Annotated in this window: 55 protein-coding genes and 1 other RNA gene (2 of these 56 cut by a window edge); 28 read left to right on the forward strand and 28 right to left on the reverse strand. The window is 67.2% G+C overall.

The features are described 5' to 3' along the window. Positions 1-41 carry the start of a heavy-metal-associated domain-containing protein gene (locus AC07M9_RS09225; protein ID WP_494883176.1) on the reverse strand. It extends 1,246 nt beyond the left edge of the window, so only the first 41 of its 1,287 coding nucleotides appear in the window; it begins with the start codon at positions 39-41; the stop codon falls past the left edge of the window. 70 nt (positions 42-111) lie between these two features. On the opposite strand from AC07M9_RS09225, the gene purM reads away from it, so the two are divergent. Beyond that, a complete protein-coding gene (gene purM, locus AC07M9_RS09230; RefSeq protein ID WP_494883178.1) occupies positions 112-1,215 on the forward strand; it encodes a phosphoribosylformylglycinamidine cyclo-ligase in 1,104 nt (367 codons plus the stop codon). Continuing rightward, positions 1,208-2,170, forward strand: a complete 963-nt coding sequence (purN, locus tag AC07M9_RS09235) for a phosphoribosylglycinamide formyltransferase (RefSeq protein ID WP_494883179.1) — start codon at positions 1,208-1,210, stop codon at positions 2,168-2,170. The genes purM and purN overlap by 8 nt, the downstream gene beginning before the upstream one ends. 3 nt (positions 2,171-2,173) lie before the next feature. On the opposite strand, the gene AC07M9_RS09240 is transcribed toward purN, so the two are convergent. The 4 genes from AC07M9_RS09240 to AC07M9_RS09255 all read right to left on the reverse strand — a co-directional run bounded on the left by AC07M9_RS09240 (position 2,174) and on the right by AC07M9_RS09255 (position 5,307). Further along, entirely contained in the window at positions 2,174-2,419 is a 246-nt protein-coding gene (locus AC07M9_RS09240; RefSeq protein ID WP_494883180.1) for a hypothetical protein, read from the reverse strand. A 366-nt stretch (positions 2,420-2,785) separates the two neighbouring features. Further along, positions 2,786-3,208, reverse strand: a complete 423-nt coding sequence (gene ndk, locus AC07M9_RS09245; RefSeq protein ID WP_494883182.1) for a nucleoside-diphosphate kinase — start codon at positions 3,206-3,208, stop codon at positions 2,786-2,788. 180 nt (positions 3,209-3,388) lie between these two features. Next, complete coding sequence (locus AC07M9_RS09250) at positions 3,389-3,826, reverse strand: DNA polymerase III subunit chi (RefSeq protein ID WP_494883184.1); 438 nt, start codon at positions 3,824-3,826, stop codon at positions 3,389-3,391. 17 nt (positions 3,827-3,843) lie between these two features. Next, positions 3,844-5,307, reverse strand: coding sequence for a leucyl aminopeptidase (locus tag AC07M9_RS09255; protein ID WP_494883186.1), 1,464 nt, complete (start codon positions 5,305-5,307; stop codon positions 3,844-3,846). A 140-nt stretch (positions 5,308-5,447) separates the two neighbouring features. Here AC07M9_RS09255 and AC07M9_RS09260 point away from each other — a divergent pair, with 140 nt between their 5' ends. The 4 genes from AC07M9_RS09260 to rsmA all read left to right on the forward strand — a co-directional run bounded on the left by AC07M9_RS09260 (position 5,448) and on the right by rsmA (position 11,208). After that, on the forward strand, positions 5,448-7,778 hold the full coding sequence (locus tag AC07M9_RS09260) for an LPS-assembly protein LptD (protein WP_494883188.1): 2,331 nt from the start codon (positions 5,448-5,450) through the stop codon (positions 7,776-7,778). Between the two features lie 221 nt (positions 7,779-7,999). Further along, positions 8,000-9,358, forward strand: coding sequence for a peptidylprolyl isomerase (locus AC07M9_RS09265; protein WP_494883190.1), 1,359 nt, complete (start codon positions 8,000-8,002; stop codon positions 9,356-9,358). A gap of 21 nt (positions 9,359-9,379) precedes the next feature. Further along, entirely contained in the window at positions 9,380-10,381 is a 1,002-nt protein-coding gene (pdxA, locus tag AC07M9_RS09270) for a 4-hydroxythreonine-4-phosphate dehydrogenase PdxA (RefSeq protein ID WP_494883192.1), read from the forward strand. After that, positions 10,378-11,208, forward strand: a complete 831-nt coding sequence (rsmA, locus tag AC07M9_RS09275) for a 16S rRNA (adenine(1518)-N(6)/adenine(1519)-N(6))-dimethyltransferase RsmA (protein WP_494883194.1) — start codon at positions 10,378-10,380, stop codon at positions 11,206-11,208. The genes pdxA and rsmA overlap by 4 nt, the downstream gene beginning before the upstream one ends. 55 nt (positions 11,209-11,263) lie before the next feature. Here the strand turns inward: rsmA and AC07M9_RS09280 are convergent, their stop codons facing one another. Then, positions 11,264-11,614 carry a PilZ domain-containing protein gene (locus AC07M9_RS09280; protein ID WP_494883196.1) on the reverse strand — a complete coding sequence of 117 codons (351 nt, stop codon included), beginning with the start codon at positions 11,612-11,614 and terminating at the stop codon, positions 11,264-11,266. Positions 11,615-11,747: 133 nt separating this feature from the next. Beyond that, positions 11,748-13,856, reverse strand: coding sequence for a malate synthase G (locus AC07M9_RS09285; RefSeq protein ID WP_494883198.1), 2,109 nt, complete (start codon positions 13,854-13,856; stop codon positions 11,748-11,750). Between the two features lie 307 nt (positions 13,857-14,163). On the opposite strand from AC07M9_RS09285, the gene AC07M9_RS09290 reads away from it, so the two are divergent. Beyond that, positions 14,164-14,433 carry a hypothetical protein gene (locus AC07M9_RS09290; protein WP_494883200.1) on the forward strand — a complete coding sequence of 90 codons (270 nt, stop codon included), beginning with the start codon at positions 14,164-14,166 and terminating at the stop codon, positions 14,431-14,433. 89 nt (positions 14,434-14,522) lie between these two features. Next, positions 14,523-14,837, forward strand: a complete 315-nt coding sequence (locus tag AC07M9_RS09295) for a hypothetical protein (RefSeq protein WP_494883201.1) — start codon at positions 14,523-14,525, stop codon at positions 14,835-14,837. Between the two features lie 105 nt (positions 14,838-14,942). Here the strand turns inward: AC07M9_RS09295 and ssrA are convergent. Continuing rightward, positions 14,943-15,306: a transfer-messenger RNA gene (gene ssrA, locus AC07M9_RS09300) on the reverse strand. Between the two features lie 50 nt (positions 15,307-15,356). Next, on the reverse strand, positions 15,357-15,830 hold the full coding sequence (mscL, locus tag AC07M9_RS09305) for a large conductance mechanosensitive channel protein MscL (RefSeq protein WP_494883202.1): 474 nt from the start codon (positions 15,828-15,830) through the stop codon (positions 15,357-15,359). Between the two features lie 198 nt (positions 15,831-16,028). Between mscL and AC07M9_RS09310 the strand changes: the two genes are divergently transcribed. Genes AC07M9_RS09310 through AC07M9_RS09330 form a run of 5 tightly spaced genes read left to right on the forward strand, consistent with a single transcriptional unit; the run spans position 16,029 to position 18,924 of the window. Then, positions 16,029-16,634: a LemA family protein gene (locus AC07M9_RS09310; protein WP_494883203.1), complete on the forward strand. Its 606-nt coding sequence runs from the start codon at positions 16,029-16,031 to the stop codon at positions 16,632-16,634. A 4-nt stretch (positions 16,635-16,638) separates the two neighbouring features. Next, positions 16,639-17,469: a TPM domain-containing protein gene (locus AC07M9_RS09315; RefSeq protein WP_494883204.1), complete on the forward strand. Its 831-nt coding sequence runs from the start codon at positions 16,639-16,641 to the stop codon at positions 17,467-17,469. 3 nt (positions 17,470-17,472) lie between these two features. Further along, complete coding sequence (locus AC07M9_RS09320; protein ID WP_494883205.1) at positions 17,473-18,156, forward strand: TPM domain-containing protein; 684 nt, start codon at positions 17,473-17,475, stop codon at positions 18,154-18,156. Then, positions 18,153-18,710: an NUDIX hydrolase gene (locus tag AC07M9_RS09325; RefSeq protein ID WP_494883206.1), complete on the forward strand. Its 558-nt coding sequence runs from the start codon at positions 18,153-18,155 to the stop codon at positions 18,708-18,710. The genes AC07M9_RS09320 and AC07M9_RS09325 overlap by 4 nt, the downstream gene beginning before the upstream one ends. A 1-nt stretch (position 18,711) precedes the next feature. Then, positions 18,712-18,924: a hypothetical protein gene (locus tag AC07M9_RS09330; RefSeq protein WP_494883207.1), complete on the forward strand. Its 213-nt coding sequence runs from the start codon at positions 18,712-18,714 to the stop codon at positions 18,922-18,924. 173 nt (positions 18,925-19,097) lie between these two features. On the opposite strand, the gene mmsB is transcribed toward AC07M9_RS09330, so the two are convergent. The 6 genes from mmsB to AC07M9_RS09360 all read right to left on the reverse strand — a co-directional run bounded on the left by mmsB (position 19,098) and on the right by AC07M9_RS09360 (position 25,120). Next, positions 19,098-19,967: a 3-hydroxyisobutyrate dehydrogenase gene (gene mmsB, locus AC07M9_RS09335; protein ID WP_494883209.1), complete on the reverse strand. Its 870-nt coding sequence runs from the start codon at positions 19,965-19,967 to the stop codon at positions 19,098-19,100. 139 nt (positions 19,968-20,106) lie between these two features. Then, the gene (locus AC07M9_RS09340; protein WP_494883211.1) at positions 20,107-20,892 is read right to left on the reverse strand and encodes an enoyl-CoA hydratase-related protein; all 786 of its coding nucleotides are present in this window, start codon (positions 20,890-20,892) and stop codon (positions 20,107-20,109) included. Continuing rightward, positions 20,889-21,932, reverse strand: coding sequence for an enoyl-CoA hydratase/isomerase family protein (locus AC07M9_RS09345; protein WP_494883213.1), 1,044 nt, complete (start codon positions 21,930-21,932; stop codon positions 20,889-20,891). Before AC07M9_RS09345 ends, AC07M9_RS09340 begins: the two co-directional genes overlap by 4 nt. Positions 21,933-21,951: 19 nt before the next feature. Beyond that, complete coding sequence (locus AC07M9_RS09350; RefSeq protein ID WP_494883214.1) at positions 21,952-23,094, reverse strand: acyl-CoA dehydrogenase family protein; 1,143 nt, start codon at positions 23,092-23,094, stop codon at positions 21,952-21,954. A 34-nt stretch (positions 23,095-23,128) separates the two neighbouring features. Then, on the reverse strand, positions 23,129-23,620 hold the full coding sequence (locus AC07M9_RS09355; RefSeq protein ID WP_494883216.1) for a hypothetical protein: 492 nt from the start codon (positions 23,618-23,620) through the stop codon (positions 23,129-23,131). Positions 23,621-23,695: 75 nt separating this feature from the next. After that, on the reverse strand, positions 23,696-25,120 hold the full coding sequence (locus tag AC07M9_RS09360) for an aldehyde dehydrogenase family protein (RefSeq protein ID WP_494883218.1): 1,425 nt from the start codon (positions 25,118-25,120) through the stop codon (positions 23,696-23,698). A 393-nt stretch (positions 25,121-25,513) separates the two neighbouring features. Here AC07M9_RS09360 and AC07M9_RS09365 point away from each other — a divergent pair, with 393 nt between their 5' ends. From AC07M9_RS09365 to AC07M9_RS09375, 3 genes are all read left to right on the forward strand, one after another. Then, a complete protein-coding gene (locus AC07M9_RS09365; RefSeq protein ID WP_494883220.1) occupies positions 25,514-26,005 on the forward strand; it encodes a flavin reductase family protein in 492 nt (163 codons plus the stop codon). An 84-nt stretch (positions 26,006-26,089) separates the two neighbouring features. Next, complete coding sequence (locus AC07M9_RS09370) at positions 26,090-26,842, forward strand: SDR family NAD(P)-dependent oxidoreductase (protein WP_494883222.1); 753 nt, start codon at positions 26,090-26,092, stop codon at positions 26,840-26,842. Between the two features lie 65 nt (positions 26,843-26,907). Continuing rightward, complete coding sequence (locus AC07M9_RS09375; protein WP_494883224.1) at positions 26,908-27,702, forward strand: alpha/beta fold hydrolase; 795 nt, start codon at positions 26,908-26,910, stop codon at positions 27,700-27,702. On the opposite strand, the gene AC07M9_RS09380 is transcribed toward AC07M9_RS09375, so the two are convergent. From AC07M9_RS09380 to AC07M9_RS09395, 4 genes are all read right to left on the reverse strand, one after another. Next, the gene (locus AC07M9_RS09380) at positions 27,692-30,043 is read right to left on the reverse strand and encodes a TonB-dependent receptor (RefSeq protein ID WP_494883226.1); all 2,352 of its coding nucleotides are present in this window, start codon (positions 30,041-30,043) and stop codon (positions 27,692-27,694) included. The genes AC07M9_RS09375 and AC07M9_RS09380 overlap by 11 nt on opposite strands. A gap of 49 nt (positions 30,044-30,092) precedes the next feature. Then, positions 30,093-30,950, reverse strand: a complete 858-nt coding sequence (locus tag AC07M9_RS09385) for an SDR family NAD(P)-dependent oxidoreductase (RefSeq protein ID WP_494883228.1) — start codon at positions 30,948-30,950, stop codon at positions 30,093-30,095. Between the two features lie 134 nt (positions 30,951-31,084). After that, on the reverse strand, positions 31,085-32,410 hold the full coding sequence (locus AC07M9_RS09390) for a cytochrome P450 (protein ID WP_494883230.1): 1,326 nt from the start codon (positions 32,408-32,410) through the stop codon (positions 31,085-31,087). Positions 32,411-32,566: 156 nt separating this feature from the next. Next, on the reverse strand, positions 32,567-32,902 hold the full coding sequence (locus AC07M9_RS09395; RefSeq protein ID WP_494883232.1) for a 2Fe-2S iron-sulfur cluster-binding protein: 336 nt from the start codon (positions 32,900-32,902) through the stop codon (positions 32,567-32,569). 261 nt (positions 32,903-33,163) lie between these two features. On the opposite strand from AC07M9_RS09395, the gene AC07M9_RS09400 reads away from it, so the two are divergent. From AC07M9_RS09400 to AC07M9_RS09435, 8 genes are all read left to right on the forward strand, one after another. After that, positions 33,164-34,450 (forward strand): metal-dependent hydrolase family protein, encoded by a 1,287-nt coding sequence (locus tag AC07M9_RS09400; RefSeq protein ID WP_494883234.1) that lies wholly within the window; start codon positions 33,164-33,166, stop codon positions 34,448-34,450. Positions 34,451-34,474: 24 nt separating this feature from the next. Next, complete coding sequence (locus AC07M9_RS09405; protein ID WP_494883235.1) at positions 34,475-35,905, forward strand: aromatic ring-hydroxylating oxygenase subunit alpha; 1,431 nt, start codon at positions 34,475-34,477, stop codon at positions 35,903-35,905. A 137-nt stretch (positions 35,906-36,042) separates the two neighbouring features. Continuing rightward, on the forward strand, positions 36,043-36,798 hold the full coding sequence (locus AC07M9_RS09410) for an SDR family NAD(P)-dependent oxidoreductase (protein ID WP_494883236.1): 756 nt from the start codon (positions 36,043-36,045) through the stop codon (positions 36,796-36,798). Beyond that, positions 36,795-37,955 carry a CaiB/BaiF CoA transferase family protein gene (locus AC07M9_RS09415; protein WP_494883237.1) on the forward strand — a complete coding sequence of 387 codons (1,161 nt, stop codon included), beginning with the start codon at positions 36,795-36,797 and terminating at the stop codon, positions 37,953-37,955. Before AC07M9_RS09410 ends, AC07M9_RS09415 begins: the two co-directional genes overlap by 4 nt. Further along, positions 37,948-39,150, forward strand: a complete 1,203-nt coding sequence (locus tag AC07M9_RS09420) for a CaiB/BaiF CoA transferase family protein (protein WP_494883238.1) — start codon at positions 37,948-37,950, stop codon at positions 39,148-39,150. Before AC07M9_RS09415 ends, AC07M9_RS09420 begins: the two co-directional genes overlap by 8 nt. Positions 39,151-39,335: 185 nt before the next feature. Next, the gene (locus tag AC07M9_RS09425; RefSeq protein WP_494883240.1) at positions 39,336-40,256 is read left to right on the forward strand and encodes a TIGR03619 family F420-dependent LLM class oxidoreductase; all 921 of its coding nucleotides are present in this window, start codon (positions 39,336-39,338) and stop codon (positions 40,254-40,256) included. A gap of 100 nt (positions 40,257-40,356) precedes the next feature. Then, the gene (locus tag AC07M9_RS09430) at positions 40,357-40,761 is read left to right on the forward strand and encodes a Zn-ribbon domain-containing OB-fold protein (RefSeq protein ID WP_494883241.1); all 405 of its coding nucleotides are present in this window, start codon (positions 40,357-40,359) and stop codon (positions 40,759-40,761) included. Next, positions 40,761-41,927 (forward strand): thiolase family protein, encoded by a 1,167-nt coding sequence (locus AC07M9_RS09435; protein WP_494883243.1) that lies wholly within the window; start codon positions 40,761-40,763, stop codon positions 41,925-41,927. The genes AC07M9_RS09430 and AC07M9_RS09435 overlap by 1 nt, the downstream gene beginning before the upstream one ends. Before the next feature lie 99 nt (positions 41,928-42,026). Here the strand turns inward: AC07M9_RS09435 and AC07M9_RS09440 are convergent, their stop codons facing one another. Then, positions 42,027-43,226 (reverse strand): acyltransferase family protein, encoded by a 1,200-nt coding sequence (locus AC07M9_RS09440; protein ID WP_494883245.1) that lies wholly within the window; start codon positions 43,224-43,226, stop codon positions 42,027-42,029. Between the two features lie 165 nt (positions 43,227-43,391). On the opposite strand from AC07M9_RS09440, the gene AC07M9_RS09445 reads away from it, so the two are divergent. Continuing rightward, the gene (locus tag AC07M9_RS09445) at positions 43,392-44,399 is read left to right on the forward strand and encodes a substrate-binding domain-containing protein (RefSeq protein WP_494883247.1); all 1,008 of its coding nucleotides are present in this window, start codon (positions 43,392-43,394) and stop codon (positions 44,397-44,399) included. On the opposite strand, the gene AC07M9_RS09450 is transcribed toward AC07M9_RS09445, so the two are convergent. Both AC07M9_RS09450 and AC07M9_RS09455 read right to left on the reverse strand, forming a co-directional pair. After that, positions 44,392-45,663: an MFS transporter gene (locus AC07M9_RS09450; RefSeq protein ID WP_494883248.1), complete on the reverse strand. Its 1,272-nt coding sequence runs from the start codon at positions 45,661-45,663 to the stop codon at positions 44,392-44,394. The two genes, AC07M9_RS09445 and AC07M9_RS09450, sit on opposite strands and share 8 nt — an antisense overlap. Positions 45,664-45,769: 106 nt before the next feature. Continuing rightward, positions 45,770-46,255: a VOC family protein gene (locus AC07M9_RS09455; protein WP_494883250.1), complete on the reverse strand. Its 486-nt coding sequence runs from the start codon at positions 46,253-46,255 to the stop codon at positions 45,770-45,772. A gap of 192 nt (positions 46,256-46,447) precedes the next feature. Here AC07M9_RS09455 and AC07M9_RS09460 point away from each other — a divergent pair, with 192 nt between their 5' ends. After that, entirely contained in the window at positions 46,448-47,371 is a 924-nt protein-coding gene (locus AC07M9_RS09460) for a GGDEF domain-containing protein (protein WP_494883252.1), read from the forward strand. A gap of 15 nt (positions 47,372-47,386) precedes the next feature. Here the strand turns inward: AC07M9_RS09460 and AC07M9_RS09465 are convergent, their stop codons facing one another. Next, entirely contained in the window at positions 47,387-48,166 is a 780-nt protein-coding gene (locus AC07M9_RS09465; protein ID WP_494883254.1) for an SDR family NAD(P)-dependent oxidoreductase, read from the reverse strand. Positions 48,167-48,310: 144 nt separating this feature from the next. Here AC07M9_RS09465 and AC07M9_RS09470 point away from each other — a divergent pair, with 144 nt between their 5' ends. Next, positions 48,311-49,564 carry a CaiB/BaiF CoA transferase family protein gene (locus AC07M9_RS09470; RefSeq protein WP_494883256.1) on the forward strand — a complete coding sequence of 418 codons (1,254 nt, stop codon included), beginning with the start codon at positions 48,311-48,313 and terminating at the stop codon, positions 49,562-49,564. A 97-nt stretch (positions 49,565-49,661) separates the two neighbouring features. Here AC07M9_RS09470 and dnaN read toward each other — a convergent pair whose 3' ends face one another. From dnaN to AC07M9_RS09490, 4 genes are all read right to left on the reverse strand, one after another. Beyond that, positions 49,662-50,780, reverse strand: coding sequence for a DNA polymerase III subunit beta (gene dnaN / locus AC07M9_RS09475; protein ID WP_494883257.1), 1,119 nt, complete (start codon positions 50,778-50,780; stop codon positions 49,662-49,664). 186 nt (positions 50,781-50,966) lie between these two features. Then, a complete protein-coding gene (gene fabG, locus AC07M9_RS09480; protein ID WP_007684830.1) occupies positions 50,967-51,731 on the reverse strand; it encodes a 3-oxoacyl-[acyl-carrier-protein] reductase in 765 nt (254 codons plus the stop codon). A gap of 107 nt (positions 51,732-51,838) precedes the next feature. After that, on the reverse strand, positions 51,839-52,774 hold the full coding sequence (fabD, locus tag AC07M9_RS09485) for an ACP S-malonyltransferase (protein WP_494883258.1): 936 nt from the start codon (positions 52,772-52,774) through the stop codon (positions 51,839-51,841). Positions 52,775-52,891: 117 nt separating this feature from the next. Beyond that, positions 52,892-53,701, reverse strand: a complete 810-nt coding sequence (locus AC07M9_RS09490; RefSeq protein WP_494883259.1) for an LD-carboxypeptidase — start codon at positions 53,699-53,701, stop codon at positions 52,892-52,894. Positions 53,702-53,836: 135 nt separating this feature from the next. Here AC07M9_RS09490 and AC07M9_RS09495 point away from each other — a divergent pair, with 135 nt between their 5' ends. Continuing rightward, positions 53,837-55,249 carry a glutamate ligase domain-containing protein gene (locus tag AC07M9_RS09495; protein ID WP_494883261.1) on the forward strand — a complete coding sequence of 471 codons (1,413 nt, stop codon included), beginning with the start codon at positions 53,837-53,839 and terminating at the stop codon, positions 55,247-55,249. A gap of 33 nt (positions 55,250-55,282) precedes the next feature. On the opposite strand, the gene AC07M9_RS09500 is transcribed toward AC07M9_RS09495, so the two are convergent. Next, a protein-coding gene (locus tag AC07M9_RS09500; protein ID WP_494883262.1) for a DUF808 domain-containing protein crosses the window boundary here: on the reverse strand, positions 55,283-55,365 show its 3' portion. The gene runs 862 nt beyond the window's last position; the window shows 83 of its 945 coding nt (coding positions 863-945); its start codon lies off the right edge, out of view; the stop codon is at positions 55,283-55,285.

The raw sequence follows: 55,365 nt of genomic DNA on the forward strand, positions 1-55,365 counted from the left end.
CGGGCAGCCCGCGGGATTTTTGGGGAGATCGTGAACGCCATTGTCGAAACCGGGGGCCTTTTGCCCAAACGGCGATGGAAATCCAAGTCACAAAGCGCTAGGCGCCGCCACATGTCCGACGATAACTCTCCGAAGAGCTATAGCTACGAGCAGGCAGGCGTCTCGATCGCCGCCGGAAACGCGCTGGTGAAGGCCATCGCCCCGCTCGCGAAATCCACCGCGCGTCCCGGCGCAGACGCGGAGCTGGGCGGCTTCGGCGGCTTCTTCGACCCGCGCGCGGCGGGCTACAAGGACCCGCTGCTGGTCGCCGCCAACGACGGCGTCGGCACCAAGGTCAAGCTCGCGATCGACCACGACCGGCACGACCAGATCGGCATCGACCTCGTCGCCATGTGCGTCAACGACCTCATCGTCCAGGGCGCCGAGCCGCTGTTCTTCCTCGACTATTTCGCCACCGGCAAGCTCGAGAGCGGCATCGCCGAGCGAGTCGTCGCCGGCATCGCCGAGGGCTGCAAGATCTCCGGCTGCGCGCTCATCGGCGGCGAAACCGCTGAAATGCCCGGCATGTATGCGGCGGGCGACTACGACCTCGCGGGCTTCTGCGTCGGCGCGGTGGAGCGCGGCGAGCAGCTGACCGGCGACAAGGTGGCCTCGGGCGACGTGCTGCTGGGCCTCGCCTCGTCGGGCGTGCATTCGAACGGCTACTCGCTGGTCCGCCGGCTCGCCGAGGACAAGGGCTGGAAGCTGAACCGCCCCGCCCTGTTCGACTCCGACATCCTGCTGATCGACGCGCTGATCGCGCCCACGCGCATCTACGTGACGAGCCTGCTGCCGTTCATCCGCGCGGGCCGCATCCACGCCCTCGCCCACATCACCGGCGGCGGACTGCTCGAGAACATCCCGCGCGTGCTGCCCAAGGGCCTTCACGCGCGAATCGACGCCGACGCCTGGCCCCAGCCGCGCCTGATGGCGTTCCTGCAGGCGCAGGGCCACATCGAGCCCGCCGAAATGGCCCGCACCTTCAACTGCGGCATCGGCATGGTCCTCGCCGTGGCGGCGGAAGAAGCCGCCGCGCTCAAGACCGAGCTGGAAGCGGCGGGCGAGACGGTCTTCGTGATCGGCGCGATCGAGCCGGGCGACAAGGGCTGCACCGTCCAGGGCTCGATCGAGACCTGGTCCGCGCGCGAGGCGTGGGAAGCGGTCCACCTTGGCTGAGGCTCGCCCTCGCCAGAAAGTCGCCGTCCTGATCTCGGGCAGCGGCACCAACATGGCCGCGCTGCTCTACGCCAGCCGCGCGGCCGACTGCCCCTATGAGATCGTGCTGGTCGCTGCCAACGATCCCGAGGCGAAGGGCCTGGCGCTGGCCGAGACCGAGGGCGTCGCGACTTTCGCGCTCAGCCACAGGGGCATGAAGCGCCCCGAACATGACGCGGCGATGGACGCGGCGATCCGCGCCAGCGGCGCGCAGTGGGTGGCGCTCGCCGGCTACATGCGCATCCTGACGCCCGAGTTCGTCGGCAAGTGGGAGGGCCGGATGGTCAACATCCATCCCTCGCTGCTGCCCAAGTACACAGGGCTCCACACCCACGACCGCGCCATCGCGGCGGGCGACAGCCACGGCGGCGTTTCCGTCCATCTCGTCACCGCCGAACTCGACGACGGCCCGGTGCTCGGCCAGACGCCGGTCGCGATCCTGCCCGGCGACACCGCTGACACCCTGGCCGCGCGGGTGCTGATCGCCGAGCACCAGCTCTATTCGCGCTGCCTCGCCGACCTCGTGACCCGCGAGGCGAACCCCGAATGGCTGCTCCAGCGCGTGCGCGAGCGCGCCATGGCCCAGCCCGAGGCCGAGGAGACCACCAGCCACGGCATGGCCTGCTTCGGCATCGTCAAGGGCAAGAAGTTCGCCTACTTCAGCGCCGACCACCACGGCGACGGCCGCGTGGCCCTGCTCGTCAAGATCAGCGGCCCGGACGAACAGGCCATGCTCATCGAGCAGGACGAGGCGCGCTACTTCCGCCCCGCCTACTTCGGCGACGGCTGGATCGGCATCCGCCTGGACCTCGGCGATACCGACTGGGACGCGGTGGCCGACTGGCTCGCCCGGTCGTGGCGCTCGGTGGCACCGAAGAAACTGACTGCGCTGATGGACGCCGCCGACAGCTTCTGAAGTTCAGATTTCGCTGTAATCCACCTGCGGCCGGCTCTCGCGCGTGCCGCGGTAGAGCTTGGCCGGGTCCTGCGGGTCGCCGGCGATCAGGACATGGTCCTCGTGCACTTCGACCAGCGTGCCGGCGAAGGGGAAGCCTTCGAGGCTGCCGTTGACACGGAAGCTGACGGTGTCGCCGACCTTGAAGGTCTTCTCGTCGAAATTGAATTCGAAGGGGCAGCTTTCGCTCGCCTCGCCCATGCCTTGCATCGTGCTTCTCCTTTGCGGGGCATGATACAGCAGCGATCCAGCGTGGATCAAACCCAATCGGTGCGGCCGGGCAGCGCTACGCCGATATCGTCCGCATTCAGCGCGGGCCGAGTGGAGCGGCGTGAGCCTCGATCGGGTTCACCGCCAGAGGACCGGCCCCACCGGAGGCGAGCGAGACGAGGACGGCGCCCAAAAACGACACCGAAGCAGCAATCATGATAGTCCTGCCCATCGACATTCAGCCCCCCGACTCCGCCCCGCCAGTACCTGACGCGGGAAGCTATCCCGGCCTGCGAGTCGCTCCAAAGAAAAAGGCCGCCGAAACCGGCGACCTTCGTCCTTGTTACAGAGATTTAATCCGCTGCTTCAGCCGACCAGTTCTTCCGGCTTGAAGAAGTAGGCGATCTCGATCGCGGCGTTCTCTTCCGAGTCCGAGCCGTGGACCGAGTTGGCCTCGATCGATTCGGCCAGTTCCTTGCGGATGGTGCCGGCGTCGGCGTTCTCGGGGTTGGTGGCGCCCATGATGTCGCGGTTGCGCTTCACGGCGTCCTCGCCCTCGAGCACCTGGACCACGACCGGGCCCGAGATCATGAACGAAACCAGGTCGCCGAAGAAGGGACGCTCGGCGTGGACGGCGTAGAAGCCCTCGGCCTGCTCCTTGGACATCTGGATGCGCTTCGAGGCGACGACGCGCAGGCCGGCTTCCTCGAGCATCTTGGTGACCGCGCCGGTCAGGTTGCGGCGGGTGGCGTCGGGCTTGATGATCGAGAAGGTACGGGTGACGGCCATGGGATGTTCCTTGCGAAAATGGAAAGCGTGATTGTTGGGCGCGCCCCTAGCGGGGATTCGCATGGGTCGCAAGGGAGGCTGGCCCGCCCCCGGGGCCCTCCCGCAAGCGAGGGGGGGGAGAATCGGCTTGCCGCCTAGTCGCAGCGGGGTGAGCGCAGTCGGAGGCCCGGTCGGCGGACCCTACCCCGCCTGAACCCAGCGGCCGCCGTCCTGCTTCCAGTAGTAATGCTCCACCCCTTCGCGGGCGCGCAACTCGCGCCAGACCTGGCGGGCGTGCTGGACGGTTTCATCGTCGAACAGGAAGAACGTGCGCGCGAAGGGCGCTGCACCCTCGCGCCACTGGCCGTCGGCGATGGCCAGGAACGTCGCGCCGTTGGCCGGCTCGGGCGTGTCGGAGAGCAGGATCGGCTGGCGATCCTCGTGCCCCTCGCCCGCTTCCCCGTTGGCGAGGAAGGTCTCGGGCCCCAGCGTCCACAGCGCGCGCGAGATCCGCTCGCGCTGCTGCGGTTTGCCAGAGACGACGAGCAGGCGCGAGCCGTCGGAGACCACCTTGCGGGCGATCAGCGGCAGCGCGGCCTCGGCGGGGTCGCGGCTGAGCTGGTAGAAGTCCACGCGCATCAGCCGCGATTTCCTCTTCAGGCTTCCAGCGTGTCGCGCACGAAGCGGTCGAGCAGGCGCACGCCGAAGCCGCTGGCGCCCTTGTCCCAGGTCGCGCCGGGCTTGTCGGTCCAGACGGTGCCGGCGATGTCCAGGTGCGCCCAGGGGGTGTCGTTCTCGATGAAGCGAGCCAGGAACTGCGCCGCCGTGATCGAGCCGCCGTAGCGCGGGCCGACGTTGCGGATGTCGGCGATGGGGCTGTCGATCATCTTGTCGTAGGCAGGGCCCATCGGCATGCGCCACAGACGGTCGCCCGAGGCGTCGCCGGCGGCATTGAGCTGCGCGGCGAGATCGTCGTTGTTCGAGAACAGCCCGGCGTATTCATGCGCGAGGCTGAGGATGATCGCGCCGGTCAGGGTGGCGAGGTCGACGATCCTGGCGGGCTGGTATTCGCGCTGCACGAACGTCAGCGCGTCGCACAGGACGAGGCGGCCCTCGGCGTCGGTGTTGATGACCTCGATGGTCTGGCCCGACATCGAGGTGACGACGTCACCGGGGCGCTGGGCATTGCCGTCGGGCATATTCTCGACGAGGCCGCACAGGCCGATGACGTTGGCCTTAGCCCCCCGCAGCGCGAGCGCGAGCATGGTGCCGGCCACCGCGCCGGCGCCGCCCATGTCCCACTTCATGTCTTCCATGCCGCCGGCGGGCTTGATCGAGATGCCGCCGGTGTCGAAGGTCACGCCCTTGCCGACGAAGGCCACGGGCTTCTCGCCCTCGGCCCCGCCCCGCCATTCCATGACAAGGATGCGCGCGGGCCGCACCGAACCCTGCGCGACGCCGAGCAGCGAGCCCATGCCGAGTTCGCCCATCTCCTTGTCGTCGAGCACCCGGATCTTGAGGCCGGTGCCTTCCATGCGCGCCTTGCAGCGCTCCACGAAGCTTTCGGGATAGATGATGTTGGCCGGCTCGGTGACGAGTTCGCGGGTGAACGAGACGCCTGCCGCGATCGCTTCCTCGACCGCCCATGCCGCCTCGGTGCCTTCCGGCGCGCCCAGGACGGCGATGTCGGTGAGGCTGGGGCGGGCGTCGGCCTTGAGCTTCGTGTGGTAGACGTCGTGGCGCCACGCCCGCAGCACCGCGCCCAGCAGCGCGCCGGCCGCTTCGTCCGCCGTGAGGCCGGCGCCGGTGAGGTCGAGCGTCAGCGCCGTCTCGCCGCTGGTCAGGTACTTGGCGACCACCGACGCGCCCGCGCGCTCGATCGCGCCCTTGCGGTCCTTGGCCGAAGCCTCGCCTATGCCGGCCAGCGCCACGCGCACGACCTGGCCGCCGCGATCCACGAAACCTTCGAAGAGCTGTCCTGCCTTGCCCGAAAACCGTGCCAACTTTGCACCACCTGCCAGCACCGGCTCGATGTCGGCGGGCACTGCGTCCTGGTTTACGAAGCGGGCAACGAGGCGCGCGGAGCTGTCGGCAGCCACCTCAAGGAACTGGATCTTCATGGATTCTCCTGGATTCTTCCGGCGAGGCGCTGAACTTGTGCGCTTCACCGCATGACTGGATTGCAGTTAGGCACAGCCGGTGCGATAGGCAAGCCATGCTCCCCGCCGCGCAGATTCCGCTGCAAGCCCCTTACCGTGTCATGGCCCGCACCGCGGCCCTCACCCCGGATAGCCGCTTGCGCCCCCTCTCGCTGCGTGCGCTGGCCTTCGGGATCGTCGCGGCTCCGCTGCTCTGGGCCCTGCCCGGCGCGGCCCTGGCACAGGACCTCTCGCGGCCCGTCGAGACGGGCCCGATCGACGGCGCTCCGCCCGCCCCGCCGCTCACGCCCGCCTCCGCCGACGCCGAACCGGTCGCCTTCGAGGCGAACGACGTGACCTATTCGCAGAACAGCGAACAGGTCACCGCCGAGGGCAACGTCGTGCTGCGCCGCAGGGACGAGAAGGGCAAAGTCCAGTCCGTCCGCGCCGACACCGTGACCTGGGACCGCAACAGCGGCAAGATTCTCGCCAGCGGCAACGTCCGCCTCGTCGATCAGGACGGCAACCAGCTCTACACCGAAAGCCTCGAGCTGACCGACGAGCTCAAGACCGGCATGATGCAGAACATGCTGCTCGTCATGCGCGAGGGCGGCCGCATGGCCGCGCTCAACGGCGAGCGTATCGCCAACGGCGACGTCATCCTCAACCAGGCGGCCTATACCGGCTGCGACGTCACCGGCGAGGACGGCTGCCCCAAGCAGCCGACCTGGCGGATCGTCGCCAAGCAGGTGATCTACTCCGACGCCGAGAAGCAGGTGCGCTTCAAGGACGCTCGCATCGAACTGTTCGGCCTCGTCCAGCTGCCGCTGGTGGGCATGACGATCAGCACCGACGGCCATTCGGTATCGGGCTTCCTGGTGCCGGACATCCGGTCGAGCCCGTCGAACGGCTTCGAGCTGGCGCAGTCGTATTTCTGGAAGATCTCCGAGAACCGCGACCTGACGGGCACGCTTTCGGCCTTTACCGAATCGGCGCCGATGGCCCAGCTCGAATATCGCCAGCTTACCGACCTCGGCGCGTTCCAGATCACCGGCTATGCCACCGCCAGCAGCAAGATTCCGATCTTCGGCGGCAGCGACACCAGCGTCGATGGCCAGAAATCCTTCCGCGGCTACATCTTCGCCAACGGCCGCTTCCAGCTGGACGAGAACTGGAGCGTCAGCGCCTCGATCCGCCGCGCCACCGACCGCACCTTCCTGCGCCGCTACGACATCAGCCGCGACGACCGCCTGCGCTCGACGATCGAGGTCGAGCGCATCGACCAGGACAGCTACCTGTCGATCGCGGGCTATTCCACGCAGACCATGCAGTCGGACCGGGCCCAGGGCCAGCTGCCCTTCGCCGTCCCCGTGATCGACTACCGCCGCCGCTTCGCCGACCCGCTGCTGGGCGGCAAGATCGAGACGCAGCTCAACACCCTCGCCATCACCCGCGCCGACGGGCAGGACACCCAGCGTGCCTTCGCCAGCGGGCAATGGTCTCTGCGCCGGCTGACCTCGATGGGCCAGGAACTCACGCTGACCGGCCTCGTGCGCGGCGACATCTATCACTCGGACGAGAACGCCGACACTCTGACGCCGCTCTACCGCGGCACCGAGGGCTGGCAGGGACGCGGGATCGCCACGGCCGCGCTCGACGTCAAGTGGCCGCTGGTCGGCCAGATGCTGGGCGGCACCCAGGTCCTGACGCCGCGTGTGCAGCTGGTTGCCAGCCCGACGCTCAAGAACCTCGACATTCCGAACGAGGATTCGCGCGCGATCGACCTCGACACCGGCAACCTCTTCGCGATCAACCGCTTCCCCGGCTACGACCGGGTCGAGGACGGCGTGCGCTTCAACTACGGCTTCGACTGGAACTTCGAGCGGCCGCGCTGGCGCATCCGGACGACCATCGGCCAGTCGATGCGCCTGAGCAACCGCGCGTCGCTGCTGCCCAACGGCACGGGCCTCGGCAGCAAGACCTCCGACATCGTCGGCCGGACCGAAATCCGCTACCGCGACTTCATCAACTTCGTCCACCGCTACCGGCTCGACAAGGACAGCCTGGCGGTGCGGCGCAACGAATTCGACGCGGTCATCGGCAACACCCGCTCCTACGTCGAAGTCGGCTACACCAAGCTCAACCGCGACATCGCCAGCGACATCGAGGATCTCCAGGACCGCGAGGAACTGCGCGCCGCGGGTCGCATCGCCTTCGCCAACTACTGGTCGCTGTTCGGCTCGGCCGTGGTCAACATGACCGACCGCCGCGAAGACCCGACCAACGGGTCGAACGGCTTCCAGCCGCTGCGCACGCGTTTCGGCGCGGCCTACGAGGACGACTGCCTGCAGATCGCCCTCACCTGGCGACGCGACTACGTGGCGCTGGGCGACGTCAAGAAAGGCGATTCGTTCCAGCTGCGCTTCGCCCTGAAGAACATCGGCGCTCACTGATCGACCCGCGTTTCGATGCCGGCGGAGCGCTTTTCGGACATTGCCCGGAAACATCGGGCGAAACATTGGCAGGCCCGGGCAAAGCCGCTATCGGGTGTGCTCATTTTCAGTTAAGCCGCCGCCGGGCACAGCGCGGGAACGGTGCGGCAGGTGGCCTGAAACGGGGCCTCCTGCTCGATTGTGATCCGGCCGAGCCGGTCGAAGACGGGATTGAAATCACGGTGCAAGCAGTAAATCGCAGCAGGTTCATCAGGCGCGCCGTCCTTTGTGTCGGAAGCATCGCGGCCATGTCGGCCGCACTCGGCGCCGGCGTGGCGCAGGCCCAGTCCGCCCCGCAGGGCGAGATCGTCATTCCCGACGATGTGAAGATCTTCGGCAACGACAATCCGAACATGCGCCGCGCCACCGCGGTCGTGAACGGCGACGTCATCACCGGCACCGACGTCGACCAGCGCCTCGCTCTCATCGTCGCGGCCAACCAGGGCAAGATCGACGACGAGGAAATGAAGCGCCTGCGCCTGCAGATCCTGCGCAACCTCATCGACGAGACTCTGCAGATCCAGGAAGCCAAGGCCGCCACCGTCGAAGTCGCGCAGGCCGAGGTCGACCAGTCCTATGCCCGCGTCGCGCAGCAGAACTTCAACCAGAACGTCGGCGCCATGGACGCCTACCTCAAGCGCGTCGGCTCCTCGCCGGAATCGCTCAAGCGCCAGATCCGCGGCGAACTGTCGTGGCAGCGCCTGCTCCAGCGCAACGTCCAGCCGTTCATCAACGTCTCCGACGACGAGGTGAACGAGAACCTCGCCCGCATGAAGGCGGCGAAGGGCACCGAGGAATACCGGCTCGGCGAAATCTACCTTTCGGCCGCGCCCGACGCGCGCCAGCAGGTCTATGAAAACGCCACCAAGATCGTACAGCAGCTGCGCACGGGCGGCAGCTTCGTCGCCTATGCGCGCCAGTATTCCGAAGCCACCACCGCCTCCGTCGGCGGCGATCTCGGCTGGGTGCGTCTCGCCCAGCTGCCGAGCGAACTGCAGGTCGTCGCGCGCGACATGGAGCAGGGCCAGCTCGTCGGCCCGATCGAGGTCCCCGGCGGCTTCGACATCCTCTACCTGATCGACAAGCGCCAGGTCCTCACCGCCGATCCGCGCGACGCGATCCTCGCGCTCAAGCAGATCTCGATGCCCTTCCCCAAGGGCATCAGCGAGGCTGAGGCCGGCAAGCGCGCCGAAGCCTTCTCCACCGCGATGAAGGTCGCCAAGGGCTGCGGCGACGTCGACAAGGTCGCCACCGGCCTTGGCGCGCAAGTCGTCACCAACGACCAGGTCAAGGCGCGCGACCTGCCCGCCCAGATCCAGAACTCGGTGCTCCAGCTCTCGCCCGGCGAGACGCTGCCGCCGTTCGGCTCGCTCGAGGACGGCATCCGCATCCTCATGCTCTGCGGCCGCGACGATCCGCAGACCGACACCGGGCCGAGCTTCGAACAGCTGCAGGCGCAGCTCGAGGACGACCGCGTCAACAAGCGCGCACAGACCTACCTGCGCGACCTGCGGCGTGACGCTGTCATCGAATACAACTGATCGACCGACGCGGGTGCTGGCATGACCGTGACGGTACCCCTCGCCGTATCCCTTGGCGATCCTGCCGGCATCGCCCCGGAGGTGATCGCCCAGGCCTGGGCCCGGCGCGTTGAAGAGGGACTTGCCCCGTTCTTCGTCGTCGGCGGCGCCTCCGTGCTGCGCGCCGCCGCCGCCACGCGCGGCATCGACCTGCCGATCGCGCTCATCTCGTCCCCGCTCGACGCATCGGCGTTCGCAACTGCCCTTCCGGTACTCGGCGACGAGGACTGCGCGCCCTCGCCCGGCAGGCCTACGCTCGAAGGCGCGCGCCTCGCGCTGCACTCGCTGACCCTCGCCACCGCCCTTGCGCTCTCGGGCGAGGCCGGCGCGGTCGTCACCGGCCCGATCGCCAAGTCGAAGCTCGCCGAAGTCGGCTTCACCCAGCCCGGCCAGACCGAATTCCTTGCCGACGCCTGCGGGCTTGCCCATGACGACGCGGTTATGATGCTGGCCGGACCGTCGCTGCGCACGGTCCCGCTGACCGTCCATGAATCCCTCGCCGCGGTGCCGGGCCTCGTCACCCGCGAGCTGATCGAGCGCAAGGCCCGCATCGTCGCCCGCGCTCTTGCCCGCGACTTCGGCCTCGCCGCGCCGCGCATCGCGATCACGGGGCTCAATCCCCACGCCGGCGAGGATGGCCGGATGGGCACCGAAGACCGCGACGTCATCGCTCCCGCCATCGCCGCCCTGCGCGCCGAGGGCCTTGCCGTCACCGGCCCGCACCCCGCCGACGCCCTGTTCGCGGCGCACGAGCGCGAGCGCTACGACGTGGCGCTGTGCATGTACCACGACCAGGCGCTGATCCCGATCAAGACGCTCGACTTCGACCAGGGCGTCAACGTCACGCTGGGCCTGCCGATCGTGCGCACCTCGCCCGACCACGGCACCGCCTTCGCCATCGCCGGCAGGCACGAGGCGAGCGCGGGCGCCATGATCGCCGCGATCCGCATGGCCGGGCAATGCGCAGCGAGGAGAGCGTCATGACCAGGCCTGCCCTGCCCCCCTTGCGCGAAGTCATCGCCCGCCACGGGCTCGCCGCCTCCAAGGCGCTCGGCCAGAACTTCCTGCTCGACGAGCAGCTGCTCGACCGCATCGCCGCGATTCCGGGATCGCTGGAGGGAGCGCAGGTCCTCGAAATCGGCCCCGGTCCGGGCGGCCTGACCCGCGCCCTGCTGCGCGCAGGCGCCTCCGTGACCGCGATCGAGATGGACAGCCGCTGCCTTCCCGCACTCGCCGAACTGGAGGAAGCGTTCCCCGGAAAGCTCCGGGTGATCGAGGGCGACGCGCTCAGGATCGACCCGAAGACGCTGTTCGACCGGCCCTACCACATCGCCTCGAACCTGCCCTACAACGTGGGCACGGCACTGTTCACCGGCTGGCTGTCCAGCGAAGCCTGGCCGCCCCGGTGGCTCTCGCTGACGCTGATGTTCCAGGAGGAAGTCGCCCGCCGCATCATCGCCGAGCCCGACATCTCCGCCTATGGCCGCCTCGCCGTGCTGGCGCAGTGGCGCTCGGTGCCGAAGCTGGCCCTGAAGGTCCATCGCAGCGCCTTCACTCCAGCGCCAAAGGTGATGTCGGCGATCGTCCACGTCGTTCCCGGCGAGGCGCCCGAAGGGGTTTCGATGCGGGTGCTGGAGCGCGTGACCGAAGCCGCTTTCGGCCAGCGGCGCAAAATGCTGCGCCAGAGCCTCAAAGGCATGCCCGGCGCGCTGGACGCGCTCGAAGCCCTCGGCATCGACGCTCAGCGCCGCGCCGAAACGCTGTCGGTGGAAGAGTTCGTGAGCGTAGCGGAAGTGCTCACCCGCAAGTGACCCGGGGGTCCGCCTGCGCCTTGGGCGGCGCAAACGGAACGCCAATCTCGAGGAACTAGCCCAGCATGGCCCGGAAAATGTCCAGCGGCCTTAGGCGCGTCAGGCGCTCCGGCACCTGGACGACCGGAACGGCCTTTCCCTCGACGAGGTCGGCGACACTGATCTGGTTCTTGAGCGCGATGCCGCAGCGGTCGCCGCCGCGCCAGCGTACCTGGCCCCTGAGAGCATTGCCGCCGATTTCCAGCTCGACGAGAGTGCCGCGCGCAGGCGGCGACGCCACCAGAGCAAGCAAGCCGCGCGACGAGGCATTGACCAGCGTCGCCTCTACCTTCGTGTCACCCACGCGCATCGTGGCCTCCACGGCGACAACCGTACGCGCTTCCATGCGCTGCCTGTGAATGAACATGCCAGCCGTCCCCTAGCCAGAGCCGACTTCACACTACACGGAAAATACCTAATCACGCGTTAAATCGCTTTAAAGAAAACAGTATTGCCCTCGGCCCGCCGCAAAAGCGCGGGCCGAGGGGGCAAAACCGGCCTCAGGCCGCCGCCTTCTTCTTCAGGCGCCAGGCATGGAGAAGCGGCTCGGTGTAGCCGCTCGGCTGGTCCACACCCTTGAACACGAGGTCGCAGGCCGCCTGGAAGGCCATGCTGGTGTCCCAGTTACCCGCCATCGGCTCGTAAAGCGGATCGTCCGCGTTCTGCGCATCGACCTTGGCCGCCATGCGCTTGAGCGAGTCGAGCACCTGCTCCTCGCTGCAGACGCCGTGGAGCAGCCAGTTGGCCATGTGCTGGCTGGAGATGCGCAGTGTGGCGCGGTCTTCCATCAGGCCGACGTCGTTGATGTCGGGCACCTTGGAACAGCCGACACCCTGGTCGATCCAGCGCACGACGTAGCCGAGCAGCCCTTGCGCGTTGTTGTCCAGTTCCTCGCGCACTTCCTCCTCGGACCAGTTGGTCCCGTCCGCCAGCGGCACGGCGAGCAGCAGGTCGAGGCCCGGCACCGGCTCGGCCGCGATCTCTTCGCGCAGGGCGAAGACGTCGACCTGGTGGTAGTGCATCGCGTGGAGCGTGGCGGCCGTGGGAGACGGCACCCAGGCGGTGTTGGCGCCGGTCCTAGGGTGGCCGATCTTTTGCTCCATCATGTCGTGCATCATGTCGGGCGCGGCCCACATGCCCTTGCCGATCTGCGCGATGCCCGAGAGACCGTGAGCGAGGCCGATGGCGACGTTGCGCTTCTCGTAGGCCTGGATCCAGCCCGAGCCCTTGATCGCGGCCTTGCGGATCATCGGACCCGCCCGCATCGAGGTGTGGATCTCGTCGCCGGTGCGGTCGAGGAAGCCGGTGTTGATGAAGACGATGCGCTGGCGCACCGCATGGATGCAGGCGGCGAGGTTGGCCGAAGTGCGGCGTTCCTCGTCCATGACGCCGACCTTGATGGTGTGGCGCGGCAGGCCGAGCAGGTCTTCGACCGCATCGAACAGGTCGTTGGTGAAGGCGCATTCCTCGGGCCCGTGCATCTTGGGCTTGACGATGTAGATGCTGGCTTCGCGGCTGTTGCCGTACTTGGCGAGGCCCTTCACGTCCTGCGTGGAGATGGCGCTGGTGATTACCGCATCCATGACGCCCTCGGGAATCTCGTCGCCGTTGGGCAAGAGGATCGCGGGATTGGTCATCAGATGGCCGACATTGCGCACGAACAGCAGCGAGCGGCCGGGCAGCAGCACCTGCTCGCCGGTCGGCCGGGTCACGGCCTTGTCGCCCGCGAGTGCGCGCGTGAGTGTCCTGCCGCCCTTCTGGAAGGTGTCGGTCAGGTCGCCGCGAATCACGCCAAGCCAATTCGCATAGGCCGCGACCTTGTCCTGCGCATCGACGGCCGCGATCGAATCCTCGAGATCGACGATCGTGGTCAGCGCGGCTTCGAGGACGATGTCCGCGATGCCCGCCCTGTCGGTCGCTCCGACCTGGCTCTGCTTGTCGAACACCACCTCGATGGTGAGCCCGTTGTTGCCGAACAGCAGGCCGCCCTCGGTCCTGCCGGCGTACTGGCGCTCGTCGGCGAGTTCCAGGGCTTCGGCATTCTCCAGATCGGTCCAGGAGCCTGCCTTGAGCGGAACCGCCTGGTCGAGGAAGGCACGGCCCGCCGCGATCACGGCGGCGCCGCGAACGGGATCGTAGCCTGGTCCCCGGGCAGGCGCCGCGTCGAGCGCGTCGGTGCCGTACCATGCGTCATAGAGGCTGCCCCAGCGCGCGTTGGCGGCGTTCAGCAGGAAGCGGGCGTTGAGCACCGGCACCACCAGCTGCGGCCCCGCCATCGTCGCGATCTCGGGATCGACGCCCTGGGTGGTGATGGTGAAGGCGCCCGGTTCGGGGACCAGATAGCCGATCTCGCGCAGGAAGGCCTGGTATTCGGCCTGCTCGATCGGGCGGCCGGCGCGGTCGACGTGCCATGCATCGATCCGGGCCTGCAAGGCATCGCGCCTGTCCAATAGCGCCCGGTTAAGAGGCGCATAGCGAGCCAGGAGCTGCGCGAAGCCCTGCCAGAAGGCGGCGGCGTCCTGCCCGATCGGCGGCAGCACCTGCTCCTCCACGAACCTGGCCAGCCCCGCTTCGACCAGGAGGCCGGAACGATCAACCCTGTCAGTCATACTTCCTTGCACTAGTCTTGCCTCGCACTGCTGCGAACGCGCACGCCGGAAAAAGGCCTGCAACGCTCATACAAATACCAAAACTGCCCTGGGGAAGGAGTGCGAGCGATATGGCGCAAGCCCGCGCGCTTGGCAACAGGCTGCCCGGTTCCCTCGTACCGTCGCTGAACGGGACACCGGGATTTCACCGGATTTACATAACGAGTCGGAAACCCTTACATTCCAGTTCCCGTTAAGCATCGGACTCGGCGGGAACGCGCCCTTGGCACGATCGTTGCTCCATGGTGACCAGAACAAAGGGATGAAAATGCTCCGGAAAATCGGTCGCCTGTTCGTCATCAAGACCAACTGGGAGGCGTATATGATCATCTATGCGCTTGCCCTCGGCGCGGTGGAGCGGGGCACGGTCTATCTCTCGCGATTCCCGGGCTTTGGCGGCAAGCTGCTGTTCCTCGCCTGCACCGGCGCGGTGTTCATGGCCGGCGGAAAGATACTCGACTGCCTCAAGTACGAAAAGGCGGCGTCGATCGGGACCGGCAAGGCCGTAATTCCCCAGACCCAGCAGGAAGCCGCCTGAACCCGTCGCCGGGGAAAGGCTTAAAGCGCCCGCCTGTTGCAGTCGTTGACCTCGCGTGAGATGGTGCTGCATCCAAGGAGGCGGATATCGTGTATGGAACGGCCCATCCTGCATCTGTAGCCACGTCCATCGCCATGGGCGTATCGCTTTTCGCCGGCGCTTTCAGCCTGTTGATCGCCATGAAATCGCACAGGTTTACCGCTGCCAGGCGGGATACGGCCGTATCCGTCCTTTTCGCGGTCGCCTTGCTGCTGATCCTGCTCAACGTGACGGCAGCCACGCTCGTCGGCATGGCCGGGATCGCCTACCTGGGCGTGATGAAGACCGTCCTGTTGCTGACGGCGGCCTTCGCGGTCGGGGGAACGGTGTTCGGGCTGCGGCGGGGCTTGCGCAGCGGTAGCTGACCGCGCCGGCGGCGCGCGCGCATGCGCGACGAGGGCATTCGCCACGACGAGACCGACGATCCTGAAAGGTGGGGTGATTCTGTTGACAGGCTCACCCCGGGCCCCTGGAATCCCTTCTGTTACCCGGCGGGCCCAGCCGTGTTCTAACTTTGTAACTTCAGGGCGTTAGCCCCTAGAATTACGCCGCGAGAGCAAGTGCGTCGTTGTCGTTGGCACTTATGAGTTTTGAGCCTTGAACGGGTTACTCAGCCCGGATGAAAACAACGCTTTTCAACACACGTCGATCCTAGTTCGGCCCCGTCAACACCCCTGCGACAACAGGGTAGCCCTCATGCGAGAGCGGGTGATGGTGGAGCCGCCGGGTACCGCCCCCGGGTCCGCTGCATCTATTGTACGCTGCAATTTATCATCATATCCGGCCGAAGCCGGCAGATGCTCATATAGAGCCTGGATCCTGAATGTGAAGTGACCGCGTGCATCCCGGCGGCGCCGACCGGATGTCTGGCGCCGCGCGGGCGATCAGGCCTTCGCCTTGCGCAGTTCTGCGAGGATTTCCTTCAGCGCGTCGAGCTGCGGATCGATCGGGACCGGCGCTGCGGCGGCGGCCGTGGCGTCGGCTTCAGCCTGTTCCCGCTTCATTTTCTCGATCATCGTGTTGATCGAGCGCACCATCAGGAACAGCACGACGGCGATGATGAGGAAATTGACGACCTGGGTGACGAACTCGCCGTAGCCGACCATCGCCACGCCCGCGGACTTGAGCGCGGCGTAATCGGTCAGGCTGCCCTTGTAGTCGGCCGGGATCTCGCCGAGGCGCACGAAGTACTTCGAAAAGTCGATGTCGCCGAACGCCCAGCCGATGACCGGCATGATGACGTTTTCGGTCAGCGAGGTGACGATCTTGCCGAAGGCGGCGCCGATCATGACACCGACCGCGAGGTCGAGCACGTTGCCGCGCGCAATGAACTTCTTGAATTCGTCGACTAATGCCATTCGCTTGGGCTCCCTGACGGCGATGGAGAATGGGGTGGACGTGTCATTTGACACACTCGCACTTCGTCCTCAAACGATTGTTAACCTTCCGCCTTTGCCGCGCATGCAACCGCCGCGCTTGATCCGCCATCGGGCATCGCTATCTATCGTGCGTGGAAGCCGCCGGCAGTGCCGGCGTCCAGTGGAGGAACGAAGCCGATGACGCTCATCAAAGCCGCCCGCAAGGGTCGCACGGTACTGGCTCTCGCCGCGGCCCTGTCGCTGGCCGCCTGCGGTTTCAATTCGGTGCCGACCAAGCAGGAAGCGGCCAAGGCCAAGTGGGCCGACGTCGAAGCCGCCTTCCAGGAGCGCGCCAATCTCGTCCCCAACCTCGCCGCCGTCGCCAAGGGCGCCGCCGACCAGGAAAAGGGCATCCTCGTCGGCGTCACCGAGGCGCGGGCCAAGGCCACCTCGATCCAGATTTCGGGCGACGACCTGAACGATCCCGCCAAGATGGAGCAGTTCCAGGCCGCACAGGCGAACCTGGGCGCCAACATCGGCCGCCTGCTCGCCAACGTCGAGGCCTATCCGGACATCAAGTCCAACGCCAACTACCAGATGCTGCAGACCCAGCTCGAGGGCCAGGAAAACCGCATCCGCATCACCATCCGCGACTACAACGCGGCAGTGCAGGACTACAACACCGAGGTGCGCACCTTCCCCTCGATGATCGGCGCGCGCCTGCGCGGCGCTGAGACGCTGGTGCCGTACAAGTCGGTCACCCCCGGCGCCGAGAAGGCCCCGGACCTCCAGGGCAAGCTCTGATCCGGTGACCCATTTCCGGGCCGTCCTGACGGCCACGATCCTGGCCCTGTGCGCCCTGCTTTCAGGGCCGCAGGCCTGGGCACAGGACAATACGGCACTCCAGTTTCCCAAGCTGACGGGCCGCGTCGTCGATGCGGCCCAGATCATCCCGGACGCCGAGGAAGCGCGCCTCACGCAAAAGCTGGAAGCGCTGGAAAAACAGTCGCGCCGCCAACTGGTGATCGCGACGGTGCCCAGCCTGAACGGCTACGAGATTTCCGACTACGGCTACCAGCTCGGCCGCGCCTGGGGCATCGGCCAGAAGGCCGACAACAACGGCACGATCCTGCTGGTCGCCCCCAATGAGCGCAAGGTGCGCATCGAGGTGGGCTACGGGCTCGAGCCGATCCTGACCGACGGCATGAGTTTCCTCATCATCAACGGCCAGATCCTCCCGCGCTTCAAGGCGGGCGATTATCCCGGCGGCATCGAGGCCGGCACCGACGCGATCGTCAAGCAGCTCACCCTCCCCCCCGAGGAAGCCCAGAAGATCGCCGCGCAGGCCGACGCGCAGCGCGCCGACGGCGGCGACGACATCTCGCTCGGCACGGTGATCTTCATCCTCGTGATCATCTTCTTCTTCGTCCTGCCGATCCTGCGGTCCGCCGCGGGCGGCGGGCGCGGGCGGCGCAGCGGCTTCGGCGGCCCGATCATCTGGATGCCCGGCATGTTCGGCGGAGACGACGACGACCATCACGGCGGCGGCTGGGGCGGCGGCGGAGGCTTCGGCGGCGGCGGTGGATTTTCCGGCGGTGGCGGCGGCTTCGGCGGCGGCGGTGCGAGCGGGAGCTGGTAAGTCATGGCAAGTCCCAGATATCTCTCCGAGGCCGACCACCAGCGCATCAGCGCCGCGGTGGGCGATGCCGAACTGCTCAGTTCCGGCGAGATCGTCACGATCCTCGCCGACCGGTCGGACGGCTACACCGACGTCGCGCTGGCGTGGTCGGCGCTCGTCGCCTTCCTCGCGCTCGGCGCGCTGGCGATCGCGCCCGACTTCTACATGGGCCTCTACGACCGCCTCATCGCCGACTGGGGCCACGAATGGACCCCGCGCATGATGTTCTCGCTGGCGCTGGGCGTGGCCACGCTCAAGTTCGCGGGCATGATGCTGCTGCAGCTGTGGCAGCCGCTGAAGTTCTTCCTGATCCCCGCGCCGATCCGCACCATGCGCGTCCATGACCGCGCCCTGCGCGCCTTCCGCATCGGCGCCGAGCAGCGCACCACCGGGCGCACCGGCATCCTCATCTACCTCTCCATGCGCGAGCACCGCGCCGAGATCGTCGCCGACCAGGCCATCGCCACCAAGGTCGAGCCCGGCGTCTGGGCCGACGCCATGAACGCCATGCTCGTCGAACTGCGCCAGGGCCGCACGGCCGACGCGATGATCGCCGCCGTCGCCAAGGTCGGCGCCGTGCTCACCGTCCACGTCCCCCGGCTGGAAGGCGACGTCAACGAACTTCCCGACAGGCTGATCGAAGTATGACCACCGATATCCTCTCCGACCACTACGACGCCGACAAGCCCGTCGAGGTGATGTGGGAAGGCCGTTTCATCACCACCAAGCGCCAGGGTCGCTGGGAATACGTCAGCCGCGCGCGCGGCATTCGGGCGGCGGTGATCCTGGCGGTGGACGCCGAGGACCACGTCATCCTCGTCGACCAGTTCCGCGTGCCGCTCGGCAAGCGCTGCATCGAACTGCCCGCCGGCCTCGTCGGCGATCATGACGACAATGCCGACGAGGACAGCGCGCTTGCCGCCGCGCGCGAACTGGAGGAGGAAACCGGCTACCGCGCCGGGACCATGGAGACGGTGGGCGAATTCTTCTCCTCGCCCGGCATGGTCAGCGAGAGCTTCACCCTGTTCCGCGCCCTCGACCTCGAGAAGGTCGGCGACGGTGGCGGTGTCGACAGCGAGGACATCCTGGTCCACCGCGTCCCACTCGCCGGGATGGAGCAGGCGGTGCGCGACTGGCGGGAGCAGGGTTGCGCCATCGACGTGAAGATCCTCACGCTGCTGGGCCCCCGACTGCTCGGCTGAGATGCGCACGAGCCCCGGCATCTGCCAGCGCAAGGCGCGCTATGCGAGCGAGGCGGCGGCGCTGGAGGTGGCCGCTAAAGCGCCCTTCCCGCTGCGCCCTTATCGCTGCGAGCTATGTCGGCAGTTCCATCTGACCGGCAAGACCAAGGGAATGAAAGTGCCCGGGTTCGAGCGGGCACGGCGGCGCGCTTCACCGCCATTGGCCAACGCTTGACGTCACCTTGCCTGGTTCAACCACATCCCAATTCCGTCGCCCTCGCGAAGGCGGGGGCCCCGCTTCCTTGCGCGGTCACGAAGGATCGAGCGAGATCCCCGCCTTCGCGGGGATGACGGGAGTTTGGATCGGTATGTCGGTCGCGCGCAAGCTTGGCTGCGGGCGATGAGCCCTCACAGCGTGGTGAAGATCGCCCCGAAGTCCTTGCCGCCGTTACCGGCTTCGACGAACGCCTCGTAGATTTTCGTCGCATGCTCGCCCAGCGGCACGGTGGCGGCGGCCGTTCCGGCCCCGGCCATGGCGAGACGCAGGTCCTTGAGCATCAGCGCCGAGGCGAAGCCGCCCGCGTAGCCGTTGTCGGCGGGGCTTGCCGCACCGATGCCGGGCGCCGGGGTGTAGTCGTTGAGCGACCAGCAGTAGCCGGTCGACTTGGAGCTGATCTCGTAGAACTTCTGCGGATCGAGGCCCGCCTTTTCCGCCAGGGCCAGCGCCTCGCAGGTGCCGATCATGTGGATCGCCAGCAGCATGTTGTTGCACATCTTGGCGACCTGACCCGCACCGATCTCGCCGGCATGGATCACCGCCTTGGCCATCGGATCGAGGACGGCCTTGGCCTTCTCGAACGCCGCATCGCTGCCGCCGACCATGAAAGTCAGCGTGCCGCCGTTGGCCGCCGCGATGCCGCCCGAAACCGGCGCATCGACCATCTCGTAGCCCGCCGCCTCGGCCAGCCCGGCGACTTCGCGCGCGGTTTCGAGGTCGATGGTCGAGCAGTCGAGGAACAGCGCGCCCGCCGGGGCCTTGCCGATCACGTCGGCGGTGTAGACCGCCTTCACGATGCCGCCGTTGGGCAGCATGGTGACGACCGCGTCCACGCCCGCGACCGCATCGGGAACCGCCGTGAAGGTCGCGCAGCCGCTTTCGCCCGCCTTGGCCAGCGCTTCGGCCGAAAGGTCGAAGGCGCGGACCTCGTGCCCCGCCTTTACGAGGTTCGCGGCCATGCCGCCGCCCATGTTGCCAAGGCCGATGAATGCGATCTTCATTGCGTGCTCTCCAAGATTCGTCGTCCCGGACGTGATCCGGGACCGCTGGCTGTCTTTAGGCGAGGCTTCGAGGCAGGGCGCCTAGCCGAAGGGTGGGCTGTTCACGGCCAGCGATCCCCGCCTTCGCGGGGACGACGGCTTACTTGCCCTTCCACGTGCCCGGACGCTTCTCGACGAAGGCGGCCATACCCTCGGCCTTGTCCTCGGTGGCGGTGAGGACCTGGAACATCCGGCGCTCCATGACGAGGCCGGTGTCGAGCGTGGTCTCGAAGGCGATGTTGACCATCTCCTTGTTCATCATCGCGGCGAGCGGCGGCATTCCGGCGATCGTCGCCGCTGACTTGAGCGCGGTTTCCAGCAGCGCGTCGAGCGGCACGACCTGGCTGACGAGGCCCGAACGCTCGGCTTCGGCGGCGTCCATCATGCGGCCGGTGAGGCACATGTCCATGGCCTTCGACTTGCCCACCGCACGCGTCAGGCGCTGCGATCCGCCCATGCCCGGCGCAACGCCGAGCTTGATTTCGGGCTGGCCGAACTTAGCCGTTTCCGAGGCAATGATGAAGTCCGCCATCATCGCCAGTTCGCAGCCACCGCCGAGCGCGAAGCCGTTGACGGCGGCGATCCAGGGCTTGCGGGTCGTCTTGACGATCTGCGCGGTCCAGCCCGCGAAGAAGTCCTCCGAGTAGAACTCGGCGCTCGGCTTGTCCGACATCTCCTTGATGTCGGCGCCGGCCGCGAAGGCCTTCTCGCCCGAACCGGTGAGCACGGCGCAGCCCTGCGACTTGTCGGCCTCGAAGGCGGCGAAGGCCTGGATCAGCTCGGCCAGTACCGTCGAGTTCAGCGCGTTGAGCGCCTGCGGGCGGTTGAGCGTGATGAGCGTGACGCCGCCCTTCTGTTCGACCAGGATCGTATCGTACGTGCTCATAGCGGCTTCCATTCCTCTTCAGGGGGCAGCGGGGCGAAGATCGCCTCCAGCATCTCTTCGGTCACATCTTCGGGGCGCGCGGGGTGCCACCTGGGCGCATGGTCCTTGTCGACGATCACCGCGCGCACGCCCTCGGCAAAGTCGGGGAGCACCAGCACGTGCCCGCCGATGCGGTATTCCAACGCCATGTTCTGGGCGAAGGTCTCCAGCGCTAGCGATTCATCGAGCTGCCGCAGCGACACCTTGCAGGCCTGCGGGCTCTTGGTGCGCAGCGTGGCCAGTTCCTTCGCAGCCCATTCGCTGTCGTCGGTCTCCAGCGAGGCGAGCACCTGCTCCAGCGTGTCGAAGGCGAAATGCCTGCGGATCGCGCCGGCATGGGCGGCGATCCTGGGCGCGGGCGGCGTCACCGCGAGCGCGGTGAGGACGCCGCCGATCTCGTGCCCGGCGGCGATGCGCGCCTTGGCCTCTGGCAACGCGTCTGCCGGCAGGTAGTGCGTGGCAAGGCCCGCCCAGAGGCATTCCGCCCCGTCGAGCCGCGCACCGGTCAGCGCGAGGAACTGGCCCACCCGCCCATCGAGGCGCGAGAGATACCAGCCGCCGCCGACGTCCGGGAAGAGGCCGATGCCGGTCTCGGGCATGGCGAAGCGGGTGTTCTCGGTGGCGACGCGGAAGCGCGCGGGCTGCGAGATGCCGACGCCGCCGCCCATGGTGATGCCGTCCATGAACGCGACCACCGGCTTGTCGTAGGTGAACAGCTGGTGGTTGAGGCGGTATTCCTCGAAGAAGAACCGGCGCCCGGCTTCGCCGCCGTCGGTCAGCGCGGACTGGCGCAGCAGGTTGATGTCGCCGCCCGAGCAGAAGCCCCGGCCCTCGGCATGCTCGATGGCGATCGCCTTGACGGCGGGGTCACCCGCCCACTCGGCCAGTTGCGCGCTCATCGCCTCGCACATGCCCAGCGTCAGCGCGTGGATGGCCTTGGGCCGGTTGAGCGAGACGACGCCAAGGGCGCCCTCGCGCCGGAACAGCACTTCGTCGGTCATGGAATCCCCCTGCAGTGCGTTACTTGGTGAGGTCGCGGCCGATGATCATGCGCATGACCTCGTTGGTGCCCTCGAGGATGCGGTGGACGCGCAGGTCGCGCCAGAAGCGCTCGATCGGGTAGTCCTTGAGGTAGCCGTAGCCGCCGAAGATCTGCAGCGCGCGGTCGACCACGGACGAGCCGGTGTCGCTGGCGAGCAGCTTGGCCATGGCGGCGAAACGGGTCTTGTCCGGCGACTTGGCGGTCACCTTGGCGGCCGCCATGTAGAGCAGCGCGCGGGCGGCCTCCAGCTCGGTCGCCATCTCGGCGAGGCGGAACTGGGTGTTCTGGAAGTCGGCGATCGGCTGGTCGAACTGCTTGCGGTCCTTCGAATACTGGATCGCCTCGTCGAGGCAGCGCTGCGCCCCGCCGAGCGAGCAGGCGCCGATGTTGATGCGGCCGCCGTCGAGGCCCGCCATCGCGAACTTGAAGCCGTCACCCTCGGCGCCGACACGGTTCTCGACCGGCACGCGGCAGTCCTCGAAGATCACCTGCGCCGTGGGCGAGGCATTCCAGCCCAGCTTCTTTTCGGGCGCGCCGAAACTCAGGCCCGGCGTGCCCTTGTCGACCACGAAGCACGAGATGCCGCGCGACTTGTGCTCGCCGGTGCGGGCCATGACGATGTAGACGTCGTTGTAGCCGCCGCCCGAGATGAACTGCTTGGTGCCGTTGAGGACGTAGTGGTCGCCGTCAAGGCGCGCGGTGGTCTTGAGCGCCGCCGCGTCGGAGCCCGAGCCCGGCTCGGTGAGGCAGTAGGAGACGATCTTCTCCATCGTCACCAGGTCGGGGAGGTAGCGGTCCTTCAGCTGCTGGTCGCCGAAGGTGTCGATCATCCACGCGCCCATGTTGTGGATCGAGATATAGGCGCTGGTCGCCGGACAGCCGTAGGACATGGCCTCCATGATGAGCGCCGCATCGAGCCGGCCGAGGCCGATGCCGCCGCTTTCCTCGGAGACGTAGATCGCGCCGAAGCCCAGTTCGCCAGCGGCCTTCCACACGTCGACCGGGTAGTGGTGCTTCTCGTCCCACTCGGCCGCGAAGGGCGTGATGCGGTCGGCGGTGAACTTGCGCGCCGTGTCCTGGACGGCAAGCTGGTCTTCGGTCAGCCCAAACTGTTCGGTCATCTTCGCCCCTGTGTGGTCAACCTGCCGTGACGGTTCACGTGCAGCGGGTGTACTTGAGCGGTCCGGGCATGGCGTCCGGGCCGTAATCGCGGCGGATCAGCGTCTTGCCGTCGTCCTGTACGTCGAGGACGACGTCCTGGCTCCAGCTCTGGCCTTCGCCGGTGTAGGCGAAAGTGGCGCGGATGCGGCTCTCGCCCGCTTCCTTGATGGTGCCCAGCTTCGCCACCGATTCGTAGAACTTGAGCTGGTCCGCCGAGACTTCCAGCAGACCCTTGGCATCGCCCAGCTTGCTCGTGCAGTCCGCCGGAACGAGACCCCAGCGGCCGCGCACGATTTCCGGAATCGCGTCGAGCGATGCCGGGGTCTCCGTAGCCTCGGGCGCTTCGCTGGCCGAACCCGCATCTTCCTGGAACACTTCCTCGGTCTCGGTAGGCGCTGCCTGCGTCGTGGTGGCATCAGGCTCCTTCGAGCATGCGGCCAGCGCCAGCGCGGCGGTCAAGGCGATCAGGGGAAGCGTGCGTGTCATCGGTCGTCTCCATTCACGGCACCGGATAAAGGTGGGTGAAACGCACACCCACCCCTTCCGGTTGCCGCGAGAAGGTCAGCCGACGAGCTCGATGATGTCCTTGCCGAACAGCTGCTCGTCGGACGGGATGACCTTGTGCGTCGCCAGCGGCTTCGACACCCAGGTCTCGTTGATGAGGTCGCGCCAGGTGACGTTGTTGTTGGTGGCGTTGCCGCCCCACGAACCGCAGCCCAGCGAGAAGGTCTGGCGCATGCCGTTCCACAGGTTGCCCGAGTTCGAGGCCGACTGCGGCTGGTTGACCATCACGCGGCTGGTCTTGGTGCCCATCGCCAGCTTCATGATGTTGTCGTCGCTGGTCGAGTAGATCCCGGCCGAGTGGCCCTGGCCCTGGTAGCCCTGGATGGCGTTGGTCAGGCGGACGGCATCGTCGATGTCCTTGGCGCGGTAGAGCGCCATGGTCACCGTCATCTTCTCGCCCGAGAACTTGTGGTCGGGGCCGTAGCCGGTTTCCGGCACGATGAAGAACGCGGTGCCTTCGGGAATCGCGAAGCCCGCGTAGTCGGCGATGAACTGCGCCGACTGGGCGACGACCTTGGCGTTGATATGCTCGCCGTCTTCCCAGATCGCGTTCTGCAGCTTGGTCTTGTTCTCACCCTCGATGATGAAGCCGCCCTTGCCCTTCAGCTTCTCGAGCATGGTGTCGTAGATCGCGTCGAGCAGGACGACCGAATTGTCCGACGAGCACGAAGCCGCATAGTCGAGCGTCTTGGAGATCAGGATCTTGGAGGCGGCGTCATCGAGGTCGGCGGTGTCGTCGACGGTGATGACGGCGTTGCCCACGCCCACGCCCAGCGCCGGGGTGCCCGACGAGTAGGCGGCCTTGACCATCGGGGTGCCACCGGTGGCGAGGATGCGGTCGCACTGCTTCATGACTTCGTTGGTCTTCTCGACCGAAGGCTGCTCGATCGGGATCACGAGGTCGGCGGGCGCGCCCATCTTCACCAGTGCGTCGCGCATCAGGTTGCAGATCTTGGCGTTGACGAACTTGGCGCGCGGGTGCGGGCAGATGATGATCGAGTTGCGGCCCTTGACTGCGCTGATCGCCTTGATGACCGGGGTCGCCTCGGGGTTGGTCGAGGGCGAGAGGGCGCCGATCACGCCGACGGGCTTGGCGATCTTCACCAGGTTGCGCTCGTGGTCTTCCTCGATCACGCCCACCGACTTGTCGTCGATGATGTCCATCAGCGTGGCGCGCGTCTTGACCGAGATTTTCTTGAACTTGCCCTCGTAGTTGCCGAGCTGCGTTTCCTCGACGGTCTCGCGGGCGATTTCCTCGTCCATGCCGGGCTTGCAGACGGCGTAGACCATGCCGCGGATCCAGGTATCGACCTGCTCCTGCGTGGCGTTCTCGATCTGCTGCTGCGCGGCGCGCGAGCGGGCGACAATCGCGGCGACTTCGGCGGCAACGGGAGTCTCGGCGATCAGTTCGGCAGTGGCCATGTGCATCTTCCCTTAGAGTTTGCGCGCAGGTGTCCGGCCGAACCGGCCCCGCTGTTAAGCAAGCATCCGGGTCGCCCTTTTCGCGACGGGCCCGCGTCGGGCACCACAGCGTTAGGCGATCCGTTACAGGTTCGTCCCCTGCACTTTTGATCGGGCAGAGGCAAGTTTTTTAAGCGCGCGGTTAAATTGAATCAGGTGCAAAAACATCAAGTCTAAACGCTTCCGGTGCAATGATCGGAGGCCGGTGATTGGCTATGGATAACTGTGCCCTCTTGCCCGGCACAGGGCTAACGGGCACTAGTGCTCCGCGATATCGCGATGGCGTGTCCGTTCGGATATGCTACGAATGTTTCGATATCGCGAAACCATGGTGCAACGAAGAGGTGTGAACGCGTGAGCGAGACGACGATCGATCCGGCAGCCTTCCGAAAGGTCCTCGGCAGCTACCCCACCGGCGTCTGCGTGATCACGGCGCTTGACGAGGGCAGGCCTGCCGGCATGGTCGTGGGCAGCTTCACCTCGGTTTCGCTCGACCCGCCGCTGGTGGGCTTCTTCCCCGACAAGTCTTCCAGTTCGTGGCCGTTGATCGAAAAGGCCGGCCACTTCTGCGTCAACGTCATGGCGAGCGACCAGGGCGACGTCTGCCGCGCCGTCACCGCCAAGGGCGAGGCGAAGTTCGTCGGCGTCAACTACGTGATCTCGGACCACGGCCTCCCGGTCATCGCCGACTCGATCGCGGCGATCGAATGCAGGCTCTACTCCGTCACCGAGGCGGGCGATCACTGGTTCGTGCTGGGCCAGGTCCTGCGCATGGAAACCGTGCGCGAGGATGATCCGATGCTGTTCCACCGCGGCCGCTACGGCAGCTTCGCGGAGAAGATGTAAGCGTTCATCGCAGCGGCGGTTTGACTCTCCCCGCACGGATACTGTTCAGGTGTTCAGCATCAAGACCTGGGAGAGTACAATCGCATGACACGTTCGCTTGAAGGCAAGGTCGCCGTCATCACCGGTGCCGGCTCGGGCATCGGCCGCGGCGTCGCGCTGCGCCTCGCCGAGGACAAGGCCGCCATCGCGGTCTGGGACCTCAACCCCGAGGGCGCCGCCGAAACCGTGAAGCAGATCGAAGCGGCCGGCGGCAAGGCCATCGCCGTGGTCGTCGACTGCTCCGACAAGGCCGCGATCAAGGCCGCCGCCGACGAGACCCGCGCGAAGTTCGGCCCGATCACCATCCTCGTGAACAACGCCGGCATCGCCCCGTTCACGCCGTTCATGGACATCGAGGACGACGAGTTCGACAAGGTCATCCGCATCAACCTGAAGGGCCCCTGGCTGGTCACCAAGGAACTGGTGCCCGACATGCTGGCCGCCAAGTGGGGCCGGATCATCAACATCACTTCGTCCTCGACGCAGTCGGGCTCGTTCTCGCAGACGCACTACGTCGCCTCGAAGGGCGGACTGCTCGGCCTGACCAAGGCGCTGGCGCTGGAACTGGGCAAGACCGGCATCACCGCCAACATGATCCCGCCGGGCTCGATCGACACCCCTATGCTGCGCGGCGCCCCGATCGACGCCGAAGCCTACGGCGCCTCGCTCCCGGTCGGCCGCCTCGGCCAGGTCGCGGACATCGCGGCGGCAGCGGCGTTCCTCGCCTCCGAGGAAGCCAGCTACATGACCGGCCAGACGATCAGCACCAATGGCGGCCGCTACATGGGTTCGGCCTGATACCCGACACGAATGCTGCGCGCCGCCCTTGCAGCATACGGGGCACGCGCTAGCTTGGGGTGGCCATGGCCACCCCTTTTCGTATCAGCATAGCAGACGCGCAGCTTGTCGGTGAACGACGCGAGGGAGCGTCCGCCCGCGTCCCACTCGTGCTGGTCCACGGCTTCGGCGGATCGCGTCATGACTGGGTGCCGTTGCTGGACGCCCTGCCCGCCGACCGCGCAGTCATAGCCTACGACCAGCGCGGTTTCGGCGACTCGCAGGCGCCCGAAGGCGTGCCCTTCTCCCACGCCGACGACCTGCTGGCGCTGCTCGACGCGCTGGGGATCGAATGCGCCGACCTCTGCGGCATGTCGCTGGGCGGGGCTACGGTCCTGAACTTCGCCCTGAACCACCCGGAGCGTGTCCGCCGACTGGTACTGGTCAGTCCGCTAATGGTCGGCTGGTCCTGGACGACGGAGTGGATAGACCGCTGGAAAGCCATCGGCCGGGCCGCTCGGAGCGGCGACAGGGCGCAGGCTCGCGACCTGTGGTGGCATCATCCGCTGTTCGACCCGGTGCGCGAGAGCCGGGCAGGCCAGACCCTGCGCGCCTCCATCGAGGCCTACCAAGGCCGCCAGTGGGTGCAGGACGACCAGCGCCCCGCCCTCCCCGACATAGACCGTCTCGGCCACCTCACGATGCCCACGCTGCTGCTTACCGGGACACGCGACACCGAGGACTTCCGCCTCATCGCCGACGTGATCGCCGCCATGGGGCAACAGGTAACCCGCATCGACCATACCGGCGCCGGCCACATGCTGAACCTCGAAATCCCCGGCACGATCGCTGGGGAAATCGAGCACTTCGTCAGTACTTGAAGCTGATCTCCAGCCCATACGTGCGCGGCTCGCCGACGGCGGCGGCGTTGTGGCCGAGCGCGGCTGCGAGCGTCATGCCGCCGACGAAATAGGCCTCGTCGGTGAGGTTCTTGGCGAACAGCGCCGCCGAGAAGTTCGACCCGGCGATGTCGGCCCAGTCCAGCCGCGCGTGGAGCAGCGTGTAGCCCGGAAGGCGCGTACCCGGCCCGATCGAATCGGCAGTGTTCGAGAAATACTGCGCGGTCTGCCCGTAGACCTCGCCGCGCAGCGACACCTTGCCCATGTCCTCGCTCACCGGCAGCGATAACTGCGCGAAGGCGGTGCCGGAGAACTTGGGCGTGTCCCCCACCGGCGCGTAGGAATAGGGATTGCCGAAGAGCGTGATGTTCCCATTGGTGAACTTCGCATTGGTATAGGCGCCCGACCCGCCGAGTTCGAGCCAGTCGGTGGGCCGGATCGAACCCTGCGCCTCGAAGCCCCAGATGCGGCTCGACGGCACGTTGGCGGTCACCGCGATCGAGGCCAGCCCACCCGGCCCGTCCGGATCGGGGAACTCGACGCGCTGCACGTCCTGGATCCACTGCACGAACACGGCGGTGGCGAAGTTCGCCGGGCGCCCGAACGCAAGGCCGGAGAACTTCAAACCGCCCTCGATGTCCTGCGTGTGCTCGGAATCGAACAGGTTGCCGCCGTCGGTCGCGGTGGCATTCACCGGCGGCGCGGCACCGTTGAAGCCGCCCGAACGGAAGCTGCCGCGCGTCTTGAGGTAGGCGAACCAGTCGGGGCTCGCCTTGTATTCGAGGCCGACTTCCCACGAGGGATCGGAGAAGGTCTTCTTCTGGTCGGGCGCGCCGAAGGTGTAGGTCGCATCTGGCAGCTGCTCGATCTTCACCCGCTCCCAGGTGTAGCGCAGGCCGCCGGTCAGCTTGAGGTCAGGCACGACCTCGTAGGAAAGCTGGCCGTAGAGCGCGTCGGTGCTGTTGCGCAGGCGGAAGTTGTTGGTGACGTAGTTCGGCGCGAGCACCGGCGAGACGTCGAAATAGGTCTGGGGCCAGAGCGTATCGCTGCGCTGGCGCTGCATGTAGTAGCCGAAGATGTAGTCGAGCTTGCCGCCCATCGCCTCGCCGACGACCTGCAGTTCCTCCGACACCGAGCGGACCTTGAGCTGGTTGCCGTACTGGTCGGCCGCGGCATTGGCGGTCAGGATGGTGACGAAGGGCGCGCCGAGCTGCGGCTGCTCGGACCGCGTCTTCGAATTCTCGTACCCGAAGATGTTGCGCAGCGTGGCCGACCCGCCCAGTTCCACCTCGGTGGTGTTGCTGACGAACCAGTCCTTGCCGTGGTGGCTGGCGCCGCCCGGATGGCGCGTCTTGTAGGGGCCGATGCGCTTCTGCTCGTCGACGTAGGCGATAAGCCCGGGCGCGTAGGCTTCGGGATGCGCGGCGAGATAGGCGTCCCAGGCTCCCGGCCCGGCAACGCTGTCGAGGCTCGGCCCGAACAGCAGCCCGGCGCCGCAGGTCAGCGCGAAGCCATTGTTGGTGTCGCCGCAGCCGTAGACGGAGTAGGTATAGGACGCGCCGGTGTTGGTGCCGCCGGCCTTGGAGTACTGCACCATGGTGGTGTTGCTGATGGTTTCGGTGGGCTTGACCGTCAGCGTCACGCGGCCGCTGTCGCGCTTCACGTTGCCGAGGCGCTCGTCGTTCAGCAGGTTGCGGATGTAGCCGTCCTTGCGCACCACGTCGAAGGCGCCGCGCAGCAGCACCTTGTCCTCGACCAGCGGCACGTTGAGCATGGCCTCCACTTCGCGCAGGTCGTAGTTGCCGAGGCGCCCGCGCACGAGCGCCTCGATCTTGTCACTGGGCTTGGCCGAGTTGTAGAGCACCGCGCCGCCGGTGGCATTGCGGCCGAACAGCGTGCCTTGCGGGCCTTTCAGGACCTGCACGTTCTCGAGATCGTAGAACGAATTGGCGCCGTTGATCGCCATCGGCACTTCGTTGAGATAGGCGATCACTGCCGAGGGCGAGCCCGAGAAGGTGTCGGCCGTCTGCCCGCGGATCGAGTAGGTGAGCGAGTTGTTGCCCTGCGTCTGGCGGATCGTCAGTCCCGGCGCGACCAGCTGGAGGTCGGCGTCGGTATGCACACCGCGCTGGACGAGGTCGTCGCTGCTCAGCGCGGTGATCGCGGCAGGCACGGTGGACAGCGTCTCGTCGCGGCGACGCGCGGTGACGACGATATCGCCTTCGTTGATCTGCGTCGCCGTGCCGGCCGACTGCGCGAAGGCGGTGCAGACGGGCGATAGCATCGTGCCAGCCGCCAGAGCGGCCGCGAACAAAGTCCTCATCATTCCTCTCCTCAATATTCCGCCCCGGTTATCCGGGGTCGTCGTCTTGTCAGGCCTCGGCGTCCTGCACCGCCATGGCTTCGGCGCGCACGGCAAGGATGTCCTGCAGGTGGTTGACCGGATCGCCCACCGTCACGCCGCCCTCGACCGGGAGCACCGCTCCGGTCATGTGGCGCGAACGCTCGCTGGCGAGGAACAGCGCCACTTGGGCCACGTCCTCGGGCTCGCCGCGCCGTTTGATGAGCTGGTTCGAGAGGTAGACCGCGTTGACCCCCTCCTCGATCCGCGCCGCCAGCGCCGCGTCGGCGCCCACCTGCCCGAACGAGGACAGTTTGGTGCGCACGTGGCCCGGCACGATGCAATTCACGCGGATGCCATGCTGCGCGAGGTCGATCGCGGAGGACTTGCTGAACTGGATCAGCGCCGCCTTGGAAGCGCGGTAGGTCATCATGCCGATGCCCGCCAAAGTGCCTGCGATCGAGGCATTGTTCAGGATCACGCCGCCTAGCCCGCGCGCCTTCATGATCCGTGCCGCATTGCGGGTGCCGAGCATCGGCCCGAGCACGTTCACGCGCATCACCCGGTCGAAATCGTCGAGTTCGTCATCGACGAAGCTGGGATAGGCCTTGGTCGAGATGCCCGCGTTGTTGAACATCACGTCTAGCCCGCCGAAGCGATCCACCGCCGTGTCGACGAGCGCCTGCATCGCTGCCGGTTCACTGACGTCGGTGTGCTGGTAAACTACGCTGTCGCCCAGCGACCTGGCGAGCGCTTCGCCCGCCGCATCGGCGACGTCGGCGATGACGACCTTGGCGCCTTGCGCGGCGAACAGTTCGACCGTCGCCCGGCCGATGCCACTCGCCCCGCCGGTGATCACCGCGACCTTGCCGGCCAGTTCCTTGCTCACCCTGTACTCCCCTAACCTCTATCTCGTCATCCCCGCGAAGGCGGGGACCCAGTTGATGTGCCGTCCGTTGCACCGTCATCAGATGGATCCCCGCCTTCACGGGGATGACGAGGGTATTTTTCTTTCGTTATGACTCACCGCTTCTCAAACGTGATCGGCAGCGATTCGATCGTGCGTGTCGCGACCGTCGGTGTGTAGCGGATCTCGCTCTCCGGGATCGCAAGCTTCATATTCTTCATCTGGCGCGCAATTTCCCGCGCCGCGACCTTCACTTCCATGCGGGCGAGCGCGAGGCCGACGCAGCGGTGCGGGCCGCCGCCGAAAGCGACGTGGCGGCCCAGGTTCTGGCGGGTGATGTCGAACTTGCGCGGCTCGGGGAACACCGTCTCGTCGTCGTTGCCCGAGCCGTAGACGAGCAGCATGTGCGCGTGCGCCGGGATCGTCGTGCCGTTCACCGTCACTTCGCGCGTAGTCATGCGCGAGAGGGCGCGCACCGGCGGTTCGCTGCGCAGGTGCTCCTCGATGAAGCGGTTGAGCTGGCGTTCGTCGTCGACGATGCTTTCGAGCAGTTCGGCCATGCCCGGCCGGGTCGTCAGGACATAGAACAGGTTGCCGATCGCGGTCGCCGTGGTGTCGTTGCCGGCGATCAGCGTGGCGCGGACCAGCGAGACCGCTTCCTCGAAGGTCAGCTTCTCCTTGGTGCCGTCGGCGTTGGTGACCTCGGCATGGACGAGGTCTGAGATCATGTCCTCGCTCGGGTTTGCCTCGCAGGCCTTCATCTTGGCGATGAGGTACTGCTGGAGTTCGGCGATCAGGGCCGCGTTCTGCAGCATCGTCTCGCGGCTCTGCATCGCGCCGATCTGGGCGGTGACGGCGACCGACCAGCGGGAGATCTTGTCCTCCATCCCGTGATCGAGGCCAAGCTGCTCGACGATCACGCGGATGGTGACGGGGATCGCGATATCCTTGACCGCGTCGCACCGGCCGTTCCCCTTGGCGATGACCTCGGCGATGACGCCACGCACGACCTCGGTGATGCGCGGTTCAAGCTCCTTGACCCGGTGCGCGGTGAAGGCCTGCTCCATCAGCTTGCGGATGCGCGTGTGATAGGGCGGGTCCGACATGATAGCGTCGGGGAAGTAACCGCCGCCGTGCTCGCGCAGGTACGCTTCGAACTCGTCGCGCATGCCGCGCGCCTGCTGTTCGGAATAGCCGTGCTGGACCGAGAACGTCACCGGGTCCGATTGCACCGCCGAGATATCCTCGTGCCGAGTGACCAGCCACGATCCCAGCCGCTCGTCGTAGTGGATCGGATCGCCGTGGCGCATCGCGGTGTAATATTCGTGCGGCCGCGCCTGAATCGCGGTATCCGCGAGCGAGCCCGCTTCCAGCAGCCCCTCCTGCTCCGGGGTCAGGTCCAGCCGCTCGGAAGTGCGGTCCTGCGAAATCTGCGTTGCCATGGCTTTCCCGTCATCCTGCTCGCCGGGCCGCGCTTGGCGGCCGTTCTCGTTGGGAAGGTTATGGACGCCCCGCCCCTACCCCGCCATGCCCGCCCTCGAACCCGCGCTTGCCCTTGCGCGCAAACTGCCCGTTTCCGTTCGGGCGTGGCTTTTGGCTCAATAGGACGAGGCAGGCGCGACGGTAACTTCCAGCCCGTCCAGTTCGGGGACCATGCGGATCTGGCAGCCCAGGCGCGAATTGTCCTTCATCACGTCAGCCACCATGTCGAGCATGGCGAACTCGATGTCGTCGGGCTCGCCGACCTTCTCCATCCAGTCGGCGTCGACATAGACATGGCAGGTCGCGCAGGCGCAGCCGCCGCCGCAGTCGCCCATGATCCCCGAGACCCCGTTCTGGCGGCCCAGTTCCATCAGGCTGATCCCCTCCTCGACGTCCTCGAAGGTATGCGTATCGCCGTCCACGTCGATCATGGTGACTTTCAGGGTGCCCATCGTGCGAGTCGTCCTCTCGATTCCATTCGCCGTTGCGAACGGACTTTCGCCATTTCCCAATACCTACCATCCATGCCCCAGCAGGACTCCCTTTGCAAAGGGCCTGCCGTGCGCCGCGGCTTGACTGGCCGGGAAGCAGGGGCCGCCCAAGCCGTCAGGGGAAACCGCCTCTGCAGGGCCAGTCATTTGCCGCAAGGGGTGGCGGGCCTAGTCTCGAGTCCAGCAAACGAGGGCCGGGCAAGCGGCTCAAGGAGAGGCAACGTGGGCCGTACAGTCATCCGCAGCGCGCAGCTGTTCACCGCCACCGGCGCGGATACGTCTATCGGCGACCTCGTGGTCGAGGGCGACCGTATCGTCTCGGTCGGCTCCAAGGCCATCGTTCGCGAGGGCGATACCGTCATCGACGCCGCCGGCCTGTTCTGCATGCCCGGCATGACCGAGGGCCACGCGCACCTCTCGTTCGAGAACGTCACGGCCACGGAAGACCTCATCACCCCCTGTCCCGAAACGCAGGTGTTCACCGCCGCGCGCGGTGCCAAGGCGCTGATCGAGGCCGGCTTCACCAGCGCCTATGGAGCCTCCGAAGCCAAGCTCAAGCTGGCGGTCGCGGTGCGCGACGAAGTGAACGCCGGCCGCCTGCCGGGCCCACGCATCCGCGCCGGTGGGCTCGAGATCACCGTGACCGGCGCGATGGGCGACGAGAGCAAGGCGCACAACCCGAGGCAAGGCCCCTCCACCATCGTCGACGGCGTGGACGAGATGCGCCGCGCCGTACGCCTGCACTGCCGCGAAGGGATCGACAACATCAAGCTCGATGTCTCCGGCGACCCGTTCTACCCCGCCACGCCGGGCCACACCACGCCGATGACCTTCGAGGAAATCCGCGTCGCTGCCGAGACCGCGCATGCCTACGGCCGCAAGATCAATGCGCACACGCGCTCGATCGACGGCTCCAAGTTCTGCATCCGCGCGGGCGTCGACGGGCTGTTCCACACCGAATATTCGGACGAGGAACTGCTCGACATGATGGAGGAGGCCAAGGACCGCATCTTCGTCGTGCCCACCGTTGGCCTGTTCGCGCAGATCATGGCGGGCGAGGCTTCCGCGCACGGCCTGACGCCCGAGGTCGGCGGCTACATGAACATTCCGGAACTGCTTGAAAATTCTATCAAAACCCACACGGAACTGCGCAAGCGCGGCATCCGCCACCTGATCGGCGGCGACTACGGCTTCGGCTGGAGCAAGCAGGGCGAGCAGGGCCGCGACCTCAAGTTCTTCGTCGAGCACTACGGCTACACCCCCGCCGAGGCGCTGCTCTGCGCCACCCGTAACGGTGGGTTAGCGATGGGTTACGGCGGCGATCTCGGCACGCTGGAGGTGGGCAAGCTCGCCGACCTGATCCTCGTTGCGGGTGACCCGCTGGCCGACATTTCGGTCCTCTCCGGTCCCGAGAAAGTCGCCTTCGTGATGCGCGGTGGCGCGGTCCAGAAATCCACCCTTCCCGCCCCGGCGCAGGCCAGCGCGCCCACGCTCGAAGCGGCGGAATGAGCACTTGAGCAGGAGCTGCAGGAAATGAACGTCGAAACCGGTATGCTCCAGCCCGGCGAGGCCCGGTGCCCTGCCGAGACCACGCAGGAAATCATCGCCCGCGACAAGGTCGCCGCCCCCGCGTGGGCCGCCAGCGAAAGCTACGAATACCTCGGCAGCGAGGACATCTCCAAGGACCGCTACGTCGATCCCGCCTTCGCCACTGGCGAGTTCGAACGCATGTGGACCCGCACCTGGCAGATGGCCTGCCGCGAGGACCACATTCCCGAAGTGGGCGATTACTACGTCTACGACATCGGGCCGTACTCGTTCGTCGTCACGCGCACTGATGACGACGAAATCCGCGCCCACTTCAACGCCTGTCTCCACCGGGGCACCAAGCTCAAGCCCTCGGGCACGGCGGGCTTCGCGATGAACATCAAGTGCCCGTTCCACGGCTGGACCTGGAACCTCGACGGGTCGCTGAAGGAAATCCCCGAGAAGTGGGACTTCGCCCATACCGCCACCCGCAAGATGTGCCTGCCCGAAGCGCGGGTGGAGCGGCTCGGCGGCTTCGTCTGGGTCAACATGGACCCGGAGGCGCCCAGCCTCGCCGAATATCTCGGCCCCGAGATCATGGACCACATGGCTGCCTGGAAGCTGGAGGACCGCTACCTCTACCTCCACGTCCAGAAGAGCTATCCGGCCAACTGGAAGCTGACGATGGAAGCCTTCATGGAGGCCTACCATGTCGGCGACACCCACCCGCAGGTCGCGCCCGCCAACGGCGACGTCAATTCGCAGTACGACGTCTACGGCGAGCACGTGAACCGTTTCATCTCGACGCTCGGCGTGGTCAGCCCCAAGCTGCGCGACAAGTATTCCGAGAAGGACATCATCGACAACTTCACGCTGGGCGACAGCTCCTCGCTCGGCGGTTCCAAGCCCGAACTGAAGGACGGCGAGCGCGCGCGGCAGGTCATGGCCGACATGTTCAGGGGCATGTTCGAAACCGCCACCAAGGCGGACCTCTCGGGCATCTCGGACACAGAACTGCTCGACACCTACAGCTATACGTTCTTCCCCAACCTGTTCCTGTTCCCCGGCATCTCGCTGCCGATGATCTATCGTTTCCGCCCCGACGCGAAGGATCATCGCCGCACGATCTACGAGGTCATGTTCATGCGCCCCAAGCCGAAGGACGGCAGCGCGGTGGAGACCGCCGAGGTGCAGACCCTCGAGGATCACCAGTCCTTCGCCGAGGCGGAAGGCATGGACCCCGGCTTCGGCGTGATCCTCGACCAGGACACCGACAACCTCTACGCCCAGCAGGAAGGTCTCGAAGCCTCCGCCAAGCCCGGCATCACGCTCGGCGACTACCAGGAAATCCGCATCCGGCATTTCGAGGTGGCGATCGACAAATACATGGCGATGCCGCCCAAGCTGCCCGACTGGAAGGCGCTGCAACGCGCGTGAACTGCCACGGCGAATTTCAATTCAACCTTCGTCATCCTCGCGGAGGCGGGAACCCATCTCATGCCGTGCCGTGTTGCACTGTCAGAAGATGGATCCCCGCCTCCGCGGGGATGACGAAGATGTGGAGCCATTGAAGCATGCACCTGTCCCTCGAAGGACGAACCATCCTCGTCGCCGGAGCCTCCTCGGGCATTGGCGCCGGCTTCGCTCGCACCATCGCCCGCGCCGGCGGACGCGTGGTGCTGGGCGCCCGCCGGCTCGAACGCACCCAGGCGCTGGCCGAGGAGATCGGTGACGGCGCCCTCGCCGTTGCGCTCGACGTGACCGACGAGCCCTCCGTCATCGCCGCTTTCGACGCTGCCGAGGCACGTTTCGGGACCATCCACGGGATCATCGCCAATGCCGGCACCGCCACCGGCGGCCATTCGACCGACGTGTCGGCGCAAGGACTGGCCGGCGTGCTCGATACCAACCTGCTGGGCAGCTACCTCGTCGCCCGCGAAGGCGCGAAGCGGCTGATCGCAGGAGGCAGCCGCGAGCGGGGCGACGGGCGCGTGGTGCTGATCGGCTCGATCACCGCCGAGCAGAACGGCACCGGCGATGCGATGTACGCGGCCACCAAGGCCGGGCTCGCACACCTCGGCCGCCAGCTGGCGCGTGAATGGGTGCGTCAGGGCATCAACGTCAACACGCTCCAGCCGGGCTGGATTCCCACCGAGATCAACGCCTCGTGGTTCGCCAGCGAGCGCGGCCGGGGCGACATCGACCGGCTCCACCGCCGCCGCCTGCTCGATGCCGAAGCGCTCGACCCGATGCTGCTCTACCTGCTGTCGGACGCCTCCGCGCAGGTGACCGGCGCGACCTTCACCATCGACGACGGGCAATCGCTGTGAGCGACCAGCCGCCGGGCGCCCTCGCCGGCCTTATCGTCGTCGAGACGGCCGAGCGCGTCAGCGGGGAATATACGGGCAAGCTGCTTGCCGACCTCGGCGCGCAGGTCATCAAGGTCGAGCGCCCGGGCGGCGCGCCGACGCGGTCAATGGGACCGTTCCGCGAAGGCGAGAGTACCCTGTTCGCCTACCTCAACACCAGCAAGCGGTCGGTGGTCCTCGATCTCGACGATCCCGCCGAACGCGCCTTGCTCGATCGCCTGCTCAGCCGCGCCCACGCGCTGGTAGACGATCACGACGAGGCATGGGCGAAACGCCTGGCCCTCGATCCCTCGCGGATCGCCGAACGCCACCCCGCGCTGGTCCACACGCTCGTCACGCCTTTCGGGCAAGGCGCCCCGCCGCAGTTCCAGAACCTGCGGCCGATCAACGTCATCAATGCCGGCGGCTGGGCCTACCACAGCCCCAGCGAGACGCCGCAGGGCAAGCCTCCGCTCAAGGGCGCGGGCCGGTTCCTGTCGGACTACGAGGCAGGGATCGACGCCGCACTTTGCACGATGGCTTCGTTGCTCCGCCTGCGCCGCACCGGGCATGGCCAGTCGATCGACATCTCCGAAGTCGAGGTGCAGCTCAACCGCATCGACTGCGTGCTAGACCGCATGCTCGCCGGCGACGCCGACCCGAGCGCGGAGCGCACCGCCTACGACATGGGCGGCCCCGGCACCTCGTTTGCCTGCGCCGATGGCCACGTCTTCCTGTTCATGACCACCCGGGCGCACTGGAAGGCGCTCTGCGCATTGATGGGCGAACCCGGCTGGGCCTCGGCTTTCCGGGAAGACTGGCTCGAATTCGACTGCACCCCCGCCAACGTCGCCGCCTTCCGCTCGGATTTCGCGAAGTGGGTCGCGCTCCAGCACAAGCTGCCGATCACCGAGGCGGCGCAGAAGGCCGGCGTCGCCATGGTCCCGGTCAACACCGCCGCCGACCTGCCGGTCCATGAGCAGTTCGTCCACCGCGCGTTCTTCCAGCAGGCCGAGCACCCGATTTTCGGAAAAGTCGCCTACCCCGGCGCCTGCTACCGCATGAGCGCCACACCCGCCCGCGTCCGTACCCCGGCGCCGAACCTGGGCGCCGATCAACGTGAGGTCGACCATGCGTGACCGCGGCGGCCCCCTCGCCGGCGTCCGCGTCGTCGAGCTGACCAAAGTCTGGGCGGGGCCTTACGCGGGCAAGATGCTCGCCCAGCTCGGCGCCGAGGTCATCAAGATCGAGAGCCGCAGCAACCTCGACGAGATGCGCGCCTACGGCGGGGTCGACATCGACGCCGCGCCCTATTTCCTGTCGATCAACCAGGAAATCCTCTCGGTCCAGGTCAACATGAAGACGCCCGATGGCCTCGACCTCGTCAAGCGCATGATTGCCGAGGCCGACATCCTGATCGACAACATCCGCCCCGGCGCGATGGAGCGCTCGGGCCTCGACTACGAGAGCCTGAAGGCCGTCAAACCGGACCTCATCCAGTGCTCGATCAAGATGTGGGGCACTGAAGGTCCGCTGGGTTACCAGACGGGTTACGCGCCCTGTTTCGCAGCACTTTCGGGCCTGACCGCACTAGTCGGGCACGAAGGCGAGACGCCCAAGGGCATGAACATCCGCTATGGCGACTCGACCGCCGGGGCCTGCGCCGCCCTCGCCTGCGTCGCCGCGCTCCATCACCGCGAGAGCACCGGCGAAGGCCAGTTCATCGACCTCTCGGCGGTGGAGACGATGACCAGCCTCGTGGGCGACAGCCTCTTCGCCGCCAGCGTCACCGCCGAGGTGCCCGAGGCCGACGGCAACTTCCATCCCGAGATGTGCCCGCACGGCGCCTACCCCTGCGCGGAGGCCGCCTGGACAAGTATCGCGGTGGCGAACGAGGGCGAATGGACCGCCTTGTGCGCGGCATTGGACGCGCGGGACCTCGCCTCCGATCCCCGCTTTGCGACCCTCGCCGACCGCCTCGCCAACCGCCTCGCACTGGATGCCGAACTGGCCGCCTTCACCCGCGCTCACGATGCTGCCGAACTGGCCGAAACCCTCAGGAACGCGGGCGTCCCGGCGTTCAAGTCGATGAGCTCGCTGGACCTATGCACCGACGGCTTCCTGTGGGCGCGCGAGGCCTATCGCATGGTCAGCGACCACCGCACCGGCGCCCGTCCGATCATCGGCCCCTCGTGGCGCATCAGTCCCGACCCGCCCCTCGTCGAACGCGGCGCCCCGCTGCTCGGCGAGCACAATGCCTATGTCTACCGCGACCTGCTGGGCTTGCGCGAAGAGGAAATGGGCGATCTGATCGCGCGCAAGGTGATCGACTGAGGCTGGCTTACCATCCCGCACGCAGTTCGACCTAAAACACCCCGTCGTCCCCGCGTAGGCGGGGACCCCGCTTGTTGTCTTTGTGGCGCAAGGAAGCGGAGCCCCGTTTCGCGGGGCGACGGAATTTTGGGTTCGAGGGAATGGGACCCCTTCAGGTCGGCCCGGAACAACGGAGAGGGAACACCATGAAACTGGGCTTCGCGATGCCGCACATGCTGGAGCTGAAAGCGACCATGCAGCCGTGGGAGACCGCCGTCGCCGGCGCCGACCAGACCCGGCTCGCCAAATGGGCCGAGAAGCTCGGCTACGAGATGATCGCGGTGCCCGAGCACCATATCATCCCGCGGGGCCACATCGACCTGTCCGGCCCGTTCTACTTCAACGCCTATACCGCCATGGCCTATATCGCCGGAGCGACCGAGACGGTGCGGGTCAACTCGTGCATCGCCATCCTGCCCGCGCAGAACCCGATTGTCACCGCCAAGGCGCTCTCGACGATGGACTGGCTTTCCAGCGGGCGCGTGACGATCACCTTCGCGGTCGGCTGGCTGGAGGAGGAGTTCGCAATCCTTGGCGTTCCCTTCCACGAGCGCGGCGCAATGGCGGAGGAATATATCCAGGCGATCATCGCCCTGTGGACCCAGGACAGCCCCGAGTTCGAAGGCAGGTACGTCTCCTTCCGCGATGTCGCCTTCGAGCCAAAGCCGGTGCAGAAGCCCCACCTGCCGGTCTGGTTCGGCGGCGACGCGGACCCGGTGCTGAAGCGCATTTCCCGCTACGCGCAGGGCTGGTGGCCGTTCCTGACCAAGCCCGACCAGATCCCCGCGCGCATCGACTTCATCCGCTCGCAGAGCGACTACAACGGCCAGCTTGCCGACGTGTACTACGGGATGTCCACCGCCCGCGTCGGCGAAGGGCATGCGGTGATCAACGATCCCACCGCGCGGCCGGGGCAGACCAGCCAAGAGATCATCGACCGGCTCGGCTGGTTCAAGACGCTCGGTGTCACCTGGAGTTCGGTGCCGATCCCCAACCTTCCCAGCATCCAGGCCTACTACGACTACACCCAGTGGGTCGCCGAGGAGATCATGCCGGCGGTAAAATGAGATACCGTGGCTCGAACGTCGCTGCGATGACATGAGCGCCACTATTGACGATCGCGCCGCCAGACCGGACTGAACACATCAAGAACCGGGAGAGCGACAGATGAACCCACCGCGGCCACGGCCCAAGCTGGACCAGGAAAATACCGCCTTCTGGACGGGCGGCGCGGAGGGCGCGCTCCGGATCGTCAAGTGCGGCGACTGCGGGCAGTTCACCCACCCGCCCCGCGTGCTGTGCCGACACTGCCAGTCGGAGAACATTTCGGCCGAGGCGGTGGCGGGCACCGGCGTGATCGACACGATGTCGATCAACCACCAGCCCTGGGCCAAGGGCCTCGAAGTGCCCTACGTCATCGCCCGCGTGGCGCTCGACGGAGTGCCGGGCGTGTACTTGACCACCAACATCGTCAACTCCCCGGTCGAGGACGTTGCGTTCGGCGATGCGGTGAAAGTCGTGTTCGAGGAACAGGACGGCATCTTCTACCCCCTCTTCGAGAAGGTCGGCTGATGGCCAGCAACGAAGCCTACATCACCGGCGTCGGGCAGTCCGAAGTCGGCGTGCGCCTGCCGCGCCATCCGCTGCTGCTGACACTCGACGCCGCACGGGAAGCCGTCGCGGAAGCCGGCCTGACTTTCGACCAGATCGACGGCGTGTTCTCGTTCCCCGGCAAGGTCAACGGCTACCTCGCGTTCTCACCGGTCGGCACCGACGAGGTGATCGAGGCGCTGGGCATCAAGTCCAAGTGGCAGATGGGCGCGATGGAGCAGCCCGCTCAGCTCGCCGCCATCGCCATGGCCGCATGGGCGGTGAAGTCGGGCATCTGCCGCCACGTCCTGTGCTTCCGCACCGTCTACGAAGCCGGCGGCATGGCCGATCCGGCGCACTACATGCCAGCGCGCTCGGACACGGTCTCGGGCGCCTCGCAGTGGACCAGCCCGTTCTGGGCGAGCTCGGCGGCCTGCTGGACCGCGCAATACGCGGCACGCCACGTCCATAAGTACGGCATGACTCGCGAGCAGCTCGGCCAAATCGCCATCAACGGCTCGAAGAACGCCATGCTCAACCCCCGCGCCAAGGCGATCACCAAGGAAGAGTTGACGCTCGACAAGTACATGGACGCACGGCTGATCTCGACACCGCTGTGCCTCTACGACTGCGACCGTTTCTCCGACGCCTCGACCGTGATCATCGTCTCGGCCGGCGACGCGCTCGACGAGATCAAGTGCGAGCCGATCCGCATCGCCGCTGCGTCCGGCTCGGTCGACCGCTATTCGTGGGACCAGGTGGAATGGCCCGCCGCATACGACGCCGGCCCCGACCTCTGGAAGCACACAGACTACACGGTGGACGACGTCGACATGGCGCAGTTCTACGACGGCTTCGCGTTCCTTCCGATCACCTGGCTCGAAGGCCTGGGCTTCTGCGAAAAGGGCGAAGGCGGCCGCTTCATCGAAGGCGGAACCCGCATCGCGCGCGACGGCCAGCTCCCGCTCAACACTGCAGGCGGCCAGCTCGGCGCCGGCCGCCTCCACGGCTTCGGCTTCGCGCATGAGGCAGTGACGCAGCTGCGCGGAAACGGCGGGGCACGCCAGATTCCCGGCGATCCCAAAGTTGCCGTGGCGACCTCGGGCGGGGGGCCGCTGGCGGCGGCGCTGCTCTTGGCCAAGGACTAAGTTTCACCGGCTCCGACCCCGCGGGCTCTCCTCCCGCGGGGTCGGGGATGCGGATGCCACGCTGATGCCCTCGTCCCGAACTTGATCCGACAGCGACGATCAGGCCGCCGTCGAAGGGACGACGACCGGCTTCGCACGGCGTACCGGCTTCGCCCGCTTGAGCCCGATCAGCGGGCGCAGCGGCCCGATCTCGCGCCCGGCGAGGTAGAACAGCCACGATCCGCCCGCCACCGTCGCGCAGAGCACCAGGAACTCGGGCAGTGCGGTCAGGCCCTTGTCGCGCAGCCAGTAGCTCACCAGCACCATGACCGTCTGGTGCGCGATGAAGACGGGAAACACCGCCTCGGCCAAGGTCGCGCGCCAGCGGGCGTCGTGGTTCCAGAAGCGGTCGGCGATGCCGAACAGCGCGATCACCGTGCCCCAGCACTGCACTGCCTTGGCGAAGTCGAGCGGCTCGAGCCAGATGCGCGGCGTGCGCACGTTGCCTGGGAAATGCCACGCCTCGAGCGCCACGAAGGCATAGCCCGCAAGGCCCACCGCGAGCGCCGGCTTCCACTGCCGGGCGATCACCTGCCGCAGGAGTTCCGACCCGCGCAGCAGGAAGCCGAACAGGAACATGCCAGCATAATGCAGGTGCGCGGCCAGGTCGTTCGTAAGGGTGTGCGTGTCGGTCCACTCGCCGCCGACCGAGCGCACCCCGTAGACAGCCAGAATACCGGCGGGGATCAGCCATGGCCCGGCCAGCACCTTCTGCACGCCCCGCCTCAGCGCGAGGCGCCAGCGGCCGGGAAGCAGCATCAGGGCGAAGCACAAGGCAACGGTGTAGGCCAGCAGGTAAATGACGAACCACAGGTGCATGACCGCGGGCAGGTTCTCATGGATCACCCGGCGGAAGCTGAAGGCGTCGTGGACCAGGAAATAGCCGTAGCCGTGCGCGTAGCCGCTGTTGAGCAGGCCCATGTAGGGCTGCGGCGGCACGATCACGGTCAACCCGAACAGCAGCGGAATACCGAGACGCAGCAGGCGGCTCCTGAGGAAAGCGCCGGTGCCGCGCTCCTTCGCGAACAATGCAGCGCTGGCATAGCCAGAGATCGCGAACAGCAGCGCGAGCCGCCATGCGCTCAGCCCCAGCAGCGGAATCTCGGCCCACTGGACGACGCCGCGCGTCGGCGTCTGGAAGCCCCAGGGCGTGAACGAGAAGCCGACATGGTAGAAGATCAGCATCACGAAAGCGCCGATGCGCAGCCAGTCCATTCCGTAGTGGCGTTGGCCGTGGCTGGGTGTGGAGGCGGGTTGCATCTCTTTCCGTGGCGAAGCGCGACCCGGCTGGTTGCCCGGGTTGTTATCGCCGGCTCAATAGGCCGGTTGCACCCGGTCTGCAATCACACGCTTGTAATAGAGCGTAACATGGCTGTCCGATGTTCCTGCTCCGTTTCGGACGAGACTGGGGTTGGTAAGCCGGGCATGGCGGCCGAAGATCGCCGCATGACCTCTCCCGGTGCCCCCGCCCGACCTCATCGCGCTCCCGCAGACGGCATCGAACGGCGCTCGAACGGTCCGGACCGCCGCAGCGCCTCGGGTGCTTCGCTGATCGAACGCGCGGGCTTCGCGCCCGAGACGCCGCCCCCCACGCCGGCGATACGCCACAATCCCGTGCTGGCGCTCGTCCACGACAATGCAAGCCCCGGCATCCTCGGCGCCGTGCAGGCCGGCATGGCCGAGGCGCTGGCGGGGGGCGATCTGCTGCTGGCACCCTGCGCCCTGCCTCCCGCGGAGGCGCCGACGCTGCTGCGCGCTTTCCTGCGCCGCCATAGGCCCGCGGGCGTGGTGCTGCTTCCTCCCCTCGCCGAACGCGAGGACCTCGTGCGTCTCTGCGCGGAAGCCAGGGTCCGCTGCACACGGCTCGGTTCCGTAAGGGACCGCGCGGCGCCCGGCCAACCCGCCCTCGCCGTGGACGAGCGCGGGGCGGCGCGCGATCTCGTCGCCTGGCTGGTCGCCCAGGGTCATGCCCGGATCGGCTTCGTCGCCGGCCCGGACACCTCGCTTAGCGCGCAGCAACGCGAACTCGGTTATCTCGACGCGATGGCCGACAGCGGGCTCGACCGCGGACCGGCCCTGATCGTACCGGGCGACAATTCGTTCGATTCGGGGATCGCGGCCAGCCGCGTGCTCCTGGAAATCAGCCCCCGGCCCACGGCCATCTGCGCCTCCAACGACGAGATGGCGGCGGGCGTGCTTCATGCCGCGGCGCAGATGGGCATCGCCGTGCCGGCGGACCTGTCGGTGGCCGGGATCGACGATACCCCGCTCTCGGCCCGCGTCCTGCCCGGACTGACGACGATGCACATTCCATGGCACCTCATGGGCCGTGAAGCCGCCCGCCGCATGGCCGCGCGGGGAGCACCCGCCCCGCCCGACGCGCCCTTCACCGTCCGGCTGATCGCCCGCGACTCGGTTCGGACGCTCACTTGAACGCCGGCTCCGGGTCGTCGTTCCAGTCCGGATAGGCCGGCAATCCGAGCAGGAGCCAGGCGCTCACCAGCGTCAGGACCACACCCGCCCAGAGACCCGGCGCGTAGCTGCCCCAGATGTCGAAGATCAGCCCGCCCAACACCGGGCCAAGCCCCGAGCCCGCTGCGATCAGGCTGGCCATGAGCCCGAAGATCGTCCCGAACTTGCGCATGCCGGTATAGGCGGCCGTGAGGTAGCCGACGAGTTGCAGCTTGGTCCCGCTGGCATAGCCGTTGACGACCAGTGCGGTGACGATCGCCCAGGTCGGCGGGTGCGGCAGGACCAGGATCAGGAAAGTGATCGCAGTCGAGCCGATGGTCAGCCCGCCCACCCAGCGCGCCGGATGGCGATCGAGCAGCCAGCCGGTCACGAGCTTGCCGGCGATCCCCGCCAGCCCCGCCGGCAGCGCGTAGAACGCCGCCGCCTGCGCGCTCACTCCCGAACCGGTGAGGATGCGGAACTGGTGGACGACCAGGCCGATGGTGACCATCATCACCAGAAACGTGGAGGCGCCGATGCGCCAGATGGCAGGATCGCGCAGCGCCTCCGCCACCGTCAGTCCGGGGACGTCGAGCAATGGCCCGGGCCCGTCAGAGGGCCCCGCCGCCTCGCGCGCCTTGCGACTGATCTCGTAGCCGTCGCGCAGCCAGAAGACGCACATGACGACCGCAAGCGATCCCCAACCGACCGCCAGCCAGACGAAGGCCATGCGCCAGCCATGGATGCGGATGAGGTATTCGGTGATGATCGGCGTGAAGGCCTGGGCGAGCGCCGCGCCCGACAGCACCAGTCCCAGCGCGAGGCCGCGCCCCGCCTGGAACGTGCTGTTGGCGGATGCCGTCCACACCGTCGATTTCGTCATCAGGGCGGCAAGCGCATAGACCGTCCAGATCGCGAACCACTGCCACACCGCACCGTCGAGCAGGCTCAGCGCCGCGATGACGCCCGCCATCAGGACAAGGCCGGGAATCGCCATGCGGCGTACGCCCCACCTGTCGATGAACACCCCGAACAGCGGTGAGAACAGGAATGTCAGCAGCGCCGTGATCGAGACCCCCGAAGAGGCAAGCGCGATGCTCCACCCGAATTCGCGGCTGATCGGTCCGATGAACAGCCCGGTCCCGGCGGTAATGACCGAGGTGAAGGAGAACCCTATCGCCGCCGCCAGGATCATCTGCCAGTGGCGGCGAAATTCCTGGCCTGCGGTCAGCTTGTCGTCGCCCACGGCGGTACTCTCCCCTGCGCGCCGGGTCTGCGGCGTCGGGAGCGAGTGTGGCCCCGGCATCCTGGCCCGGCAATCCCGGCTGCCCGACGCCGCCGGAGCGATGGGATCAGAGCGCGGGCGTGCGCTCGCGCAGTTCTTCCAGCGTGAAACCGTTGGCGGGCGCGCACTCCTGCACCTCGATCACATTGCCCTCCGGGTCGTAGCCGTAGAGCGTGCGGACATGCCCGACATCGACGAACGCGCGGTCGTTGAAGGTCATGCCGCAGGCCTCCAGATGGGCGATGTCCGCCGCGATGTCGGTCACGTCGATGCAGAAATGGGTGTAGCCGCGGTCGTTCGGCCGCAGCGGCCGGTCCAGATCGGACGGCGGCGCCGTATATTCGAACATCTCGATGTAGCACGATCCCGCGCGCAGCATGCAGCCTGTGGCGGCCGAACCCGGTACGTCGACGATGAGGTCCATGACCGGCTCGTCGGCCCAGGCGAAGCCCTCCTCGTCGACCGGCTCGAAGCCCAGCGCCTCGCAGTAGAACCGCTTCATCCGCGCGAGGTCCCGGCAGTTCATGCCGATATGGTGGATGCCGCGGATCATGGTGGTCTCCCTCGTCTTCCTTGCGGCGAATTATCCGCAAGGCATCCGGGCATGGCAACCGCCGATCCTTGACCAGGCAGGAGCAAAACAGGTCTGCACAACAATGCAGTTTCATTAGCAGAGCGTTTACCGTATTTCCGTAAGTAGCTATGAATTCACCGGATTGACGGTGGGGGAAGCCAGGGGTCCGACTTGTACCTGCAATCCGACCGGCAAATGACGGGCATCCGCCCGCTGACCGATGGCGGCCTCGTCTCGCAGGCAGCGGCGCTGGTTGGCCTGAGCGCCTGGAGCTGCGACCTCGACACCGAGGCGCTCGCATGGAGCGACGGCGTCTTCGCGATATTCGGGCTCGATCGGGAGAACCACTTCGAGCGCCGCGATACCGTCGCTCTCTATTGCGAGGAATCGCGCGAAACGATGCAGCGCATGCGCCAGCAGGCGATCGAGGCGCGGTCCGGCTTCTCGATGGAGGCCCAGATACGCCAACCGGGCGGCGACCTGCGCTGGATGCGCCTCGCCGCCATGACGCGGGTCGAGAACGGCCGCGCGGTGCAGCTTTACGGCATGAAGCAGGACATCACGCAGGACCGGCTGCGCTGGGAGCACCTGCGCCGCCTCGCCGAGAATGATCCGCTCACCGGCCTCGGCAACCGCGCGCGGTTCCAGTCGGAATTCCTGGACCTTCCCGCAGGATCGGAGCGCCTGTCGCGGGTCGGCGCGCTCGCGATCTTCGACCTCAACAACTTCAAGGACATCAACGATCGCTGGGGCCATGCGGCCGGGGACGCCTGCATAGCCCGGTTCGGACAGCGGCTGGCGTCCGCATTCCCGAACGCCCTGCTGATCGCCCGCATCGGCGGCGACGAGTTCGCCATGCTGCTTCCCGACGCACTTCCTGTCTTCGCAGCGGAAAGCGCCGTGCGGCGGCGCCTTGGCAACCTGGTCGGCCGCGTAGCCTGGCAAGGCACGGCGATCCCGGTCGGCGTCAGCGTCGGCCTGGCCTTTGCCGGCCACGACCGCCGACGCTCGCCGGACGAAATGTTCGCCGCCGCCGACATGGCGCTCTATGCGGCGAAGAAAAGCGGCACCAACGCGGTGCGTGTCGCCGCCTGACCGCCCGTCAGTCGTTCACTCCGCCGGCTCGACCCAGGTGGTGCGGGTGACGCGGGGCGAGAGGTACTTGGTCGCCGTCCAGCCGCCGTCGACGACGATCGACTGGCCGTTGATCATCTCGCTGCCCGGCAGGCACAGGAACGCGATGACCGAGGCGATGTCCTCGGGCTGGGCCAGGCGCGGATAGGGCGTGGTCTCGACGTTGGCGCGCTTGAAACCCTCGTCCTCGAAGCGGTGGCGGACCATGTCGGTCATCGTGACGCCCGGCGCCACGCAGTTCGAACGGATGCCGCGCGGGCCGTATTCGCAAGCCATGTGCTCGGTGAGCGACTTGAGCCCACCCTTGGCCGCAGAATAGGCGCCGCCGCGGCGGCCACCGATGTGCGCGAAAGTGCTGGTGACGTTGACCACGCTGGCGCCCTCCCTGAGGTGCGGGATCACATCGCGGCAGAGGCGGAACGGGGCCACCAGCATGATGTCGAGGAAGCCGTCGAGCGTCTCGTCGTCGGTCTCGTCGAGCGGCTTGGGGCTGCCGACGCCGGCATTGTTGACCAGCGCGTCGATGCGGCCGAAGCGGGCCAGCGTCTGCTCGACGATCGATTTCGGCGCCGCCGGGTCGGTGAGGTCGGCGCTGATCGCCAGGACGTGCTCTGGATTGCCGATCGCGGCTTCGAGCGTCGCCAGCTTGTCCTTGCTGCGACCGACGCCGACGATGGCAAAACCCTCGGCGTGCAGGATCTTCGCGGTTTCGAGACCGATGCCGCTGCCCGCGCCCGTGATGATCGCTACCTTCACTGATGTCCCTTTCGTCAACCCAACTCATCCTTCCCCAAGGAAGCTGGCAAGCTCTAACCCCCGCCCCAGCCGCCGTCGAACCGCCCGGGCGGTATTGCCTGCGCCCGTCTTTGCCCCCGCCGCGGTGCTGGCTAGTCAGGGCCCATGACAACCGAACCTTCTGCCCCGAAAGCCGCCCTCGCCGGCATCCGCGTGATCGACATGAGCCGCGTCTTCGCCGCTCCCGTGGGCGCCCAGATCCTCGGCGATCTCGGCGCCGACGTCATCAAGATCGAGCGGCCCGGCGTGGGCGACGACGGGCGCGGTTACGGCTTCTCGTGGGTGCCCGGCAAGGACGGCATCGAGACGCGCCATTCCAGCTTCTTCACCGTGTCCAACCGCAACAAGCGCTCGATCACGCTCAACCACTCCAAGCCCGAGGGGCAGGAAATCCTGCGCGAGATGGTCAAGACCGCCGACGTTCTGATCGAGAACTACAAGGTCGGCGACCTCAAGCGCTTCGGGCTCGACTACGAGACGCTGAAAGCGATCAACCCGCGCCTCATCTACTGCTCGGTCACCGGCTTCGGCCAGACCGGGCCGATGGCCGCCCTGCCCGGCTACGACGGCCTGTTCCAGGCCACCGGCGGCATGATGGCGGTCACCGGCATTCCCGAAGGACAGCCCGGCTCCGGCCCGCTCAAGACCGGCCCCAGCCTCGTCGACTTCGTGACCGGCCACAACACCGCGCTGGCGATCCTGGGGGCGCTGATGCACCGCCATGCGACCGGCGAGGGACAGTACATCGACATCGCGCTGCTCGACAGTTCGGTAGCGATGGTCAGCCACATCATGCAGGACTATCTGATCAGCGGCCAGGCCCCGCCCCGCCTCGGCAACGGCGGCAACGGCGGCGGACCGGCCGACCTCATCTACTGCAGCGACGGCATCATCTACCTCACCGCCGGCACCGACGAGCACTGGCGCCGCCTGACCGTGCTGATGGAGCAGCCCGAACTCAACGCGGACCCGCGCTTCGACACCAACCTCAAGCGCGGCAAGACCAGCCGGGCCGAGCTGATGGAGATCATCAACGCCTGGAGCCGCCAGTTCACCACCGACGACGTCCAGGCCAAGCTAGACGGTGCCGGCATCCCGGCGGCGCGCTACAACGAACTCGCCGACGTCTGGGAGGACCCGCAGGTCCAGCACCGCGGCCTTCGCGCGACGACGCCCCACGCCTTCGCCGCCAGCGGTTCGGTCGACCTGATCGCCAGCCCACTCGCCAAGATGTCGGCAAGCCCGGCGACCATCCGCATGGCCCCGCCGATGCTGGGCGAACACACCAATGAGATTCTCGCCGAACTGGGCTACGATGAAGCAGGCATCGCGGCGCTGAAGGAAGCCAAGGCGATCTGAGCGGCGCCTTTCCTCTCCCTTCGGGGAGGAACGCGCTCCAACGAAGAGGCCGGGACAAGCGCCCCGGCCTCTTCGTTCGCTCAGTCTGCCCTGAAAATCAGACGCGCATCGGCATCAGCACGTAGAGCGCGGGGCTCTTCTCGTCCTGGCGGATCAGCGTCGGCGCCGCAGCGTCGGCGAGGTGGAGTTCCACCGTATCGCCTTCGATCTGGCCGAGGATGTCCTTGAGATAGTTGGCGTTGAAGCCGATCTCGAAACCTTCCGAGCTGTAGTCCGCCGGCACTTCCTCGGCCGCCGTGCCGTTGTCGGGCGAGGTGACCGAGAGCGTCACGCGGTCGTGGTCGAGCGCCATCTTGACCGCGCGGGTCTTCTCGGTGGCAATCGTCGCGACGCGGTCGACACCCTGGAAGAAGCTCTTAGGGTCGATGCGGAGCAGCTTGTCGTTCCCGGTCGGGATGACGCGGGTGTAGTCCGGGAAGGTGCCGTCGATCAGCTTGCTGGTCAGCACCACGCCGTTTTCGCCGCCGAGCGTGAAACGGATCTTGCTGGCGGAGAGGTCCACCAGAACGTTGGTGTCGAGCGCCTCTTCGAGCAGCTTGCGCAGTTCGCCCACGCATTTGCGCGGCACGATCACGTCGGGCATGCCCTGCGCGCCGTCGGGACGGGCGATCGTGAAGCGCGCGAGGCGGTGGCCGTCGGTCGCGGCGGCCTTCAGCTCCTCGTCGCTGACGTGGAGGAAGATACCGTTGAGGTAGTAGCGCGTTTCCTCGGTCGAGATCGCGAAGCGGGTGCGGTCGATCAGCTGCGCCAGCGTGGCCGCCGGGATTTCGAAGCTGGTCGGCAGCTCGCCCTCGGCGATCATCGGGAAATCGTCGCGCGGCAGCGTCGGCAGCTGGAAGCGGCTGCGGCCGGCCTTGACGACCATGCGGTTGTCGGCGGCGTCGAGGCTGACCTGGCTGCCTTCGGGCAGCTTGCGCGCGATGTCGTAGAGCAGGTGCGCCGAAACCGTGATCGCGCCCGCTGCCTCGACCGAGACGGCACCGAGCGATTCGACGACCTGGAGGTCGAGATCGGTCGCCATGATGCGCAGCGACCCGCCGGCGGAAGCCTCGATCAGCACGTTCGACAGGATCGGGATGGTATTGCGGCGCTCGACGATGGACTGCACGTGCGACAGGCAGCGCAGAAGCGTGGAGCGTTCGATCGTGGCCTTCATGACAGCCTCAGGTCCCCCTTGGTCGGCCTTGGGTTCGGAACAACCCGAATTTCAGGACGACTATCTCTAGCGGCAGACGGCAGAGCGGCAAGCATGAACTAGGCGGAAAACCGCGAATCTGGGGATAAATCGGGGGTTTGGCGTGAGACCGTGGGGGAGAGCGGCGCCGTCCCCCAGCTCTCACCCTCAGATCATCACCATGCCGCCGTTGACGTGGATCGTCTGGCCGGTGACGTAGCCGGCTTCCTTGCTGGCGAGGAAGACGGCGGCGGAGGCGATGTCCTCGCCCTCGCCCATGCGGCCCATCGGGATGCGGCCATTGAGCGCGTCCTTCTGGGCATCGGGCAGGACGTCGGTCATGGCGGTGCGGATGAAGCCCGGGGCGACGCAGTTCACCGTGACGCCGCGCGTAGCCAGTTCCTGCGCGAGGCTCTTGGACATGGCGGTGATGCCGCCCTTGGCCGCGCAGTAGTTCATCTGGCCGGGGTTGCCGGTGGTGCCGACGACCGAAGTCACGTTGATGATGCGTCCGAAACGGGCCTTCATCATCGGCTTGGCGACGGCGCGCATCAGGCGGAAGGTCGATTCGAGGTTCACGCGGATCACCGCATCCCACTCCTCGTCCTTCATGCGCATGGCGAGGTTGTCGCGGGTGATGCCGGCGTTGTTGATCAGGATGTCGATCTTGCCCAGCGATTCGAGCGCGGCGGGCACCAGCTTCTCGACCTGCTCGGCGTCCGAGAGGTTGCAGGCGATGGCGACGTGGTCGACCTCCTGCGGCGCCTGCGGGCTGTGCTCGTCGAGTTCGTCGCGGAAGGCGCGCAGCTTGTCGGCGTTGGAACCCGAGATCGCGAGGCGCGCGCCCTGCGCCGCCAGCGCGCGGGCGACTGCAGAACCGATTCCCCCGCTCGCGCCGGTCACCAGGGCAGTCATTCCGTGAAGGTCGAACATGTGAAACTCCTAGGTCGTCCCGGGACTCGGCCCGGGATCGCGGGCCCGCCGCGCAGGCCTCTCTTCAAACCGCCGGCGGCCCCGGGTCAAGCCCGGGACGACGGACATTACAGGGTCTTTGCGAGTTCCTCGATCTCGGCCATCGTCGAGGCGGAGGTCACGTCCACGTCGCCCGCGGAGCGCTTGATCATCGGGCCGACGACCTTGCCGCCCAGTTCGACGAAGCGCTCGACGCCCGCCGCGTGCATCGCGATCGCGCTCTCGCGCCAGCGGACGCGGCCGGTGACCTGCTCGACGAGCAGGCGCTGCACTTCGGCGGGGTCGGTGACGACGGCGGCGGTGACGTTGGCGAACAGCGCGACGCGCAGGGCGCCGGGGCGGGTAACGTCGAGCGCCTCGGCCATGGCGTCGGCAGCGGGCTGCATCAGCGGGCAGTGGAACGGCGCGGACACGGGAAGCGCAATGCCGCGCTTGACGCCGAAGTCCTTGACCAGGGCGATGGCGCGCTCGATCGCCTCACGGTGGCCCGAAAGCACGACCTGGCCCGGGTCGTTGTCGTTGGCGACGGTGCAGACCTGACCCTCGGCAGCCGCCTCGGCCAGCGCGGTGGCCTTCTCGATGTCGGCGCCGAGCAGCGCGGCCATGGCGCCCACGCCGACCGGCACGGCGGCCTGCATCGATTCGCCGCGCAGCTTCAGCAGGCGCGCGGTGTCGGCGAGGCTGAAGGCACCGGCAGCGCAGAGCGCGGTGTACTCACCCAGCGAGTGGCCGGCGACGAAATCCGCCTTGTCGGCCAGCGCGATGCCGCCTTCCTTCTCGAGCACGCGCAGCACCGCAATGGCGTTCGCCATGATCGCCGGCTGGGCATTGGCGGTGAGGGTCAGCTGATCTTCCGGCCCCTGGGTCATGATCTTGAAAAGATGCTGGCCGAGAGCGTCGTCGACCTCCTGGAAGACTTCGCGCGCTACGGCGCTGGCCTCGGCGAGATCGGCGCCCATGCCGACCTTCTGGCTGCCCTGACCGGGAAAAACGAATGCACGCATCTTGCGACCGTCCTTGTTGTGCGGCGGTCGATGGATGACGGACCGCTTGCGAATCGAGTGTGGCGCGGGGGGTTATTGACCTTGGCCGCCGATCGCAAGCCCCGAGGGGGGAATCCCTCAGCCGAAGGGGACGATCCGGTTGGCCGCGTCGTGGCCGATATCCGCCTCGCCCAGGAAGGCGATCGAGTGCCGATCGCACCAGTGGCGCGCGATTTCGACGGCATCGGCGCCGAACGGACGGTCGTTCTCCGGCACGTCGCTGACGCGGCCGAGGCGCAGGCCGGCGATGCCGCCCAGGTGCGCCGTGGCGTGGAAGAACAGGCGGTCGACGGCGTAGAGGTATTCGGACACTTCCTCGACCATGACCACATGGTTCGCGAGGCCCGGCATCAGCCGCGTGCCGCCCAGCATGGCCAGCGTCGTCAGATTGAAGGCGGCGACGGGATGGCGCTCGCCTGCCAGCGAGGGTTCGAGGCCGTCACGCGCGCCTGAAAGGAAGCCGAGCGCGCGTCGCACCGCGTCCTCGCCGCCTTCCCGGCGGATGTCGGCCAGCATCGGACCATGAACCGCCTTGCCCATGCGTCCGCGATAGATACCGCCGAGCAGATAGCCCGCGTCGGAATAGCCCAGGAAGGTCTTGGCCTTCGCGCCGTGGTTGAACACCGCCAATGCGTCTTCCGCGATCCGGCAGGCACCGTAGCCGCCGCGCGCGAACCAGACCGCGTCGAACGACGGATCGTTGGCGCACTCCACCAGCGCGGCGGCGCGCAAGTCGTCGGAGCCGGCGAAGTGGCCTTCGGCCGCGAAGCACTGGTCGTGGACGACGATCTCGACGCCTGGAAACTCGGCGGCGGCCAGCGCCAGCACACGGTCCGCGTCCTCGCGGGTGATCGGGGTGGACGGGGCGCAGACGGCGATGCGGGTCATGGCGTGAGCCTAGCTTCCTCCGTCATCCCCGCGAAGGTGGGGATCCCGCTTTTTCCACCGGTCCAGTAAAGCGGGATCCCTGCCTTCGCAGGGATGACGGTTGTTTTTGGGGCCAGCTCGAAATACGTCCCGTCCATGACCGACGAGACCACCCTCACCGCCCATTCCTGGTTCTTCTGCGGCATCGGCGGTTCCGGGATGCTGCCACTGGCGCTGATCCTAAAGGGCCACGGCGCCACCATCGCGGGGTCGGACCGCAGCCGAGACCAGGGGCGTAGTCCCGAGAAGTTCGCGTGGCTCGAATCGCTCGGCTTCGAGCTTCACCCGCAGGACGGCAGTGGCGTGGTCTCGGCCCAGCAGACGCTGGTCGCCTCGGCCGCCGTCGAGGATACCGTGCCCGAAGTGGTCCGCGCGGCCGAACTGGGTTGCCCGCGCATGAGCCGCGCGCAGCTGCTCGCCGCGCTGTTCAACGCCGCGCCCCTCGGCATTGCCATCGGCGGCACTTCTGGCAAGTCGACCGTCACCGGCATGACCGGCTGGATCATGACGCAGGCGGGCCGCGACCCGACGATCATGAACGGCGCGGTGATGAAGAATTTCGTGAGCCCCGACGCCCCGTTCGCCAGCGCCCGCGTAGGCCAGGGCGACGCCTTTGTGTCGGAAGTGGACGAGAGCGATGGCTCAATCGCGCTCTACCGGCCCAGAGTGGCGGTGCTGGGCAACGTCAGCCTCGACCACAAGAGCCTCGAGGAACTGCGCGAACTCTTCGGCGATTTCCTTGCCTTTGCAGAGATTTCCGCGATCAACCTCGACGATGCCGAGACTGCCGCACTCGCCGGACGCGCGCAGGCGCTGGTGACCTTCGGGATTACGTCGGCCGAGGCGCAGATCGGCGCGGTGGACGTGGTCGAGGGGCCGACCACCCTCGCCGCTACCGTGCTGGACCGGCGCGACGGGACGGCGCATGCGTTGGCGCTCAAGGTGCCGGGCCGCCACAACCTCTACAACGCGCTCGCCGCCATCGCCGCCGCCAATGCCGCGGAAGTGCCGGTCGCCGAGGCGGTGGCTGCGCTGGGCTCGTTTGCGGGCCTCGCGCGGCGGTTCGACATCGTCGGCACATCGGCAGGCGGGGTGACGGTGATCGACGATTTCGGACACAACCCGGACAAGGTTTCGGCCACGCTCGCCACCCTCAAGGCTCACCCCGGCCGCGTGATCGCGTTCTTCCAGCCGCACGGCTACGGGCCGCTGCGGCAAATGGGCGCGGAACTCGCCGAAGTGCTCGCCCGCAGGCTGGAGCCGGACGACGTGACGGTGCTGTGCGACCCGGTCTATTTCGGCGGCACCGTCGACCGCAGCGAGGGCAGCGAACGGATCGTGCGCCTTATCCGCGAGCATGGCGGCCAGGCGGAATACATCCCCTCGCGCGCCGATTGCGGCACCTGGATCGCCCAGACCGCCCGCCCCGGCGACCGCGTGGTCGTCATGGGCGCGCGCGACGATACGCTGACCGTGTTCGCCAAGGATATCCTGACGGCGGTGGCCTGACCCACGCCCCCGGTGGAGCCGGGGACGACGCGGTCAGTGCGCCTTGCCGCGCGCCTTGGCGACGAGGTGGACCACCACAGCGACGACCGCGCCCAGCACCAGCCCGACGATCGCCG

This window comes from Novosphingobium sp. GW821-FHT09E05, from assembly GCF_059416165.1.

Bases quoted from the DNA above. Each gene is read 5' to 3' on its own strand.
- AC07M9_RS09490 (WP_494883259.1), bottom strand. From the start codon at position 53,701: ATGACCCGCATCGCCGTCTGCGCCCCGTCCACCCCGATCACCCGCGAG.
- AC07M9_RS09260 (WP_494883188.1), top strand. From the start codon at position 5,448: ATGGCCCGCACCGCGGCCCTCACCCCGGATAGCCGCTTGCGCCCCCTC.
- AC07M9_RS09285 (WP_494883198.1), bottom strand. From the start codon at position 13,856: ATGACTGACAGGGTTGATCGTTCCGGCCTCCTGGTCGAAGCGGGGCTG.
- AC07M9_RS09370 (WP_494883222.1), top strand. From the start codon at position 26,090: ATGACACGTTCGCTTGAAGGCAAGGTCGCCGTCATCACCGGTGCCGGC.
- AC07M9_RS09380 (WP_494883226.1), bottom strand. From the start codon at position 30,043: ATGAGGACTTTGTTCGCGGCCGCTCTGGCGGCTGGCACGATGCTATCG.
- AC07M9_RS09470 (WP_494883256.1), top strand. From the start codon at position 48,311: ATGACAACCGAACCTTCTGCCCCGAAAGCCGCCCTCGCCGGCATCCGC.
- AC07M9_RS09355 (WP_494883216.1), bottom strand. From the start codon at position 23,620: ATGACACGCACGCTTCCCCTGATCGCCTTGACCGCCGCGCTGGCGCTG.
- AC07M9_RS09255 (WP_494883186.1), bottom strand. From the start codon at position 5,307: ATGAAGATCCAGTTCCTTGAGGTGGCTGCCGACAGCTCCGCGCGCCTC.
- AC07M9_RS09325 (WP_494883206.1), top strand. From the start codon at position 18,153: ATGACCACCGATATCCTCTCCGACCACTACGACGCCGACAAGCCCGTC.
- AC07M9_RS09375 (WP_494883224.1), top strand. From the start codon at position 26,908: ATGGCCACCCCTTTTCGTATCAGCATAGCAGACGCGCAGCTTGTCGGT.
- pdxA (WP_494883192.1), top strand. From the start codon at position 9,380: ATGACCGTGACGGTACCCCTCGCCGTATCCCTTGGCGATCCTGCCGGC.
- fabD (WP_494883258.1), bottom strand. From the start codon at position 52,774: ATGCGTGCATTCGTTTTTCCCGGTCAGGGCAGCCAGAAGGTCGGCATG.
- AC07M9_RS09280 (WP_494883196.1), bottom strand. From the start codon at position 11,614: ATGTTCATTCACAGGCAGCGCATGGAAGCGCGTACGGTTGTCGCCGTG.
- AC07M9_RS09340 (WP_494883211.1), bottom strand. From the start codon at position 20,892: ATGAGCACGTACGATACGATCCTGGTCGAACAGAAGGGCGGCGTCACG.
- rsmA (WP_494883194.1), top strand. From the start codon at position 10,378: ATGACCAGGCCTGCCCTGCCCCCCTTGCGCGAAGTCATCGCCCGCCAC.
- AC07M9_RS09440 (WP_494883245.1), bottom strand. From the start codon at position 43,226: ATGCAACCCGCCTCCACACCCAGCCACGGCCAACGCCACTACGGAATG.
- AC07M9_RS09405 (WP_494883235.1), top strand. From the start codon at position 34,475: ATGAACGTCGAAACCGGTATGCTCCAGCCCGGCGAGGCCCGGTGCCCT.
- AC07M9_RS09330 (WP_494883207.1), top strand. From the start codon at position 18,712: ATGCGCACGAGCCCCGGCATCTGCCAGCGCAAGGCGCGCTATGCGAGC.
- purM (WP_494883178.1), top strand. From the start codon at position 112: ATGTCCGACGATAACTCTCCGAAGAGCTATAGCTACGAGCAGGCAGGC.
- AC07M9_RS09395 (WP_494883232.1), bottom strand. From the start codon at position 32,902: ATGGGCACCCTGAAAGTCACCATGATCGACGTGGACGGCGATACGCAT.
- AC07M9_RS09425 (WP_494883240.1), top strand. From the start codon at position 39,336: ATGAAACTGGGCTTCGCGATGCCGCACATGCTGGAGCTGAAAGCGACC.
- dnaN (WP_494883257.1), bottom strand. From the start codon at position 50,780: ATGAAGGCCACGATCGAACGCTCCACGCTTCTGCGCTGCCTGTCGCAC.
- AC07M9_RS09345 (WP_494883213.1), bottom strand. From the start codon at position 21,932: ATGACCGACGAAGTGCTGTTCCGGCGCGAGGGCGCCCTTGGCGTCGTC.
- AC07M9_RS09390 (WP_494883230.1), bottom strand. From the start codon at position 32,410: ATGGCAACGCAGATTTCGCAGGACCGCACTTCCGAGCGGCTGGACCTG.
- AC07M9_RS09290 (WP_494883200.1), top strand. From the start codon at position 14,164: ATGCTCCGGAAAATCGGTCGCCTGTTCGTCATCAAGACCAACTGGGAG.
- AC07M9_RS09350 (WP_494883214.1), bottom strand. From the start codon at position 23,094: ATGACCGAACAGTTTGGGCTGACCGAAGACCAGCTTGCCGTCCAGGAC.
- AC07M9_RS09420 (WP_494883238.1), top strand. From the start codon at position 37,948: ATGCGTGACCGCGGCGGCCCCCTCGCCGGCGTCCGCGTCGTCGAGCTG.
- AC07M9_RS09455 (WP_494883250.1), bottom strand. From the start codon at position 46,255: ATGATCCGCGGCATCCACCATATCGGCATGAACTGCCGGGACCTCGCG.
- mscL (WP_494883202.1), bottom strand. From the start codon at position 15,830: ATGGCATTAGTCGACGAATTCAAGAAGTTCATTGCGCGCGGCAACGTG.
- AC07M9_RS09310 (WP_494883203.1), top strand. From the start codon at position 16,029: ATGACGCTCATCAAAGCCGCCCGCAAGGGTCGCACGGTACTGGCTCTC.
- AC07M9_RS09495 (WP_494883261.1), top strand. From the start codon at position 53,837: ATGACCGACGAGACCACCCTCACCGCCCATTCCTGGTTCTTCTGCGGC.
- AC07M9_RS09250 (WP_494883184.1), bottom strand. From the start codon at position 3,826: ATGCGCGTGGACTTCTACCAGCTCAGCCGCGACCCCGCCGAGGCCGCG.
- AC07M9_RS09240 (WP_494883180.1), bottom strand. From the start codon at position 2,419: ATGCAAGGCATGGGCGAGGCGAGCGAAAGCTGCCCCTTCGAATTCAAT.
- AC07M9_RS09430 (WP_494883241.1), top strand. From the start codon at position 40,357: ATGAACCCACCGCGGCCACGGCCCAAGCTGGACCAGGAAAATACCGCC.
- ndk (WP_494883182.1), bottom strand. From the start codon at position 3,208: ATGGCCGTCACCCGTACCTTCTCGATCATCAAGCCCGACGCCACCCGC.
- mmsB (WP_494883209.1), bottom strand. From the start codon at position 19,967: ATGAAGATCGCATTCATCGGCCTTGGCAACATGGGCGGCGGCATGGCC.
- AC07M9_RS09320 (WP_494883205.1), top strand. From the start codon at position 17,473: ATGGCAAGTCCCAGATATCTCTCCGAGGCCGACCACCAGCGCATCAGC.
- fabG (WP_007684830.1), bottom strand. From the start codon at position 51,731: ATGTTCGACCTTCACGGAATGACTGCCCTGGTGACCGGCGCGAGCGGG.
- AC07M9_RS09360 (WP_494883218.1), bottom strand. From the start codon at position 25,120: ATGGCCACTGCCGAACTGATCGCCGAGACTCCCGTTGCCGCCGAAGTC.
- AC07M9_RS09445 (WP_494883247.1), top strand. From the start codon at position 43,392: ATGGCGGCCGAAGATCGCCGCATGACCTCTCCCGGTGCCCCCGCCCGA.
- AC07M9_RS09410 (WP_494883236.1), top strand. From the start codon at position 36,043: ATGCACCTGTCCCTCGAAGGACGAACCATCCTCGTCGCCGGAGCCTCC.
- AC07M9_RS09435 (WP_494883243.1), top strand. From the start codon at position 40,761: ATGGCCAGCAACGAAGCCTACATCACCGGCGTCGGGCAGTCCGAAGTC.